General features: G+C 35.8%; 47 protein-coding genes and 1 pseudogene. 15 read left to right on the forward strand and 33 right to left on the reverse strand.

Going from position 1 to position 53,349, the window contains the following annotated elements:
- Positions 1-6: 6 nt before the first annotated feature.
- The 3 genes from HW423_RS06515 to HW423_RS06525 form a co-directional block, all read right to left on the reverse strand.
- Positions 7-342 (reverse strand): hypothetical protein, encoded by a 336-nt coding sequence (locus tag HW423_RS06515; RefSeq protein ID WP_218931132.1) that lies wholly within the window; start codon positions 340-342, stop codon positions 7-9.
- A 19-nt stretch (positions 343-361) separates the two neighbouring features.
- Complete coding sequence (locus HW423_RS06520) at positions 362-1,213, reverse strand: Cof-type HAD-IIB family hydrolase (RefSeq protein WP_218931133.1); 852 nt, start codon at positions 1,211-1,213, stop codon at positions 362-364.
- Positions 1,214-1,328: 115 nt separating this feature from the next.
- On the reverse strand, positions 1,329-2,339 hold the full coding sequence (locus HW423_RS06525) for an alpha/beta hydrolase (RefSeq protein WP_218931134.1): 1,011 nt from the start codon (positions 2,337-2,339) through the stop codon (positions 1,329-1,331).
- A gap of 149 nt (positions 2,340-2,488) precedes the next feature.
- Between HW423_RS06525 and HW423_RS06530 the strand changes: the two genes are divergently transcribed.
- On the forward strand, positions 2,489-3,175 hold the full coding sequence (locus HW423_RS06530; protein ID WP_218931135.1) for an AzlC family ABC transporter permease: 687 nt from the start codon (positions 2,489-2,491) through the stop codon (positions 3,173-3,175).
- Entirely contained in the window at positions 3,172-3,498 is a 327-nt protein-coding gene (locus HW423_RS06535) for a branched-chain amino acid transporter permease (protein WP_197104132.1), read from the forward strand. The genes HW423_RS06530 and HW423_RS06535 overlap by 4 nt, the downstream gene beginning before the upstream one ends.
- A 51-nt stretch (positions 3,499-3,549) precedes the next feature.
- Here the strand turns inward: HW423_RS06535 and argS are convergent, their stop codons facing one another.
- From argS to HW423_RS06550, 3 genes are all read right to left on the reverse strand, one after another.
- The gene (gene argS / locus HW423_RS06540) at positions 3,550-5,241 is read right to left on the reverse strand and encodes an arginine--tRNA ligase (RefSeq protein ID WP_218931136.1); all 1,692 of its coding nucleotides are present in this window, start codon (positions 5,239-5,241) and stop codon (positions 3,550-3,552) included.
- A 324-nt stretch (positions 5,242-5,565) separates the two neighbouring features.
- Entirely contained in the window at positions 5,566-9,447 is a 3,882-nt protein-coding gene (locus tag HW423_RS06545) for a SpaA isopeptide-forming pilin-related protein (RefSeq protein ID WP_218931137.1), read from the reverse strand.
- A 202-nt stretch (positions 9,448-9,649) separates the two neighbouring features.
- Complete coding sequence (locus HW423_RS06550; RefSeq protein ID WP_218931138.1) at positions 9,650-10,408, reverse strand: class A sortase; 759 nt, start codon at positions 10,406-10,408, stop codon at positions 9,650-9,652.
- 388 nt (positions 10,409-10,796) lie between these two features.
- Between HW423_RS06550 and HW423_RS06555 the strand changes: the two genes are divergently transcribed.
- Positions 10,797-13,487, forward strand: a complete 2,691-nt coding sequence (locus HW423_RS06555) for a cation-translocating P-type ATPase (RefSeq protein ID WP_218931139.1) — start codon at positions 10,797-10,799, stop codon at positions 13,485-13,487.
- Positions 13,488-13,607: 120 nt separating this feature from the next.
- On the opposite strand, the gene thrB is transcribed toward HW423_RS06555, so the two are convergent.
- Both thrB and HW423_RS06565 read right to left on the reverse strand, forming a co-directional pair.
- Positions 13,608-14,477, reverse strand: coding sequence for a homoserine kinase (gene thrB / locus HW423_RS06560; protein WP_218931140.1), 870 nt, complete (start codon positions 14,475-14,477; stop codon positions 13,608-13,610).
- A 17-nt stretch (positions 14,478-14,494) separates the two neighbouring features.
- Positions 14,495-15,682 (reverse strand): homoserine dehydrogenase, encoded by a 1,188-nt coding sequence (locus tag HW423_RS06565; protein ID WP_218931141.1) that lies wholly within the window; start codon positions 15,680-15,682, stop codon positions 14,495-14,497.
- A gap of 132 nt (positions 15,683-15,814) precedes the next feature.
- Between HW423_RS06565 and HW423_RS06570 the strand changes: the two genes are divergently transcribed.
- On the forward strand, positions 15,815-17,170 hold the full coding sequence (locus HW423_RS06570) for an aspartate kinase (RefSeq protein WP_218931142.1): 1,356 nt from the start codon (positions 15,815-15,817) through the stop codon (positions 17,168-17,170).
- A 68-nt stretch (positions 17,171-17,238) separates the two neighbouring features.
- On the opposite strand, the gene HW423_RS06575 is transcribed toward HW423_RS06570, so the two are convergent.
- From HW423_RS06575 to HW423_RS06610, 8 genes are all read right to left on the reverse strand, one after another.
- A complete protein-coding gene (locus HW423_RS06575) occupies positions 17,239-18,357 on the reverse strand; it encodes a cation diffusion facilitator family transporter (RefSeq protein ID WP_218931143.1) in 1,119 nt (372 codons plus the stop codon).
- Between the two features lie 146 nt (positions 18,358-18,503).
- Positions 18,504-19,766 carry a glutamate-5-semialdehyde dehydrogenase gene (locus tag HW423_RS06580; protein WP_218931144.1) on the reverse strand — a complete coding sequence of 421 codons (1,263 nt, stop codon included), beginning with the start codon at positions 19,764-19,766 and terminating at the stop codon, positions 18,504-18,506.
- Between the two features lie 24 nt (positions 19,767-19,790).
- Positions 19,791-20,588, reverse strand: a complete 798-nt coding sequence (proB, locus tag HW423_RS06585; RefSeq protein WP_218931145.1) for a glutamate 5-kinase — start codon at positions 20,586-20,588, stop codon at positions 19,791-19,793.
- Positions 20,589-20,662: 74 nt separating this feature from the next.
- Positions 20,663-21,124 carry a low molecular weight protein-tyrosine-phosphatase gene (locus HW423_RS06590; protein ID WP_235956361.1) on the reverse strand — a complete coding sequence of 154 codons (462 nt, stop codon included), beginning with the start codon at positions 21,122-21,124 and terminating at the stop codon, positions 20,663-20,665.
- A 30-nt stretch (positions 21,125-21,154) separates the two neighbouring features.
- A complete protein-coding gene (locus HW423_RS06595) occupies positions 21,155-21,961 on the reverse strand; it encodes a C39 family peptidase (RefSeq protein WP_218931146.1) in 807 nt (268 codons plus the stop codon).
- Positions 21,962-22,099: 138 nt separating this feature from the next.
- Complete coding sequence (locus HW423_RS06600) at positions 22,100-22,648, reverse strand: DJ-1 family glyoxalase III (protein ID WP_218931147.1); 549 nt, start codon at positions 22,646-22,648, stop codon at positions 22,100-22,102.
- A 66-nt stretch (positions 22,649-22,714) separates the two neighbouring features.
- Positions 22,715-23,884, reverse strand: coding sequence for a haloacid dehalogenase-like hydrolase (locus tag HW423_RS06605; RefSeq protein WP_218931148.1), 1,170 nt, complete (start codon positions 23,882-23,884; stop codon positions 22,715-22,717).
- A 41-nt stretch (positions 23,885-23,925) separates the two neighbouring features.
- Complete coding sequence (locus HW423_RS06610) at positions 23,926-24,357, reverse strand: DMT family transporter (protein WP_218931149.1); 432 nt, start codon at positions 24,355-24,357, stop codon at positions 23,926-23,928.
- Between the two features lie 161 nt (positions 24,358-24,518).
- Here HW423_RS06610 and HW423_RS06615 point away from each other — a divergent pair, with 161 nt between their 5' ends.
- Positions 24,519-25,154, forward strand: a complete 636-nt coding sequence (locus HW423_RS06615) for an SGNH/GDSL hydrolase family protein (RefSeq protein ID WP_218931150.1) — start codon at positions 24,519-24,521, stop codon at positions 25,152-25,154.
- Between the two features lie 73 nt (positions 25,155-25,227).
- Here HW423_RS06615 and HW423_RS06620 read toward each other — a convergent pair whose 3' ends face one another.
- The 5 genes from HW423_RS06620 to HW423_RS06640 all read right to left on the reverse strand — a co-directional run bounded on the left by HW423_RS06620 (position 25,228) and on the right by HW423_RS06640 (position 30,850).
- A complete protein-coding gene (locus HW423_RS06620) occupies positions 25,228-26,148 on the reverse strand; it encodes a serine hydrolase (RefSeq protein WP_218931151.1) in 921 nt (306 codons plus the stop codon).
- Between the two features lie 154 nt (positions 26,149-26,302).
- Entirely contained in the window at positions 26,303-27,538 is a 1,236-nt protein-coding gene (locus HW423_RS06625; protein ID WP_218931152.1) for a serpin family protein, read from the reverse strand.
- Positions 27,539-27,612: 74 nt separating this feature from the next.
- Positions 27,613-29,520 carry an alpha-amylase family glycosyl hydrolase gene (locus tag HW423_RS06630; protein ID WP_218931153.1) on the reverse strand — a complete coding sequence of 636 codons (1,908 nt, stop codon included), beginning with the start codon at positions 29,518-29,520 and terminating at the stop codon, positions 27,613-27,615.
- A 109-nt stretch (positions 29,521-29,629) separates the two neighbouring features.
- Positions 29,630-29,980, reverse strand: a complete 351-nt coding sequence (locus HW423_RS06635; RefSeq protein WP_218931154.1) for a DUF2568 domain-containing protein — start codon at positions 29,978-29,980, stop codon at positions 29,630-29,632.
- Between the two features lie 30 nt (positions 29,981-30,010).
- Positions 30,011-30,850 carry an aldo/keto reductase gene (locus HW423_RS06640; protein ID WP_218931155.1) on the reverse strand — a complete coding sequence of 280 codons (840 nt, stop codon included), beginning with the start codon at positions 30,848-30,850 and terminating at the stop codon, positions 30,011-30,013.
- 137 nt (positions 30,851-30,987) lie between these two features.
- Here HW423_RS06640 and HW423_RS06645 point away from each other — a divergent pair, with 137 nt between their 5' ends.
- The gene (locus HW423_RS06645; RefSeq protein WP_218931156.1) at positions 30,988-31,422 is read left to right on the forward strand and encodes a hypothetical protein; all 435 of its coding nucleotides are present in this window, start codon (positions 30,988-30,990) and stop codon (positions 31,420-31,422) included.
- A gap of 13 nt (positions 31,423-31,435) precedes the next feature.
- Positions 31,436-31,984, forward strand: a complete 549-nt coding sequence (locus HW423_RS06650; protein WP_218931157.1) for a hypothetical protein — start codon at positions 31,436-31,438, stop codon at positions 31,982-31,984.
- A gap of 16 nt (positions 31,985-32,000) precedes the next feature.
- On the opposite strand, the gene HW423_RS06655 is transcribed toward HW423_RS06650, so the two are convergent.
- The 3 genes from HW423_RS06655 to HW423_RS06665 are packed head-to-tail and all read right to left on the reverse strand — an operon-like array spanning position 32,001 to position 33,963.
- Complete coding sequence (locus HW423_RS06655; protein ID WP_218931158.1) at positions 32,001-32,714, reverse strand: MgtC/SapB family protein; 714 nt, start codon at positions 32,712-32,714, stop codon at positions 32,001-32,003.
- Between the two features lie 56 nt (positions 32,715-32,770).
- Positions 32,771-32,968 carry a YwbE family protein gene (locus HW423_RS06660; RefSeq protein ID WP_218931159.1) on the reverse strand — a complete coding sequence of 66 codons (198 nt, stop codon included), beginning with the start codon at positions 32,966-32,968 and terminating at the stop codon, positions 32,771-32,773.
- 38 nt (positions 32,969-33,006) lie between these two features.
- On the reverse strand, positions 33,007-33,963 hold the full coding sequence (locus HW423_RS06665) for a Gfo/Idh/MocA family protein (protein ID WP_218931160.1): 957 nt from the start codon (positions 33,961-33,963) through the stop codon (positions 33,007-33,009).
- Between the two features lie 163 nt (positions 33,964-34,126).
- Here HW423_RS06665 and HW423_RS06670 point away from each other — a divergent pair, with 163 nt between their 5' ends.
- Together HW423_RS06670 and HW423_RS06675 are read left to right on the forward strand one after the other, a co-directional pair.
- Positions 34,127-35,140, forward strand: coding sequence for a Gfo/Idh/MocA family oxidoreductase (locus HW423_RS06670; RefSeq protein ID WP_218931161.1), 1,014 nt, complete (start codon positions 34,127-34,129; stop codon positions 35,138-35,140).
- Positions 35,141-35,162: 22 nt separating this feature from the next.
- Positions 35,163-36,140 (forward strand): Gfo/Idh/MocA family protein, encoded by a 978-nt coding sequence (locus HW423_RS06675; RefSeq protein ID WP_218931162.1) that lies wholly within the window; start codon positions 35,163-35,165, stop codon positions 36,138-36,140.
- 49 nt (positions 36,141-36,189) lie between these two features.
- Here the strand turns inward: HW423_RS06675 and HW423_RS06680 are convergent, their stop codons facing one another.
- Positions 36,190-37,158: a diaminopimelate dehydrogenase gene (locus HW423_RS06680; RefSeq protein WP_218931163.1), complete on the reverse strand. Its 969-nt coding sequence runs from the start codon at positions 37,156-37,158 to the stop codon at positions 36,190-36,192.
- 202 nt (positions 37,159-37,360) lie between these two features.
- Between HW423_RS06680 and HW423_RS06685 the strand changes: the two genes are divergently transcribed.
- Positions 37,361-37,783, forward strand: a complete 423-nt coding sequence (locus HW423_RS06685; protein ID WP_218931164.1) for a lipocalin-like domain-containing protein — start codon at positions 37,361-37,363, stop codon at positions 37,781-37,783.
- Between the two features lie 86 nt (positions 37,784-37,869).
- The gene (locus HW423_RS06690; RefSeq protein ID WP_218931165.1) at positions 37,870-38,598 is read left to right on the forward strand and encodes a DsbA family oxidoreductase; all 729 of its coding nucleotides are present in this window, start codon (positions 37,870-37,872) and stop codon (positions 38,596-38,598) included.
- A gap of 73 nt (positions 38,599-38,671) precedes the next feature.
- On the opposite strand, the gene HW423_RS06695 is transcribed toward HW423_RS06690, so the two are convergent.
- The 6 genes and pseudogenes from HW423_RS06695 to HW423_RS06720 form a co-directional block, all read right to left on the reverse strand.
- A complete protein-coding gene (locus tag HW423_RS06695) occupies positions 38,672-39,856 on the reverse strand; it encodes an ABC transporter substrate-binding protein (RefSeq protein ID WP_218931166.1) in 1,185 nt (394 codons plus the stop codon).
- Between the two features lie 18 nt (positions 39,857-39,874).
- Entirely contained in the window at positions 39,875-40,630 is a 756-nt protein-coding gene (locus HW423_RS06700; RefSeq protein WP_218931167.1) for a 2-keto-4-pentenoate hydratase, read from the reverse strand.
- A 40-nt stretch (positions 40,631-40,670) separates the two neighbouring features.
- Positions 40,671-41,707 (reverse strand): annotated as a pseudogene (locus tag HW423_RS06705) (branched-chain amino acid aminotransferase).
- 415 nt (positions 41,708-42,122) lie between these two features.
- Positions 42,123-43,478, reverse strand: coding sequence for an NAD(P)/FAD-dependent oxidoreductase (locus HW423_RS06710; RefSeq protein ID WP_218931168.1), 1,356 nt, complete (start codon positions 43,476-43,478; stop codon positions 42,123-42,125).
- 605 nt (positions 43,479-44,083) lie between these two features.
- A complete protein-coding gene (locus tag HW423_RS06715; protein ID WP_218931169.1) occupies positions 44,084-45,868 on the reverse strand; it encodes an ABC transporter ATP-binding protein in 1,785 nt (594 codons plus the stop codon).
- The gene (locus HW423_RS06720; protein ID WP_218931170.1) at positions 45,861-47,624 is read right to left on the reverse strand and encodes an ABC transporter ATP-binding protein; all 1,764 of its coding nucleotides are present in this window, start codon (positions 47,622-47,624) and stop codon (positions 45,861-45,863) included. Before HW423_RS06720 ends, HW423_RS06715 begins: the two co-directional genes overlap by 8 nt.
- A 223-nt stretch (positions 47,625-47,847) precedes the next feature.
- Between HW423_RS06720 and HW423_RS06725 the strand changes: the two genes are divergently transcribed.
- Positions 47,848-48,750 carry a glycerophosphodiester phosphodiesterase gene (locus HW423_RS06725; RefSeq protein ID WP_218931171.1) on the forward strand — a complete coding sequence of 301 codons (903 nt, stop codon included), beginning with the start codon at positions 47,848-47,850 and terminating at the stop codon, positions 48,748-48,750.
- A gap of 816 nt (positions 48,751-49,566) precedes the next feature.
- Here the strand turns inward: HW423_RS06725 and HW423_RS06730 are convergent.
- Positions 49,567-49,899: a PriCT-2 domain-containing protein gene (locus HW423_RS06730; RefSeq protein ID WP_218931172.1), complete on the reverse strand. Its 333-nt coding sequence runs from the start codon at positions 49,897-49,899 to the stop codon at positions 49,567-49,569.
- Between the two features lie 59 nt (positions 49,900-49,958).
- On the opposite strand from HW423_RS06730, the gene HW423_RS06735 reads away from it, so the two are divergent.
- Entirely contained in the window at positions 49,959-50,177 is a 219-nt protein-coding gene (locus HW423_RS06735; RefSeq protein ID WP_218931173.1) for a hypothetical protein, read from the forward strand.
- 123 nt (positions 50,178-50,300) lie between these two features.
- The gene (locus HW423_RS06740) at positions 50,301-50,690 is read left to right on the forward strand and encodes a DUF4145 domain-containing protein (RefSeq protein WP_328803136.1); all 390 of its coding nucleotides are present in this window, start codon (positions 50,301-50,303) and stop codon (positions 50,688-50,690) included.
- Positions 50,691-51,922: 1,232 nt separating this feature from the next.
- Here HW423_RS06740 and HW423_RS06745 read toward each other — a convergent pair.
- Positions 51,923-52,489: an LOG family protein gene (locus HW423_RS06745; protein WP_218931174.1), complete on the reverse strand. Its 567-nt coding sequence runs from the start codon at positions 52,487-52,489 to the stop codon at positions 51,923-51,925.
- 72 nt (positions 52,490-52,561) lie between these two features.
- On the opposite strand from HW423_RS06745, the gene HW423_RS06750 reads away from it, so the two are divergent.
- On the forward strand, positions 52,562-52,882 hold the full coding sequence (locus HW423_RS06750) for a MazG nucleotide pyrophosphohydrolase domain-containing protein (RefSeq protein ID WP_218931175.1): 321 nt from the start codon (positions 52,562-52,564) through the stop codon (positions 52,880-52,882).
- The last annotated feature ends 467 nt before the right edge of the window (positions 52,883-53,349 follow it).

The raw sequence follows: 53,349 nt of genomic DNA on the forward strand, positions 1-53,349 counted from the left end.
AGTTTTTTAGGCTTTCTTAATTAAATGCGTATCTAAGAATTTATTCAATTGCCCCTTATCTCTCGCTGTTTGCCCTTGAGAGATGTTTGACGGGTTTAAATATAAACGCGCTTGCTCATTGTTATTTTCATTAAATGCAGCAACTGCCTCACCTTCATCTTCGTCGAACACTCGATCCACGTGATGATAAGTACTTTCTAATATCTCTTCGACATCCATTGCGATTGCATCGCGCAATACTTGATACATCTCAGCTTGTGCTTCAGGAATGTAGAATATATCTACTTTTACTAAGTCTTCTTGCTCAGTTTTTTTACCTTTTTGTCTTCTATTTTTTGCCAACTCGCTTTCACAGACCTTTCTATCTTTTATTATGAATTAAGTATTTATTCATAAATTCCATAGAATCATTTGAAAGAAGTTCTTCTAGTAAATTTATCACAGAAGAATCTTCATTTGTTCCAATTTGGTAGGTTGTCGATAACAATAAATCATGATCAGCATTGCCCATTGCGATATTGTAGTGGGCTTCTTTCATCATACTTTCATCATTTAAGCTATCGCCAAATGCCATTGTATCTTCTTTTTTAATATTGTATTTTGCCTGTAATTTTCTTACGGCAATTCCTTTACCGCCATCTTTAGCGTAAACATCTAGCCACCCATCACCACTCGTTACCGAATCAATGTCTTCAAAACGTTCTTTCAAAATACGCGTCATTATTTTATTTCGATCAAGTGAGTGCGTTGAATAAATGGCTAGTTTAGTAGGCTTTTCTCCTTCCGGTAAATCTTCGAACTTTTCAATATAAGCTAAAGCATTATTATATTGAGATATGTGTTCAAAGGCTTCGCCTTTGGTTTCTCTAAAGTAGGCTTGATTTCCAGTATTTACCATAATGTGGAAACCTTCAAATTCATCAACAAAGGATGCAATGTTATAGAGAGTCTCTCTATCCACAGTCGTTGTTGATAACTCTTCATTATTTTTCACTATAAAATTCCCGTTATCACAAGCAAAGTATAAATCTTTTTGATCTTCTTGCGAGAAGTAATCAATAATTTTGTGATAACTGTTCCCAGTTGCTATACAAACCAATACATCTCGGTTTTTCAGCGTTTGAAGTGCGTGATTAAAACGTTCGACGTCGTAGCTTTTGTCTTTTCTCAACAATGTTTCATCTAAGTCAATTACAATTAATTTTACGGTCATTATAAACTCCTTATAAGATGTCCATTTCGTATTTATAGTATCATATTTAGTCACTGGTTTTAAATATATTTACTTTTAAAAGCGATGTAAACCTTTCTATATAATACTGGACTTCTTATTTTTCTAGAGTTTTATTAATGATAGCGCTAATGATTTGTCGAGCTTCTTCGCCTTCTGGCGTCGGATACACGGGATAGATATGATTCATCTTCTCAGCAGTATATAAATCGTGTTCAATATTATCTTCTTTTAGACGGTTCGCAAATTGAAGGATATCTGGATAAAAAACTTCATGCGTCCCAACAAATAACGTAATACGTGCTAAATCTCTACCACTAATAAGCATTGGACTCACGAGTGGATCATCGATACGCCCCTCTTTTCCTACCCAATATTCACTTGCTAAATTCAAGCCAATTTGACTTATCATCGGATCCAATGGCTCTAAATCTAGAATTTCTGGATTCTCGTTGGCAATATCTAGCCACGGTGATATGGCGATGATTTCATCCGGTTGTTGGATACCTTCTTCTCTTAAAAGATTGGCTAATCCAAGTGCCATTCCCCCACCTGAAGAATCTCCCATCAGGATAATCGGATTGTCATTCACATTCTCGTTAAGTATTTGCTTGTACAATGTAAAGACATAAGGCACTGACTCTTTATACGAGTATTTCGGTGTTTTTAAATACTGAGGGAAAATCACTTGGGCATTCGTCTTTCTTACGACTGAACGTAAGAAAAAGTAATGAGTTGGATACGGCGGAAATGCATAGCCGCCTCCGTGTAAGTAAAATATAATAGGTTGTTTATCCTTTTTCTTATTCCACGAAAAAACTTGCATGGGCCCAAGATAGCTTTCTTCTACTTTACGCCCAACCATGATATCTGGTTTCATTTGTGGTTTAGTATTCCACTCGATGAAGTCATCAATACGGTTTTGATGTTCAAATAACTTTCGCTGTTGTTCTTTCATTCCATACACAAATAATCCTCGTTCAATTAACCAACTTGAAAGAGACTGATTTTTATATTTGGGAAACAGTTTAGTTGCTAATAGAATTCCACCTGTAACAGTGAGTCCAGCCATCCATAATTTTTTTAGTGTTGAATTTTTTTCTTGCAACCATGCGCCTCCTTATAATTTGGTTATTGTTTCATCATTGTACCAAAATGTTTAATTATTGATAAATCTTATGATTAAGTTTACTAGCTTGACTGTTTATGAGGAAACAATTAGACTGTATCTAATTATTTTAATTTAGGAGGACTTTAATGAAAGAAGCATTTAAATTTGCTTTCCCCCATACTATCCCAATTATGGCGGGCTATATCTTTTTAGGGATACCCTTTGGATTATTGGCTGTGAGTCAAGGTTTCTCGCCATTATTTGCTATTTTAATGAGTGTGATTATATACTCAGGTGCGATTCAGTATGCTGCTATTGATGTGTTTTTAGCATCTTTTAATCCAATTAATGCAATCATACTTACGTTGATGGTAGGTGCTAGACATATCTTTTATGGTATTGCGATGCTTACAAAGTTTAGTAAACTAGATTCAAAAAAATACTATACCATCTTTGGTTTAACTGATGAGACTTTCTCGGTGCTTGTTTCTATTGATATCCCGGAAAATCTCAGTCGAGATTGGGTGTTTTTCTTTATTACTTTACTCAATCAAATTTATTGGGTTTCTGGAACCGTTATTGGCGTCCTATTAGGAAGTATGATTACAATTAATCTTGAAGGGATTGATTTTGTTCTAACAGCATTATTTATTACTATCTTTGTTGATCAATGGTTAAATAGTTCGAGTAAAGTTCCAGCCCTTGTTGGAATCTTATCCGGTTTGCTTTGTTTAATACTGTTTGGTGCAAACAATTTTATGATTCCTGCGATGGTATTTATCGTTGGCTTCTTCTTATACCGCTTTAACAAGAAGGGAGTGGCTCGTCAATGACACAAACCCAACTTTGGATTACATTTGCTATAATTGCGGGTCTTACGATGCTGACTCGTTTTATTACTTTTATTATTTTTCCGGCCGGTTCTCAACCACCTAAGGCAATTATTTATTTGGGTTCCGTCTTACCCACTGCTGCCATGGGCTTAATTATTGTATTCGCGCTGAGAAATACACCCGTCCTCACTTATCCATATGCTATTCCTGAAGTGATTGCGTCTCTATCTATTGTCATTATTCATTATTGGAAGCGAAATACAATCTTAAGTATTTTAGTTGGAACCGTTATTTATATGTTTCTTATACAAAGTATCTTTTAAAAAATAGACCTGACTTAGTTTTGGCTAAGTCAGGTCTATTACTATTCTATATTACATTTCTTCAGGTGCTTCAACACCTAAGAGTTTTAATGCGTCTTTTATAACTATCGTTACAGCTTTAACTAAAGCCATACGTGCTTTTAATTGGTCATCATCGTTTAATATACGCACATTTGCATAGTATTTATTGAATTGTTGAGCTAATTGGATAACATATTTGGCAACTAAAGAAGGTTCAAAGCGTTCAATCGCATTTTCTAGGATACGTGAGTAGTCAGCGATTTTCTTAATAACTTCCCAACTGAAAGCATCGTTAAGATTTACAGTTGTATCTTTTGAAATTTCTTTATCGTATTTACGAATCATACTCATTGAACGTGCATAAGTATATTGTACATAAGGACCTGTTTCTCCTTCAAATTGAACAATATCTTTTAAGTTAAAGTCAAAGTTATTCATACGGTCTGTTTTAAGATCGTGGAATACTACCGCTCCAACACCGACTTGATGAGCCACTTCTTCTTTATTCGCTAAATCAGGATTTTTCTCATTGATTTGTTCTGTTGCTAAAGCAATCGCATCATTCAACACTTGTTCTAGTAAGACGATTTTACCTTTACGTGTTGATAATTTCTTACCATTTAACGTAATTAAACCAAATGGTACGTGAGTCATATCTTTATACCATTCATAACCTAATTTATTTAAAACAGCTTTTAATTGTTTGAAGTGAACACTTTGTTCATTCCCAACAACATAAACATTTTTAGCAAAGTTATAAGTGTTGTAACGGTAGATGGCTGCTGCTAAGTCACGTGTCACGTAAAGTGTCGCACCATCTGACTTTTTAATTAAGGCAGGTGGTAAGTTTTCTTCCTCTAGGTCGACAATAGTTGCACCTTGGTCAATTTTAGTTATGTTTTTACTTTCTAATTCATCAATAACGGCTTGCATTTTATCATTATAGAAAGCTTCTCCATTATATGAATCGAATTCGATATTTAACATATCATAAACTTTTTGGAATTCTTTTAATGATTCGTCTTTGAACCAAGTCCAAAGTTCGATCATTTCTTGATCGCCATCTTCTAGTCGTTTGAATACCGCTCTTGCTTCGTCCTCTAGTTCTGGATTTTCTTCTGCTCTTTCATGGAACTCAACATATAGTTTAACAAGTTCATTGATAGGATCTTTTCTCACTTGTTCTTCATCGCCCCATTTTTCGTAAGCAACGATTAATTTACCAAATTGAGTACCCCAGTCACCTAAGTGGTTGATACGAATTGGGTTGTAACCCGTTTTCTCAGCTAAATTAGCGATTGAATTACCGATAACTGTTGATCTTAAGTGTCCCATAGACATTGGTTTAGCAATATTAGGTGATGACATATCAATCGTCATTGCTTCACCATGACCAATATTTAAATCTCCATAGTCTTCGCCTTCATTTAGAACTTGTGTAACGAGTTCGTTTGCGACATTTTCACGTTTAAGAAAGACATTAATATAAGGACCTACAGCTTCAACGCTCTCGAAGTTTTCCATACTTATTTGCTCAGCGATATCACTCGCAATTTGTTGAGGCGCTTTACGGAATACTCTAGCTAATGCGAAAGCAGGGAAAGCTAAATCCCCATGCTCAGTATTATTTGGTATTTCAATTAATTTAGTAATTTCTTCTTTGCTTAAATGCTCACCAACAATTGGTGTTAAAGCATCTACATATATTTGTTTGATATCCATTGTTTATATTCCTCCTATAATAAAACTCAAAATAAAACACCTCAAGAAAGACATAATTAAATGTCTCTCTAGAGGCGTTAACTTATACGCGGTACCACTCTAGTTCCATGAATCACTATCATTCATGCTCTCGTATTGATAACGAAGTTTCCTCCGAACTAGAGTATCTAGTTGTACGATGAAAGTGCGTTTCGATAGGTATCTCTGACTGGCTCTCAACATCCCAGCTTGCTGTATAGAGATAAGTTATCTACTCTCTTTCAAGGGTTAACTGTCTCCTAAACCGCAATTATTCTACCAAAATATATGATGTTCGTCTACACTTTAATGCTTATTTGTTGATTTATTACGAGTAAAGACTAAATATGCTCCGCTTAGTAATATTATAAAGCCTAAGAATAAAATTCCTTTTGTTGACGTTTCACCGGTATTTGGTAAGTCATCATCATTCTCTTCTACACTTGATTCGACTGTCACTTCAACAGATTCTTCTAGTGAGATAGACGCTTGTTCTGCGTTATATACAATACCAAATGTACCTAATTGTTGAGTTCTGAAGGTAATTCTTTGGTTATGTAATGCAAATGTTAAGTTTGAATTGTTGCTATCGTTTACACGAACCACTCGTAATTGCGAATTAACAGGACGTGTTGGAATCTTAATCTCGGCAATTCGAGTTAATTGAACTGCTTCGTTATTCTCATCCAATAAAGTAATTGTGTAAATATCCGCATCCGCATTCTCTAAAGTTGCTGCATTATCTAATGTTTCAACATGAATACTTGAAACTTTCATTGCGTCTTGTGGGTTTACCCAAACTTCTATACCTGTTTCAGCATCAATAAATTGTCTTGTCGCTTGAGATGCTTCTTCATCAATACTTGCTTGTTCAGCTGGTGTTAAGCTTTGAGACTCATCAACAATCACACTTGATGATTGTGATTCACTAAACGATTCGCTACTTGATTCTTGCGAGCTTGATTGTTCTAAACTCGTTTCTTGTGAACTTGACTCCTCTGAACTTGAAGATTCTTGAGCAGTGGCTCTTGGGCTAACGGTAATTGTTTCATTCGCTACAATCCCAAATTCACCCGTTAATTCTTCGATTTCAAAACCTTCGGGTACATTGATAATTTCATATGGGTATGAACCAGCTTCTAAGTTATCTACTGTCACTTCTCCATTATTATCTGTTGTATACGTTTCGTGGTCGATTCGAATATCAACGCCTACGACAGGTTGATTATTGTTATCTCTAATTTGAATTGTTACTGAACCAGTTTCTGGTAATTTTTCAATAATAATCTCTGATTCAAAAGCTGACCCTTCTTCAAGCTCAGTCGCTTGTTCTTCTGAATTATTGTAGTAACCATTTGGTGTACTCGTTACAGAATAATTGTAACGACCTGGTTCTAGACTTTCAAAATGAGCGATACCTTCAGAGTTCGTTGTTCCAGTTAAGCCACCAAAGGCTAGGCTTGCACCTTCAACAGCATCCCCGTTTTGATCGACTACTTTAATATCAGCCGTTGATAATTCGATTTCTCTTTCAACACTAATCGATGCAGTTGTTATTTCTGATTCATTGACTGTTACTTCTCCACTTGCATTACCAATATATCCTTCTGGTAATTCTGAGATTGAATAACTGTACGTATTGGGTTCAATATCCGAAATTGTTGCCGTTCCTTCTTCATTCGTTGTAGTCGTTGTGTCATTGATTGAAATAACTGCTCCTTCTACGGGAGAATTATCTTGGTCAGTTACATTAAAGATGACCGTTCCAGGTTGGGCATTATATTGTACTTGTAGAGTTCGAGCTTCTGTTGCTCCTTCGGCGATATAAACACTTTGAGAAGCGATATTATGTTCATAATTTTCTGGTAACTCATTAATAACATATTCGTAAGTACCTTCTGCCAGTTCATCAAATACAACTTGCCCTTCGGCATAGGTTGTTTCTGTTTGATCTTCATTCAACTGTACTTGGGCACCAGACACAGCTTGGTCGTTTTGATCCATGACTGTAATTGTTAATTGTCCGGGTGCAAGTTCTCTTTCTACAGTAACAGTCTCTTCAATATGGTTATTCGCTTCAATTATCACTGTGCCAGATACTTGACCAGTATAATTTTCTGGTAAGCTTGCTAAAGTATAGTTGTATGTTTGATTTGCGTTTAATCCTTCAATAATCACTTGTCCACTTGAATTTGATGGATAAGTATTATCATTCAGTGTGATTTGAGCACCATCAACAGGTTCGTTATTTTGATCCACGACACTAAATGTTACATTCCCAAATTGCTCAACTTTACTTAGATTTATTTCTTGTGTTGCTTCTTCATTGGCAACAATTGTTAGTTGACCTTCCGCCGGTGTTTCATATTGTTCTGGTAACTTTGTCACCATATAGTTATAAGCACCCGGTCCAATGTCAGTAAATTCAGCCACACCACTTGGGTTTGTTGTGACAGTTTCATTGCCTAATTGGATTTCAACATTTTCAACGGGTTGGCTAGCTTCATCAACCACTGTAAATACAGCACTACCAACTTGTTCCGCTTGCGCAATGACCATTGTATCTTCAACTTGTTGGTCTGGATTAATTGTAATCGTTCTTACTTCAGCTTCTCCATCTAAGACATAACCTTCAGGTAAAGCCGTAACAGAGTAATCGTAAGAGTGATTTGCTTCTAAATCTTCAAATACAGCTCTTCCGTTACCATTTGTGATTGCAGTCTGCTCACCTAATGTAAGTTCTGCACCAATAATAGGTTGCTGTGAATCATCGACAACATTTACTAATAATGATCCATAGGTAACTGATGTTGGTAAGACAATTGCTTCTTCAGTAGGTGCAGATTCAACCACGTTTACACTTCCTGATACAGGTATTTCAAATCCTTCTGGAGCTGAAGTTACTTCATATGAATAACCGCCAACTGGTAAGGCTTCAGTTTCCACTCGGCCTGTTTCAGTTGTAGTATAAAAACTGTCAGCGATTTGTATTTCTACCCCGCTAATAGGTTCAAAGGCTTCATTTGTTACAACAAATTCAATATTATTTGTATCGATATCTGCTGATAAAGTAATCGTTGCTTCAGTTGGAGTCGTTGGATCAACAACAACTGTTCCGGTCGCTTTTTCTAGACTATATCCTTCAGGAACACTATTAATTGTATAAGTTGCTTCTCCTACGGGTACTTCTGAGAATACCGCTTGACCGTTAACATCTGTATAAATTTCACGTTCATTCAATGTCATCGAAACATTAGAAACTGGCACTGATTCTTCATCCAGAACAGTTAAGGTTACTGTGTTTGATTCAGGTGTTTCTGGAATACGTTCAACAGATATTTCAACGTTCGTCGCTTCTTGACTTACTACCGTAATTGGTGCAGCTGGCATTTTGATACCTTCAATTGAATAATCTTCGGGTACAGAGAGTACTTCTACTTGGACCTCTCCTACTGGAACATTGTCAACTTGAAGGAGACCTTGCGCATTTGTTGTAAACTCTTCACCATTTACACTAAGCACAGTGTTCGCTACTAATGAGCTATCACTTCCAATAACTTGTACCATTAATGTACCCGTTTCTTCAGGTACTTCTTCACCTGGTGTTTCCGGTTCGTCTGGATTCTCTGGAAGTGTTGCTATAGATTGCTGATCAGCTATCGTAACAACTAATTCCGTCTCATATTGGTTAGTCGCTTCATTTAATAAGTTATCTCCTAATTCAATCTCGAATGGTACATCTAATACTACAGTACCATCACCCCATGGTATTAGATCACCGGTTTGGCTTAATTCTTTTAGAACATCTTGATCAGTTGTTGTTGGATGAGTTTGTTCTACGCGTGCTGGAATTAATTCTTGTCCGTCACGTTGAAAATTACCGCCATCATACAATCTGAATTTATAATTACCTGGTGTTAACATCAATGGTTCAGTATTTGGTTCATTAGAACGATAACTATAAACCAGTGTCCCTTCACCTGTATCTGGATCCGTTTGGATAATATCGTAACTGATTTGAGTTTGTTGTGTCGGCTCACCGCCGTACATTGCTAAATACACTTGAGCATCTACAGTGACTGGTGTGATTGCATTCTCCTGTGCATTGACTGGTTGTAAGCCTGCGAACAGACCCACAAAAGAAGACATAATCATGAATAAGGCTGTTATATACTTCATCTTCTTCATCTTTCTTACCTCCTAAATATATTTGTAATAACTATATATTAAGTTTACCATAAAGCTCTTTTATATAGGTTAAAGTACAAAAAACATCATAATTTAAAAGCAATCTTTCTCAGTTAATTCATTAATTATTCATAAATAATCATACCGGTTAAAAAAGAACCGCATCTACTCTATAAGTAAATGCGGTTCGACTATATTATACTTAACTTGTAATTGTTTGTGCAATATCAAACGCTTGTAACATTTCTGGAGAAGCATCATCGACACTAACGGTGTCAACAAGTGCCCCCTGAACGATAATACGGTCTATTAAGCCCGGATCACATGTAATTAATGTTACACGGCCTTCTTCAGTAGGATAAGTAACTTCTACTGCAGTTGCTGGAACAGTATCTATATAATCTACTTGATAAACATAAATATTCTCTAAGTCAGTTAAGTAAATTGTTTGACCAATTTCAGCACGTATTAAAGGTTCAAATAACAATCCATCATTAATTGAGTAGTGACTTGCTAATGAATAGTTGGATACTCCCATTTTTTGATCAGGATAGAGCGTCCCTGCACCATAGAACATACCTTCATTTGATACACCTTTATTAATTGGTAAGTTCATTCCTAATTCAGGCATTGCGATTCCACCAATCGTAGGTAAATCACTTGGATTCACACCACTTGCTATAACTTCTCGAGCATTTAAGGTATTAATATCTCCCCAATCATATGTTACGTCTACACTTTGGTTTGTCTCAATTTGTTCACGTGTTAAATTACCAACCGCGTTTTGAGTACTTCCTTGTTCAATTATGTAGCTTTTAATTGGATCTAATGCTAGCAATCCAACTGCTACTAAAATTAACAGGATACCAAAGAACATCCGTAACCCACCGCCACGCTTACGCTCTTTCTTTCTACTTCTTCTCGCTTCACGTCTTGTCTTGGGCTCTCTATTACCACTCATCTACTTACCTCCAAAATTTTATATATATTAAAAAACACGTATTATATATCGAAGTTATAATAACACTTCTTTAAATGATATTGTAGGGAAAATGCGTTAATTTAATAAAAAAGCAAATATTATTAGAAAAAACTTCATAATTAACGAAGATTTAGTTTGATAATTTTTTTGTAATCTTTTATAATTGTGATAATAATTGTTCATAAGGGAGTAACTAGGGGAATTGTCCTCGTCAGTATCAACATCGATAAGTAGTAATTAAGCTACTGGTACTGTACTTAAATAGTGAGACTTATGCCACCTGTATCGCATCCGCTTTATAGTTGGTATAAGTCTCTTTTTTCTAGTAAACTACCTTATAACAAAAGAAATAGGAGGAATATTGTTAATGAAAGATTTTGTTGCTTATCGTGAATCTAAAGATTCAATTGTCTCTAAGCTTGACAGTAACGTGTCACAAGGCTTGAGCTCTTCTGAAGCGCAAGCACGTATTGAAAAATATGGTGCCAACGAAATTCAAGAAGAAGAAAAACGTACGCTATTACAAAAGTTTTTAGATCAGTTTAAAGACTTTATGATTATCGTATTATTAGTTGCCGCTGTTGTTGCTGGTTTTGTTGGGATTGCTGAAGGTGAAGGTATCGCCGACTCAATCATCATCTTAATCGTTGTTATTCTAAATGCTATTATGGGGGTATTCCAAGAGCAACAAGCAGAGAACGCCATTGAATCTTTACGTAGTATGGCTTCGCCTGAAGCACATGTGCGTCGTGATGGTTCTATGACCTCTGTTAAGAGTATTGATCTAGTACCTGGAGATATCATTACTTTAGAAGCTGGGGATGTTGTTCCTGCTGACGTACGTTTACTTGAAGCTAACTCATTACAAATCGAAGAAGCTTCATTAACGGGTGAATCTGTCCCTGTTGTAAAAAGTATTGAAACGATTAATAAAGACAATGTAGGTATTGGTGACCGTGATAACATGGCTTTTTCAAGTACTAACGTAACTTACGGACGTGGGTTAGGGATTGTTACTGGAACTGGTATGAACACAGAAGTTGGGCATATTGCTAGTATGTTAGCTAATACGGAAGGTCAATTGACACCATTACAGCGTGACCAAGAACAATTAGGTAAAACATTAACGATTGCAATTATCGTTATCGCAGTCCTTACTTTCATCGTTGGTATTACATTCCAAGACTTTGAAATCACACATATGTTACTTGTATCTATTTCTTTAGCTGTAGCAGCAATCCCAGAAGGTTTACCTGCTATTACAACGATTATTCTTTCTCAAGGTACAAAATCAATGGCAAACCGTAATGCGTTAGTTCGTACATTACCTGCCGTTGAAACTTTAGGGAGTACTGAAGTTATTGCATCAGATAAAACTGGTACACTAACTGTTAATAAAATGACGATTGAAAAAGTATTCTATGATGGCGAGCTTCATGACGCGTCAGAAGAGATTGCTCATACTAATCCTTTATTACGTTCAATTACATTCGCTAACGATACTGAAATCGATGGTAATGGTGAATTAATTGGTGATCCTACTGAAACGGCTATGATCAAATATGCGATTGAGCAAGGCTTCGATGTTAAAGATGCAGTAAGTACTGAACCTCGTGTAAACGAAGTACCGTTCGATTCAGACCGTAAATTAATGTCAACAATCCACAAAATGGAAGACGGACGTTATTTTATAGCTGTTAAAGGTGCTCCAGATCAATTAATCCAACGTGCAACTAAAATTAATAAAAATGGTCAAGTTACAGATATTACTCAAAAAGATATTGATCATACACTAAAAGAGAACGAAAAGATGGCTCGTGAAGCACTACGTGTATTAGCTGGTGCTTATAAGATTGTCGACACAGTTCCAGATACAATGAGTACTGAAACAGTTGAGCAAGATTTAATCTTTGCTGGGCTTGTTGGTATGATTGACCCTGAGCGTACTGAAGCTGGAGCAGCTATCCGCCGTGCTCGTGAAGCAGGAATCCGTACAGTTATGATTACTGGTGACCACGCTATCACTGCACAAGCAATCGCTGAACGTTTATCAATATTAGATCCTAACGAACCTAACAACGAAGAACATGTTCGTACTGGGGCTGAATTAGACAACATGACTGATGACGAATTAGCGAGAGATGTTTCTAACTTCTCTGTATATGCTCGTGTATCACCTGAACATAAAGTTCGTATTATTAAAGCATGGCAAGCAAATGAACGTACTATCTCAATGACAGGTGACGGGGTTAATGATGCACCATCACTTAAACAAGCAAACATTGGTGTTGGTATGGGTATCACTGGTACTGAAGTTGCTAAAGGTGCTTCAGACATGGTTCTTGCTGATGATAACTTCGAAACAATCGTTGTGGCTGTTGAAGAAGGACGTAAAGTATTCTCTAACATCCAAAAAGCTGTTCAATTCTTACTTTCAGCTAACTTAGGTGAGGTTTTAACTTTATTCTTTGCAACTTTATTCGGATGGACAATCTTAGAACCAGTTCATATCTTATGGATTAACTTAGTAACAGATGTGTTCCCGGCAATTGCTTTAGGTATGGAAAAAGCTGAGCCTCAATCAATGAAGCAAGCACCTCGTACAAAGAAAGATAGTTTCTTATCATTCGGTGTGTTACCAAGTATTGCTTATCAAGGTGCACTTGAAGGTTTCCTTACTTTAGCTGTTTACTATATTGGTGAATACATTCTAAAAGTAGAACATCAAACTGCTGAAACAATGGCATTCATTACACTTGGATTTATTCAACTATTCCACTCATATAACGTTAAATCAATCTTTGGTTCATTATTCAGTGGAAATCCGTTTGATAACAAATACTTAAACGGTGCCTTCATTCTTTCTGGTGCTTTATTACTTGGAGTAATCTTAATTCCTGGAATTAACACATACTTCTCGGTAACTATCCCTGGACCAACTGAATGGGCAATTTCTATCGGTGTAGCATTCAGTATTGTAATTATCGTCGAGATTGTAAAATGGATCTTCCGTTCTACAGGCTTAGCTGATAAATACCAAAAGAAAATTGCTGAATAATTAGTAAGCAAAAATTAAAAGGCCGTTGAGCGTTGCTCAACGGCCTTTTTTATATGTGTTATAAAGTCTAAAGGAGCCAACTTATAAGATGAATATCTTTAAAGTGGACTCCTTTTATGCTTAATTATAATGCACTTCAACACTTTCGTGTTTACATGTCGATACTTGTTGCAGTTCTTTTAATATTCCCTCAACTTTATCTTCTGGACAAAGTGTTAAAACGGTTGGCCCTGCGCCACTTATGACAGTAGCATAAGCCCCATTCTTCACCGCAATTTCTTTAATCTCAGGAAACTCTGCAATTAATGGTTGGCGATATGGTTCATGAAATTTATCTTGCATCATCAACTCACCCATTGTTTTATAGTCTTTATTAACCATTGAAAGTAACATGACATTATTTAGAGCGTTTTGTTCGATCGCTACGCCTTTTTCGTACGTATCCGGAATCGCTTCGCGGGCCACTTTCGTAGAAATCTCGTAAGGAGGTATTGATAGGATTAAACTAATCTTATCTAAGTTTAATTGATGATAAGCTAAGTAACCGTCTCGATAATATCCTACGAAAGCTCCTCCAGTGATACATGGTCCAACATTATCTGGGTGCCCTTCAATCTTAGAGGCGAGTAAAATCTTATCATACATTGATAATCCTAGTTGACAATAATGATTTGCTAACTCGATTCCAGCCACAATAGCACTCGATGAACTTCCCAATCCATGTGTAAGTGGAATTTCACTCGACATTTCAATAAATAAATCAGGCATCACCTTATTATATGTCTTGGCAATACAAATGGCTGTACTAGCGACGAAATTCGCTACTCCATTAGGTAAATCACGCAATTCTTCATCAAGAAATTCAAATTCCCATTTGTCACTCTCAGTTGCCTTAATATATAAATATTTATTCACTGCCAGACCCATTGTATCGAAGCCGAGCCCAAGATTGGCGCTTGTTGCTGGTATCTTTAATGATACATTGTTCACACTATCCACTTCCAATTCTAATCTTTAATTACTACGTATACTGCCTCAACTTGATGACTATTCTCTAACTGTTCTAATGCATTTGCACTCATATCTTCAGTAATGATAACTAATACATCTTCATCAGCTATAACTTTATAATTTACATCTAATTTAACTTCTGTTTGCCCTTTTGCAAAGCGAATAAAGTATGACGCTGCTTCTCCAGCCAAGTCAATATTTGCATCTTCTTCAACAATTAAGTTTCCCACAAAGCCAAATTTAGCAATATTCATCACATCTGAAACTACGGCTGAAGCTGTCTCTAAACTTCCTGCACCTGGTCCGTAGAACATTGTTTCACCAAATGCATTTCCGTTGACATAAACCGCGTTTGCTGCGTCATTTACTGTTGCAAGTTGATGATTATTTGGTAGTAATACAGGTTCAACACTGATTTGAACTTTCTCACCATGATATTCACTCTTACCTAATAATTTCATTGTCAGCCCGTCAGCTTGAGCGTATTCTAAATCTTGTACGCTCACTTGACTGATCCCTCTAACTGGAATATCTTCAACATTTAAGTTTTGTTTGTAAGCGATACGAGATAGTAAGGCAATCTTACGTCTTGCATCCAAACCTTCCACATCATTGGTTGGATCTTTTTCAGCATACCCTTTTTCTTGGGCATCTTTTAATGCTTTATCGTAAGACCAAGCGTCTTGTGTCATCTTTGTCAGAATATAATTTGTCGTTCCGTTTAAGATCCCCAATACGCGATTGATTTTATTCGCTTGTAAACCATACGTTAACGCATTAATAATGGGAATCCCACCGGCACAACTTGCTTCGTAACCTAATTGCGCTTTATTTTCATCGCCAATTTTGGCTAATTCTTTAATATGAACTGCTAACATATCTTTATTTGCACTGACAACATGTATCCCTTTTGATAAGAATTTTTGGTGAAGACCAAAGGTAAAATCAATCCCACCCATCACTTCAACAACTAATTCTACATCACTATTCAATATATCATCGATATTTTCTGTAACTATCACATTTTGAAAATCCGCGTCATGCTGGTTAGTAATTGTTTTAGCAAACACATGTGAAACTTCAATCGGTTCATTGGTAAACTGTTGGATCTCCATTTGATTCTCTTGAATCACTTTAATAACTCCACTTCCAACTGTACCCATACCTAAGATTGCAATCTTCATATTTAAATTCTCCTTAATTTATATTAGAGATACATTAAAATTTCCCTCATGCATATTTTACAACAGGTGGTATGAATTTGCCAATAAATAATGTATTATTATAATCAGATTAAAAAAGAGGAGTAATAATACATGAAAGTTGCAAAATTCGGCGGAAGTTCACTAAGTTCCGCATCTCAAATCATTAAAGTAGCAAATATTATTAGAAATGATTCAAACATTCGCTTTGTCGTCGTAAGCGCCCCAGGTAAACGTAATGATTCGGATATTAAAATAACCGACTTACTCATTGCCCTTCATACGAATCATTCAATCGGCATATCGACGACAAGTATCGAAAATCAAATTATAGATAGATACCAACAAATTGCTGTAGAACTTGATATTAATGTAGCGATTGTTAAAGAATTCCAAGCACAATTACATGATTTACTTCAAACAATTACGAATTCAGACAGATTACTCGATGCTTTAAAATCATGCGGTGAAGACTTTAATGCGCAACTAATCAGCCAATACTTTAACAAAATCGGATTAGAAGCAGAATATAAATCACCAGAAGCTATGGGAATCTTTGTGACCGATGAACCCGGTAATGCCCAACTTCTTAAAGAATCTTATGCCAAAATCGCTACACATAAGGACAGTGAGAAAGTTCTTGTGATTCCAGGCTTCTTTGGTGTATCCAAGCAAAGAAATATCGTAACTTTCTCACGTGGAGGTTCAGATATTACGGGTGCGATTATTGCACGTGGGGTTGAAGCAGACATCTATGAGAACTATACGGATCAATCACATATTTACTCAGCTCATCCAGGCATCGTAAAAAATCCACATGCGATTAATGAAATTACTTATCGAGAAATGCGAGAGCTTGCTTATTCTGGTTTTGGTATTTTCCATGATGAGGCATTAACACCTTTATATGAAGTTCGTATTCCAATTCAGATAAAAAACACTAATGCTCCTGAAATTGTAGGGACAAAAATTGTTGTCGACCGCGGAGAGGTTAAAAAATATCCAGTGATTGGCGTGAGCGGAGACGAAGGATTTATTTCTGTCACTATTAAACGCTACTTACTTAACCGAGAAGTTGGTTATACACGTCGTCTATTACAAATTTTTGAAGACCATGATATTAACGTTGAACATATTCCAACGGGAATTGATGATATCTCAGTTGTTATGCGCGCAAATCAATTTGAACATAATAATAAACTTGAAGAACTGCTTGAAGATATTGAACAACAATTTGAGCCAGAATGGATTCATGTTGAGAAAGACTTAGCTATTATTGCGATCGTTGGTGAAGGAATGCGTGATACGATTGGTATTGCAAACAAAGCAACAGCTGCCTTTGCAGATAGTAATATTAGTTTACGAATGATTAACCAAGGAGCTTCTGAGATTAGTATGTTCTTCGCTATTCCAAGTAAGGACCTTAAAAAAGCTCTAAATAATCTTTACCAAAACTACTTTGAAAAATAATTCATACAAAAATGAACCTGAACGATGACTAGGCTTTCCTAGTCAAAATCAGGTTCATTTTTTACTTACTATATTAAGATATTATAAGGGTCATAAACAATTTCGATATTTGAATGGGCGATATCACTCTCTAATAGAATATGACGTACTTCATTTTTAATTTTTTCATGCGTTTGGACTGAATCAGATGCTGTACTAATTGTCATAGACATCATATGCGCTTCGCCGTCTAAAGACCATAAATGGAAGTGCGATAAGCCATTGATATTATCGATGTTTTGAATTTCTTCCCGTAGTTTTTTACTATCTATATTATCTGGCACGGCTTGTAGGAACAGTCTCACCACTTTCATAAATTCTGGAAAGGTCTTATAAAGTATAAAGAGCGCAATCCCAATTGATAGTAACGGATCTAAAAAATACCAATCGGTAAAGTGTAACACAACACTCACTACTAATACTCCTACCCAACCTAAGACATCCTCAAGTAAATGAAGCGACAAGATTGATTCATTTTGCGATGAACCTTTACTAATAATCCAAGCAGAAACCCCGTTCGCAGCAATTGCAAAAATCCCCAATAAGAGCATCCCTCGATAATTTACAGGTTCTGGATTCAATAGTTTTTCACCGGAGTGAATGATCATCACTGCCGACCCTATCATCAGGACAACACTTGTGATCAGAGCTCCTAAAAGCGAGTAACGTTTATACCCATAAGAAAAAGTCGAGTCTGAGCCTTTTAAAGAAATCTTTTGGAAAAACCAAGCGAGCCCGATAGATAAGGCATCTCCAAAGTCATGCACAGCATCTGCTAATATAGATGCACTATTAAATATAAAGCCAAAGATTGCTTCTAGTAAACTAAAGACAATATTAATTCCAAAGACGATCATCATATTGCGCGCCGCTTGACTCCCACTCGTAAAGTCCACATCATGACTATGGTCATGGCTATGTTCTTGTGAATGATGATGTTCATGCTCATGAAATTCGCGTGACTTTAAGCCTACTTTTTCATAGCTGAGTAATCTTTGTAAATTTTCATAACAAGCAATATCTTCGACTTCAATTTCTAATTCCTCTTCATTAAGATGTATATGTTCTTTATTAGGTAATTGCTTAATTTTATTAAATAATTTCTTAGCGTGATCTTGATTACGAATGCCAATGAGTTGATATTTCATAATAACTGCCACCTTTCATATGAATTTATTTTCATATATTTATTATAAAGTGTATCCGTACATTTTTCAAGTAATATCAGTATCATAGATATAAATATATAGGGTAATGCTCATGTCATTACCCCATCTTGAAATGTTCTTTAATTTTATTCTCTTACTTGCCCATTTCCTTCGACTGTGTATTTATAACTTGTTAATGCTTCAAGTCCCATTGGCCCTCTAGCATGTAGTTTTTGAGTACTAATACCCATCTCACCACCAAAACCAAACACTTCACCATCTGTAAATCGCGTGGATGCATTGACATACACAACAGCAGAATCAATATCTTTTAGGAAAGCTTGAGCTGTTGAGTAATCTTCAGTTATCACGGCGTCTGAATGCCCCGTAGAGTAGGTTTCAATATGTTGGACGGCATCATCATAATCAGTTGCAACTTTGACTGCGATAATGCTATCAAGGAACTCTGTAGCATAATCTTCTTCCGTTGCTGCTCCAATTGTTGAAACAATCGCTCTCGCTTTCTCATCTCCACGAACTTCAACTTGATATTCTTTTAAAGCTTCAACAAATTCCGGTAAAGCTGTCTTAGCTATGGCTTCATCGATGACTAAAGATTCTAGGGCATTACATACAGAATTTCTTTGTGTCTTACCGTTAATTAAAATGTTGCGTGCTTTTTCAATATCAGCTGCTTCATGAATATATAAGTGGCAGTTCCCTACACCCGTTTCAATGACTGGTACCGTCGCTTGTCGCATAACAGTATTGATTAAACCTGCACCACCACGAGGAATTAAACAATTAACATAGTCGTTTAATCGCATAAATTGACTCGCAAGTTCACGTGATGGATTCGTAATAAGTTGAACAGACTCCGTTGAAAGTTTAGTTTCTTCTAAAGCTTTTTGTAGAACATTCACAATTGCTTGATTACTCTCTAAGGCTTCTTTTCCACCTCTTAAGATAACTGCGTTACCGGCCTTAATACATAAACCTGTCGCATCCACCGTAACGTTGGGACGAGATTCGTAAATAATACCAATAACACCTAATGGAACACGTTGACGAGAAATTTTCAAACCATCTCGGTTTATCCATTGTTTCTCAGTCACTAAGGTTGGATCGGGTAAGGCTGCCATTTGACGAAGGCCATTCGCCATTGCTTCTACTCTTTTTTCTGTCAATGTCAATCTTTCTAGCAAAGCATCTGTAAGTCCTTTTTCTTTTCCAAGTTCAAGGTCTTTTTGATTTGCAGTAATAATTGCACCTTGATTCGCCACTACTGCATCAGCCATTTTTAAAAGAGCTTCATTCTTCTCTGTTTCTGTAACATGGCGCAAGATTTTTGCTGCTGCTTTTGCATTTTTACCTAATTCAATTAATTTAGCATTCCATTGTTCAGTCATTATTAATTCTCCTTATTCTATTTATTACTTAAATAAAGTACCAATAACATCTCCTTCCAGTATTCTTAAGATAGATACCGGATCTTCACCACTTGTTATAATCATGGCTTGCTTTTGATTGAGTATTTTTTCGGCCGCTTTAAGTTTCGTAGCCATGCCACCTGTCGCAAAGGCTGAGCCTTTACCGCTTGCCATTAACTCAATTTCATCAGTAATTTCCGCAACGTGTTCGATTAATGTAGCATCTGGATTCTCTTTAGGATTTGAATCATATAAACCATTCACATCACTCATTATTATGAGTAAATCCGCTTCACTCACACCTGCAACGATGGCAGAAAGTGTGTCATTATCACCAAATTTTGTTTGATGATTTAACTCATCATCAGCAATCGCATCATTCTCATTAATGATTGGAACAATTTTCTGCTTCAACAATGTATTCATTGTTCGCTTAACGTTGTTGTATGAGGTTTCAAACGTCACAACATCACGAGTCAATAGTATTTGAGCTGTAGCTCGGTTGTAGTATTGGAAGAAACGACTATAGTGCCCCATTAGAATACTTTGTCCAATAGCAGCCAAAGCTTGTTGTTCCTCAATCGTTTGGGGGTATTCAGTTAAATTTAAATGACTTGCCCCTACACCAACAGCTCCAGAAGTCACAATAATAACTTCTTTTCCTTCTTGGATTAATGTTGAACACACAAAAGCTAATCGATCTAACTTCTTATAATCAATTTGGTTTCCTTCAAGCATAATAGAATTTGTTCCTATCTTAATCACAATTCGCTTATAATCTTTCATAAAATCTCGACTCATACGGTACCTCTATTCTAATCACTCTCATCTAATTATAACAAATATCATGGTGAATTAATACCAATCTATTGAATTCATTCAAGTTCTTGTTTGATTTCCTCTAATAAGGCCTGACATCCTGCATAAACCTGAGTATAGGTTGTCTCAAAATCCCCTGTATAGTAAGGGTCTGCGATATCTTCATCACTGCCAGTAAAAGAAAGTAACTTCTTCGTTTGCCCTTCTGCTTGGCCATCTGTAAATTTTTGGATATTTCGCATATTACTTTCATCCATTCCAATAATGTAAGTCGCTTGTTTTATATCATCTTTGTTTAGTGGTCGTGAGTACATACCATCAACTGAAATACCTTCTTGAGCCAATCGTCTTCGAGTACCCGAGTGTGTGGCATTCCCTTCTTCCCACGAACTCGTTCCGGCAGAGTCTACTGTAACTTTGTCAGTCAGTCCTTCTTCTTGAATCATCTTTCTAAAGACCGCTTCTGCCATCGGTGAACGGCAAATATTTCCTAAACAAACAAATAATACGTGAATCATGCATATCCCTCCTTAAAGTTATGTCTAAACTCACAAAACTGGGGCAATTGCCCAATAATTTAGCGCATCATCTATCATTATCTGTGCTTCATTCCCTTGAATACTAAACATTTTGTCTGGTGCATCATTCGGATCATTCAGATAGACTAATCCATCTTGATAGCCTCGCATTAACATCACATGGCCACCTTGAGTAAATGTACCTGGTCCAACTGATACGACAACTAAGTAACCCTTGTCTAATAGATTCACCGCTGAGTAGAAATCATTACCTACATCCACAACTTCATAACCAAAATCTTGCCCAAAAGCTGAATAAATAGACCAAGACGTTCCTTGATTTGTCATATAGTATTCGTCTCCAGCCCAACGTGTAATTTCTTCAGGTCTGACTTTTGTGTTAGTAAAGTAACTATCTATCATTGCTAAGACAACTACAGCACAACCATTTTCCCAAATTGTTTGTGAACCATCTGTACCATAATGTTTGTCCGCCCATCTTGGATCATTTTGGTTTAAATATGGCACATTATGCTGTCCAACATATTGAATATCAATATAATTCGCAGGCTCTTCAGGGATAAAGACGTGCCCTAATTGTTGTAGGTCAACATCCGTTGCTTCTATATCCTCTACAATCTGGGCTTGATTTTCAATTAAATAGTTTTCATTAGCTTGAGCCATTGTATAGTATGGTTGGTAATTAGTTTTGGCATCTTCGGTAATATAAATAAAAGCTAACATACTTATTCCAATGAAAATTATAAGTGCAAATAAGATTAAGACTAATTTTCCCGTATCAAAAGATTTCGCCTGTCTGTTCGTTTTCCTTGCCATTATTACCTCCATCGGTTTATTTGTTTCTAATATATCAATACTAATAATTGCGGGCATCAGCATATGGTCTGATATTTAGAAAAAGCTGTAGGAATTGCTTTGAACAATTCTTACAGCTTTAAACCTACTATCTATTGTTTAGCTAAATAAATAATTATATTGCATATCTTCACGTATCGCTTCACCGTCACCGCCAAGTAAATCAACTAAAGTATAACCAAATTCAAGGGCTACCCCCGCACCTCGTGCAGTGACGATATTGCCATCTACCACTACGACAGCTTCTTTTTGATCAAAACCACTTGTCAGTTGATCTTCAAATCCTGGGAAGTGAGTAAATTTCTTACCGTCTAAGAGATTTGCCTTTTCTAATACAATGGGTGCCGCACAAATTGCTGCAATCTGTTGTTGGTCTTGATTGGCTTGTTGAAGCGACTTGATAACAAGTTCGTTGTCACGTAAATTTTTCGCCCCTGGCATCCCACCTGGTAGCATAATTAAATCATAACCTTTTAAAGGCTCTTCCAGAATGTGATCCGCTTTAATAATGATATTATGCGCTCCCGTTACTTCTTCTGTTAATCCATAAATATCAACTTCAAATTTGGCTCGGCGTAAAATATCTATCGGTGCAACTGCCTCAACTTCTTCGAAACCATTAGCTAAAATTACTGCAACTTTCTTCATTTATAACGCCTCCTATGTTAATTATTATAAAATAATTCAAAGACTTAATCTAATTATCTACTCAATTTAGTATTCTAATTCAGTTTGACCAAGAGCTAATGTCTTAGTATTCGGGATCAGACGCATTACATTCTCATCTCGCCCTTGGACTACAAAATTCGCATCTTCGCTTTGATACTGCTTCTTTGCAATCTGTTTCAAGTCTTTAGTCTTATCTTGATTTAAACAATTAAAGATCACATTTAACGATACATCTTTTAATTCTGTCATCATATGATAATCCCCCATACTGTCACCAAATAAAGCGATAGGTTGGCGGTTCTCATGCTTAGGGGCAATTAAATTCGTTATCGCCTCTATCTTACCGTCTTTTTTCGTAATCGGCGCCCCAGCAGTCATATAAGCTTCGATCTTGCCTTCAGCGTCTAAATCATAATTCATTCCAATGACTTGCTCTTTTGGCACTTTAAATTGATATTCACTTGCTGCTGTTCTGACAACATCAACCGGACTCGCACTCACGACATAAGTCACAATACCATTCGCTTGAAAGGCCTCATATAAGGCAATTAATTCTTCTGGAAAGATCAAACCGCTTTGGAATGCACTACTGATTTGACCTGCTTTACCTAAAAACTCTTTAGGTGTTGAATAAATATGTTTCTCAGCTTTTTTATTCGTTGCTTCTTTTAGCATATCTTTTGTTAAGATTGTTAACTCTTCAGGAGTGTAGCCTTTAAACCAATAAGTGAGCCAAGGTTTGCCTGATTGACGAGTAAATTTACCATTCACATTGACATAATAGAAGCGAAGTTTTGCTTGGAAAGCTTTGTATTGACCTGTTTCTTTGATAGCTTCTAAACTAAGTCGTTCGTCCTTATCTTTATTAATGTAGTGCTCCCACAGCCAAGTGTAGCTTTGAATAATATCTATCGCTAACTTTCTTGGGGTAGTATGTTCAAGTGCCTCATCTAAGTTAGTATCCATATCAAATATGTCAGTGATAATTATTTGTTCAAACTCTTCGGGAGTCATTTTATATAATAAGTGATCTAGCATGTAGATCATTAAATTATCTTCTACATCGCCAATGATACTTGTATTATCAAAGTCAAAAACAACATAGGGTTTCGTTTGAAAATTTGATGATTCACTTGTTTTAAATTGGTCAATTAACTGGTTTAATCTTTTGTATACAAATGGTTCCCATTGATGTTCTTGAAAGTAATATGTCATATTCTACTTTACCCCTTTTGATATTTTCTTTACCTTTAAAGCTAGCCTCTTTGAAAAATAACGATACCGATAATCATTATTATCATACCAAAGACTTTGCCGGATGTTAATTCAATCATTTCTACGTTAAACCAACCATTCGTATTAATGATGAGCGCAATTAATAATTGTGCAACCATTAATATCATGAAGGAATAAACGGGTCCTAAACTCATCATTCCCTGTGCAGCAACGTATACAATTAATACACCAAAGATACCACTTAAGTAATACATCTTGTTTACTGAAAGTAACTCTTCCACACTACCGTCTCGAACAAACATAACAATTAACAAACCTGCTAAAAATCCAACTCCGTGAACAACGGTTGTCATTGTCCAAGAACCCGTCTTAGCGCTAATATTCGTATTAAAGATACTTTGTAAAGCAATTAAGCTTCCCGCAAATAATGAATAAAATATACCTTGAATCATCAGTCGACCTCCATATTGAATTTCTTACATCATAACCAATTTTCAAGCTAATTGATATAAAAACCCGTTTATTCACATTACTAGTGAATCGCTTCCAAGTATCATATAATAATAATAATAATTGAATACATACTTACCAATTCTATTAGGAGGTTAAACAAATGATACAATTACAACATAAGAATACGCTATTGTTTATCGGTGATAGCATTACGGATGCTGGGCGTGGTGAATACTTCGGTGCGAATTTAGGGCAAGGTTATGTCAATATGATTGCCGGACAGTTATATCGTCAATATATTCCCCTTCAATTAAATATCTTAAATCAAGGGGTTGGTGGTGATAAATTGACCGATTTAGTCACTCGTTGGCAAGTAGATTGTCTTGATTTAAACCCAGATATCGTCACTATCCAAATTGGAATTAATGATATATGGTATCGTTTATCTGCTGGCATTCCCTATACAGAAACAATTCTAGAACAATATAAAGAGAATTATCGATATTTATTAAAGACATTGACTCAACGAGAGGTTCAAATTATCTTAGTCGAGCCTTATGTATTACCATATCCTGAGGACCGCTTAGAGTGGCGTCCCTTTGTCGATACAATGAAAAAAGTAATTGCAGACTTAGCCGAAGAATACGACGCAACGTTAGTGAAGTTAGACGACGTCTTAAACCAAGCTGGAGAAAACTTAGGTTACGAGACAATAACTGGAGCTGATGGGGTTCACCCAACCAGTTTAGGCCATGCCTTTATCGCAGATCAATGGTTAAGACATACTGGTTTATAAAATCCAAAACACCCGTTAAAGAGGACGAAAATCACTGCCTCATTAACGGGTGTTTTTATATCAGTTTGCGTCATTAACTTTCAGTTGCTTCTTCTTGTCCTAATGTCCACTCATTGACACGTAGATTTAATTCCGCAATGAACATATCTGCATATAAATCATCACTTACCATAACAACTAAAGAATAAATCGGTTCATCGTCTTGATAGAAAATACCACTATCATTTAACATATTCTCATAACGACCATACTTTGTCGCCATGTCATTAACAAATAATGAGAATAATTGTTTTGGTGATGTCTGCATCATTAAATCACGAACATGAGCGTAAGTATCGTCAGTCGCAATTTTTTTTAGAGACAAGTTCATCATGTAAGCTGAACCGTAATTATCATAGTAATAAACTTCTGGTACTTCATAAAAATCAACAAAGTCTAAAAGGCCAGTTCGGAAACTTCCAAAGTTATTTACGTAGTAATAATAAAGAATTAACGAAGCTGTATTATCAGAGTAGACAATGGCTTGATATGCCAAATCATCTAAACGATAATAAGCTTGTTTAGGATTTGCGGTAATCTCGCCTGCCCCATCTTGGTAATATTCTTCACTATATGGTAATTCTGAATCCCAAGTTAAGTAGCCTTGGTTAATTAAGTCAATAAACATCGCAACCATCGGCACTTTATACATACTTGCGACAATAAATTGCTCATCTTCATTTAAATAATACGCATCATCCGTTTGTAAATTTGTATAAGCTAAACCAATTTGTGACGCATCCAAACCATATTTGGCTAATAATTCATATACAATATCTTCTAAAGATTCATAATCAGAATATACTAATGGCTCCATCTCTAAATTTTCCATCGTTTCATAATCATATACATCGCTCACTTCTGATTCGTCTTTTTCTTCTGTAGCTTCTGATTCTGAAACTTCTGAACTCATCGCCTCTTCGGCTTGAATTACAGGTAATGTGATTTGTGTCATTAATAATGCACTCATCATCCACAAAATTATATTTAGTTTGTTTTTCATTTTCATCTGTTATTTCCTTTCTATAGACAACAAGTTTATTATATCAGTCTACTCAGAAAAAAACATCGAAAATTGTATGACTCATTCATTTATTTATTAAGTATTTTTATTCAGAAATATTATGGATCAATCCTTCAAATAAAGGAATATCTTTATAGATGATCCCGTAAGCAAAGGGGCGGTCCACTTTTAATTCAATCGGTTCTTCTTCAACCGGCGCCATCGTTGTTTCAATATTTATTTCTGTGACTGCCGCTGCACTTGTTCCTTCTTCATCCAGAACAAGTTCAACGCGTTGATGAATTTGACTCAAAGCAGTTTCTTCTTGAGTAGTGAAAAAGTCGGTCTCACCCAAGTCTTCTTTAAAATTACTTAAGTCGAAAGCATCTAACGAGTTCGTTAAATCAAAGGAACCACTACTTTCAAATTTCGGTAAAGTTAAAGCGATTGTCTTGTTATTAATTTCTTCCTCTTGTTCTAATACCGATTGATACGCTTCCCACATGCTTTCATCATCTGCCGCTTCATCAGGAATCACGATTAATAAGTTTGCTTGGTTACGATACGGAAGTAAGATAGCTTGGAAGCCGTCTCCTTCTAAGTAAGGAATACTTTCTTCCAAATGCATCATTGGAACAACTGTTTCATCATCGCGACCGTAAAAAGTTTCATCTGTATTTAAGTCTTCGTTAAACACATTTAACCAATTGCTCTTGAAATACAGTAAATTCATCATGACTAATTGTAAATAATCATTGGCTGTCATCTCAGCGATACGTGCTACACTATAATACGGATCAATCAGACCTTCCGTTAATTCAGCAATATCTTCATTCAATGACTCATAGGTCGAAACATCTTTAAAATCTACACTACTTGCTTCAGTCGCTAAATCTTTTGTATCTTCTATATAAGTCGAATTCCATTCTAAATCTTCCCGACCTAAAAGATACGTTTTCGTATCAAAGATTGGTTCATCACCTTCGGTCGCTTCCCTTATAAAACTTGCCATCGAGGCAACATACTCATCTCGGTCCATCCCCTCTGGAATCAGAACTTCACTGAGTTGTTCTTTTTCTGATCCGGTTAAACCTGGTTCTAAGGTGAGTAAGGCTAAGTAATACGATAAGGGTGAGTAAAGCGCATTCTCTTCCACTTCCTCTGATACTAAGGGTCTAAGTTCCTGGGAAAAGTCTTGAATTTGTTGGGCTAAATCCTCTTCAAAAGCCATTTCATCCGCTTCGCTTGCTGAGACTAAACTCGGTATCAATGTTGAAACCGCGAACATTATTGCTATTAAATATTTACTTAATTGAGATGTTTTCTTAAATAATTTAAACATATCAAGTTCCTTTCATAATTTGTACAGTGTGACTTATTTCGGTATAAAGAAATTTGCATCAAAGTCACTGAATGTCACTCCTCAGTCATCCGAGTCAATTCGCCTTCTTCTACTGCTAACAACATTGTACCACCTTCCGTAATGGGAGGTATCGTCAATTCAACTGTTGCTTCTCCCGATTCAGTCGTCTCAGCATTATAGGTGTTGTCACTATAAGCATCCGTCACCACTGCATTTTCTGCTGATACTGGTAAGTGAATTGTATGAGAATCTTCAGATAAATTAAAGACAATATAAACTTGTTCGCCTTCATGCTCTCTTGTCACGATTGTCCATTGATCTTCTAATGACTGTCCGTATACTTCCCTCGTCCCACGTGCTAACACTTCTGAATTCGCCCGACGGAATTGAAGTAATTTCTTATAGTGCGTTAAGATATCATTGTCTTCCGTTTGGTCCCAAGCTAAATCATACCGATTATCATACACCGGCCAATTATTGGCTCCCGTCTGACCTAATTCTTCCCCGTAGTAAATGACTGGTTGGCCTTTAGCAGTCATTTGTAATGTGACTGCCACTTTATATTTATCTTCATTGCCGTTTATCATATATAAAAAACCGGTCTCATCATGACTACTTAGAAATTGCCCAGTCGGACTCGCACTTGTCATTGCACCATTTCGGCGTTCTAGACGAGAGTTTACACCTCTAAAGTCACCATTAATGAAATCTCTAGCGTAGTTTTTAAATTCGAAATCTAAGACACTATCCATCATTCCGGAATTCAAATACCCTTTCGAACTTGTGGCACTTGCTCCCCATACTTCACCGATTAATTGGAAGTCTGGATCAATTGCTGTGAGTTCATTTCTAAAGTGTTGCCAAGCCTTATTATCAACATGAATCACTGTATCCACTCTAAAGCTAGAAATCGAGTTACCAGCAGGTGTGGTTGATAAATCTAGCCAAGCTGTCTGCCAATCAACTAGTTGTTCATAGACGTCTTGTTCTTCTGTCGTAAAGTCAGGCAAACCCGATAATTCTTGAGTCAGTGAATCCATACCTGGGGAATCACGCAACATCCCCTCAAACACTTCTCGATCTTCCTCTGTTGGGTAGCCTTCAGGCGCATCATCGACATCACTATCTTTACTGTGCATGCCATAACCTGCATGATTTAAGACAACATCGACCATAATTTTTATATCTTTTTCAGCTGCTGTATCAATTAATTCATGAAACTCTTCCAATGTACCAAAATGCGGATTCAGTTCTTCAAAGTTTTGTGCCCAATAACCATGATAGCCATAAAAGGCCCCATCATTCGTCCCTGAAGATACATCATAAGCGATATTCGATACAATCGGTGATATCCAAATCGTCGTAATACCTAACTCATCTAAATAATCAATCTGTTCTGTAATCCCTTTAAAATCCCCTCCCTGATAAACACCTCGCTGATTATCTGCATCTTCATAAGGTAAATTCCATGGATTATTATTGGACTCATCGCCATCTTTAAAGCGATCTGTCAGCATAAAGTAAATAATTTCTTCATCCCAATCCAGTTCTCCTTCTTCTTTCTCTCTCGGAAGAATCGTCACGGTTGTTTCAGTTTGATATTCTTGTTCTTCTGAATCCCACCAAGTAATCGGAATCGAATAGTCACCCGGTTCCACATCATGTGTGACTGATAAGGTCACTTTTAATAATTCAGGTGAGATGTTTAATTGGCTAGAGCCTCCTAATTGTGAGACATCCGCGACAATTTGTTCAATTTGTACTCCCTCTTCGACATCCAATTCGAGTATGGCATGTTGGTTATAATGAAAAGGCTGGCTCACATTGGCTGTGACGACATCCGATTCGACACTCGTTTCGACGGCCTCTGCCATGACATATTGAGTGTTACTAACTGTGACTGGTTGATACATTAAACTAAGTAAACTGAGTGCTAGAGCAGCTTTGAATTGTAATTTCATATGTGTCTCCTTTTTATTTAAGCGTTTACAAATAAGTATAGCAATACTTTCATCATTCGCCAATAATATCTATAAAAAAAAGACTGAGTTTTTCACTCAGTCTAAATACTTAAACAATTGAATTATCACGAAAAATATAAAGAAGAAACAGGTGAAAAAGAATGAGTACAAACCAACTGCCGGCATACACAGTATTCCCCTTTTGAAACCACTTATAACTTGGCAGCATTAAGATAAGGAATTTACCGATGATCATCCAAGCAATTGGCAGTGGGTACGTTGCTTTCGGGGCGAAAAAGGCTCCCCAAATAATAATGATGACACCTACAGTTACGATAGCTCCAAGTATTTGTAACCACCTTTGTGAGAAGAAGCTTGCGCCAAAATAGCCGAAACTAATTAAAGCAACAATTTCAATGATTAAAGCCAAACCTGCATGCAGACCTTGTAAAAACTTCATCTTTTTCGCCTTCTTATTTTTTTATTTTTCTTAGTCAAACTCTTCGTATTCTCTAGGATCTTGCCCTTCAACTAAACCTTCTTTTCCTTTGTCTAATTGATTAATTAATTCCATCTCTTCTTGAGTTAATTCAAAATCAAAAACATCAATATTCTCAAGCTGATGTTCCAGTTGCCCTGATTTTACATTGACTAAGATACCTGTTTGAATATTCCAGCGAATAATTACTTGTGCGATTGATTTGTCATGTTCTCTAGCAATCTCAGCTAATACTTTATTCTCTAATAAGTCATTTAACTCACGTCCAAGTGGACTCCATGCTTCCGTAAGTATCCCTCGATCTTTATTCGCTTGATGTAAATCTAAATTATTGAAATAGGGATGGCGTTCAATTTGGTTTGTTGCTGGTGTCACACCAGTGGCTTCAATAATACGGTCTAAGTGTTCTGGTAAGAAGTTAGACACACCAATGGTCTTAATTAAACCAAATTTCTGAGCATCAACTAATGCCTGCCAAGCTTCAACATAATTATCACGTTTTGGTAGTGGCCAATGTATTAAATATTTATCAAAATAATCAATGCCTATCCGATACAATGATTCTTGTATCGCATCAATCGCTTTATCATATTCATGATTAGCTCCTGGTAGTTTAGATGAGACTTGAATGTGCTCTCTAGGAATATTTAATTCACGAATGGCTTTCCCAACAGCCCCTTCATTATTGTAATTCGTCGATGTGTCGATTAACTCATAACCATTTCTGAGTGCTGTCTTAATCGATTGAACGCCTTTTGCTCCTTTGAGGTCAACTGTCCCTAAAGCAATCTTAGGAAATTTATTTCCGTCATTTACATTATAGAATTCCATTTAAACCTCTCCTTTTCTTATATCTATATTTTAACACCACACATTCTATCAACAAAATCATTCAACTTAGTTAAAGCTCATTCCGCAGTCTTTTTATAAAAAATATGATATATTGATTAAGAAAAGGAGGTCTTATTATGGCGACAGTTAAAACAGACACAACGTTTGAAGTATATTTAAATGAATTGGACGAAAAGGATCAGGATACTATCATTCGATTAGATCAAATGTTAACGAAACAATTTGGCAGAGATAATCGCAATATTTGGGAAGGTAAATTTTGGGGCGGGTCCCAACAACAAATCATCGGTTACGGAGAAATCCCAATAAAAGGTAAGACCGATGAAACATGGTTTATGGTAGGTTTAGCCCGGCAAAAAGCTTACTTCAGTCTGTATGTGAATGCAGTTGAGGATAAGGCATACTTGGCTAAGAAATATCAAGACCAACTGGGGAAAGTAAAGGTTGATAGCAGTAGCATTAGTTTCAAACAATTTGATGATATTGATTTACCAACTTTAGAAAAAGTATTCAATATTGCCTATCGACAATGGCTAAAAATAAAACAATAGAACGTGGTGCGTTATGGATCAAAAAATCCAAGACTTATTTGAACTATCTAAAAATGGAACCAAAGAAGAACGTTATAATGCTTTAATTGAACTAAATTCGACTTTAGAACAACCGGTGGATTGGGCGTATGACGTTTGGGATGATTTAATTGAATTATTATCAGATAAAGATGGTCATCAAAGATCACGAGCTGCCCAATATTTATCTCGCTTAGCTGCCTATAGCGACCCTGAAGACCGAATTTTAAAAGATTTTGATGCTTTATGGCAAGTCACTTTCGATGAAAAATTTGTCACTGCACGCCACACTATTCAAACTCTATGGCGAGTCGGGCTTGGAAGCGACGCGGCTAATAATCTATTCTTAGAACACGTGATAGACCGTTTCAATGATGGCGACAAAGAAAAAAATTATACACTCATTCGTAGTGACTTCTTACAAGGTATGCGCAATTTATATGACGAAACGCATGATGAAGTCATTAAAACTCAAGCACTTGAACTTATCACCTCTGTCGATGACTCCAAGTATCAAAAGAAATACGCACAAATTTGGAAATAAAAAAAGGAGGGTATGACTACTCTCCTTCTAATTCTTCAAAATAATTGATCCCTTTTAAGTTTTTGACACGCAATATAAAGTCTTGCTTCTGAATTCGGTTATATAAATCGATAGCTACAAAGTAAACAATTTCATTGGAGTCTGTTTCGTAGTCACTCTCAATGACATGCTCACTCTCAATCTGCATATCAATGATATTCACCCGTAAATCCGCACAAAATTCTAAAAAGTGATTAAAGCTATCTAAAGAATCTGCAATAATATAACAATCAATCTTACTTGATTTGCCTTGGATTAATTTCTTTAAAGGTCTAAGTAAGGTCATAATCAGTAAGATGGCAATACCACCAGCAATCGCTCCTTCATAGAAGCCAATACCTATCGCAAGACCAATACAGGCAGCCGCCCATAAACCAGCAGCAGTTGTTAAGCCTTTCACTCGATTTCGATTGGTAACAAGAATGGTTCCAGCTCCTAAAAAGCCAATCCCACTTATTACTTGGGCACCTAAACGAGTTGGGTCTCCTCCTCCAATATTCTCAGTAACGTATTGATTTGTCATCATGACCATGGTAGAACCAAGACAGACGAGAATATAAGTTCGCAGCCCTGCCGTGTGATTCTTCATCCCACGTTCCATCCCAATTAATCCGCCAATGAAAACAGCCAGTAAAATTCGAACAAGAATCGTTATTGTATTTAATTCATATAAATCAAACGTTAGATTCATTACATTCCTCCTCTCAGTTTTTTCAAGTCACCTATATATATACATTCTTTGGTAAATTATTCATTAATTTCTTTAACTCGACCTACAATGCCACTTTCTAACATCACTTTAATTCCGTGATGGTGGTTAGGTGAATTAGTTAAGAGACGTTTGACAACACCTTCAGTCAATTTTCCTGAGCGTTGATCTTGTTTTTGAACAACTTTCACTTTTGTTCCGATTTGAATATCAGCACGTTTAGTTCCATCTTTCATTTGTATTCCTCCCTTAGGTCTTTTATAACGACCTTCTATTATAACACAATCTCATCTTTAATTTGGTCCATGATTCGAGCTACATTCTCTGAATGCTTTAATGACATGATTGGACTTTCTGTTTTGTGTTCTTGAATGCATTCAACGACATGAACGATTTCACTATAGAAATCATCATGATCATATAGCACTTCATGTAATTGTGATTCATTGCTGTCAGCTAAAGTGAGTGTGTATGAAGCAGGTCGATGGAAGTTTGAAATGCGAATTTCTCCGATCGTTCCCGTGATAATTGCGACGGTCTCCGTTTCACGGTCAAAGGCTGATTCCACTCGTCCCATCACACCATTCGATTCTAATTTCGCAACAACATAGACTTCAATCCCATTATCTTTCACTTCATAATCAACGGCTTTCACTTGAACCGGTGATGACATTAAATCTTCAATCAATGAAATATTATACACTCCCATATCCAGTAAACAGCCCCCTTGAACAGGCTCAAAGTGATAACTTGCATCCGCTTCAGTAAATACATGGCACAGAGACGTTGAAACACTTAACACTTCGCCGATATCTCCTTTATCGATGCGCTCTTTAATCTCACGATATGCCGGGACGAAGCGACTTTTCATTGCTTCCATGAAGAATACATTCGTTTCTTTCGCCGTCTCACTAATCTCTTCCATTTCTTGAGGTGACAGCGTCGCTGGCTTTTCACATAGAACAGCCTTTCCAGCTCGCAATGCTTTCTTAACCCATTCTAGGTGAAATTGGTGTGGTAAAGCAATATAGACCGCATCAACTTCTGAGTCCTCTAATAAAGTTTGATAATTATCATAAGCGACATCACATGGATGTTCTGCTCTAAAAGCTTCTGCTTTCTCCATCGTCCGTCGTGCTACAGCATATAATCGTGCACCCTTCACTTGTTTTAAACTCGTCGCAAAGCGATGTGCAATATTTCCCGCGCCGATAATTCCCCATTTAATCATAAGTTACCCCTTTTTGTTAAATGTATTTTTTTAAAAGTGTTTTCATTATGTAAATTGTACCTTATTTTTTTATCGATTCATAATATCTTAAGAATAGTTATCTCTATTAATTTTCTCGTTTTTAGCATATAGTTAATAATAACAATATAAAGGGAGGGGTTTCATGCTTACAATTGCATACATTGGCAATGGTAAAAGTACTAATCGCTATCATTTGCCTTTTTCAACCCAATTATCTGACAAAATAAGAATCAAAACCATTTATTCTCGCAGTGGAAAAAGTGAATGGACTCCGATTGAGGGAGTGCAGTATACAACGAATATCGACGATATTTATAATGACCCAGAAATCCAACTTGTAGTAGTAACTACACCAAGTTCAAGTCATTATCCCTTAGCTAAAGAAGGTTTACTACGTGGTAAAAATATGTTGGTCGAGAAACCTTTCACTGAAACAGTCGAACAAGCTCAAGAATTATTCACTCTCGCTAAAGAAAAGAATTTATTTGTTCAAAGTTATCAAAATAGACGGTATGATTCAGATTTCTTAACGGTTCAAAAAGTGATTGAATCAAATAAGTTAGGTGATTTATTAGAACTTGAGATGCATTTTGATTACTTCAGACCCGAAGTACCCGAGAATAGTAAGTACTCTCGAATTGACAGCTTTTTATATGGACATGCTTGCCATACTTTAGATCAAGTCATCTCATACTTTGGAGAGCCGGATGAGGTTTATTCAGATGTACGGCAATTATTAGGTAAAGGGCATATGAACGATTACTTTGATTTAGATCTTTACTACGGCAAATTAAAAGTATCCGTAAAATCTAGTTACTTCCGTTTGACACCGCGTCCTAGCTTTATTCTTTATGGTAAAAAAGGCTCATTTGTTAAAGAAACAAAAGACCGTCAGGAAGAGCATTTAAAACAATTTTACATGCCAACTAAACCAGACTTTGGCGTTGACTTACCCCAACATTACGGCACATTAACTTATATGGATGATAACAATCACTATCATCAAGAAAAAGTCATCTCTGAAGTGGGTGATTATAGTCGCTTCTACGAAGATGTCTATCAAACACTTATTAACAAGCAAGAGAAAGTTGTTAAAGACAACCAAACTTTACTACAAATTAAATTACTAGAAGAAGGAACAAAACACTTAAGTTAAGCCATTGAATGGAGGAAGATTTATGAAGTTAGCAATCTTTGGCGCTGGAAAAATCGTTCAAGAATTCTTAGAAATGGTAAAAGACATTCCAGAAATTAATCTAACTGCTCTATTATCTTCTGAGAGGAGCATAGAAAAAAACAAAGATTTAATCGTCACTTATGATATTGATGGGGTTTATACTAATGAAGATGAGATTCTTAAGCGCACTGATGTAGATACTGTCTACGTTGCCTTACCGAACCATCTGCACTTTGAATTTAGTAAAAAAGCTCTTGAAGCAGGCAAACATGTGATTTGCGAGAAGCCTTTCACCTTAACGTTAAAAGAATTAGAAGAGTTAGAAGCCATCGCTTTAGAGAAAGATTTAGTTTTAATTGAAGCAATTACCAATCAATACTTTGCTAATTTTGCCCAACTTAAAGAGGATTTAAATGATGTTGGTGATTTAAAAATCATTGAATGTAATTATTCACAGTATTCTTCACGTTATGACGCTTTCAAAGAAGGAACTATTCTGCCGGCTTTTAACCCAAAAATGGGTGGCGGATCGCTAATGGATATTAATATTTATAACATCCACCTCGTTGTTGGCTTATTAGGTAAACCAAACCGGGTTGAATATTATGCCAATATCGAACGAGAAATTGATACATCCGGAATATTAGTCATGGAATATGATCAAACAAAAGTTGTCTGTATTGGATCTAAAGACACGAGCGCACCGATTAAAAGTACGATTCAAGGAACCGATGGCTCGCTCATTATTAATGGTCCAACAAACACGTTAGAAAGTTATACTAAAATTATTGGAAAACACACGGAAGAAGTCATTGATTTAAAAGTACACCCGCATCGTATGTATGAGGAATTTATCGCCTTCAACCGCATCATTAAAGAACATGATATGGATACTGTTCGTGAGAAACTCACACATAGTAAAATCGTCATGGAAGTGGCAGAGAAAGCACTTGAAGATGCTAGTATCAAATTAGGATAACAATAACCCCCGAAAGGAATGTCACCGCATTTCTTTCGGGGGGTTCTCATTATAATAATTCTTTTCGTAAATCTGCAGCACTCTTAGGTGATAAATATTTTGGTGCAATATCAAAAACTGTCTGAGCTCCAGAAAGCCCTTCTTGATGCAATTTATAAGCGGCACGTGCATATGCCACATTGACTGCAGCTGTAAACTCAGGGTTACTGCCTAAATTTAATCCATATTCATAGACTTGTTGCATGTCAGGGGAGGTTTCTCCTGAGCGAATCACTCGTCCACCGTGTGGTAAACCAGCATGATTTGCATGTAATTCTTCCTCCGTAATGAAAGTGACTTCGGTTTGATACCCTTCAAAGTAATCTGGCATCGTTACAATGTCATTTTTTACTTTTTCTGCATCTGCACCCTCTTCCAACACCACATAAACATCACGATTATGAGCGGATTTAGATGTATATTCGACGGTTTCTCCTGCATGGATTTGATCAATTAATTCTGTATTTGGAATTGTATATTGAACGCCATCTTTAACCCCTTCAACACGTCTAACCGCATCTCCATGCCCTTGGCTCAAGCCTTCACCCCAGAAAGTATATGTATCTCCTTTAGGTAAGATAGCCTCTCCAATTAAACGATTTAAAGAAAACAATCCTGGATCCCAACCCGTCGCGATAATTGACACATATTTATGTGCTTTTGCCACAGTGTCTATACTTTCAAAATAGTTCGGAATCTGACTATGATTGTCATAGCTATCTACAGTGTTAAAATGTTCTGCCAAAGCGGGTCCTTGTTCCGGAATATCCGAACGCGACCCCCCGCATAAAATTAAAACATCAATCTTATCTTTGAAGTTTAAGATATCATCGATGTGATATGCTTTAGCTTCTGTATCTAAAGTATCTGGATTACGACGAGAAAAAATCCCTACTAAGTTCATGTCTGGTGCATTCTTTAAGTTAGCCTCTACACCACGCCCTAAATTACCGTAACCTACAATTCCAATATTTATCATAATTAAATCCTCCTTACAGGATAGTTAAAAACTAATTATAGTTTGATTCTTTTTTCTTCATATGTCAATTAATTTACTATAACATAATTCCCTTTTTTAATTCGATAAAACTTTTAATAAAATGTACTCAAGCATGAATACAACCAATCATAGACAACTATAGTATTCTATAAATAGCAACTACAATTATCTGGAGGTAAATATGAAAAACCTAGAAGAACAATTAATCGGAACCACTTGGTCACTTAAATCATTCGAATCAATCGATCAAAATGACCATATTTATTACCCTTTAGGTGAGGATGCTAAAGGATTTATAATCTTTGATCATACTGGCTTATTCTCTGTTCAATTAATGGCTAAAGAAGCTTTATCTAAAAATGCCGTCGCTCACTATAGAACGGATGTTGATAAAGCAATGGGAATGCATGAGTATCATGCATATTCAGGGCATTTTAGTTTGGATGAAGAAAAAGCTGTGATGACTACTTCTGTGGAATTAAGCCTTATCCCTACATATCGAGGATCAAAACAAAAACGTTCAGTTAATATTGAAGGTGACCTCTTATACTTATCAAATATTGAACACCCTGAACGTAAATTAGTCAGGCAGAAAAAAATATAATTTAGCTTAGCGCTTACACAATCAAATATCCATTGTAATGATAGGTGTGTATGCTATACTAACACTACGAAATAAAGGAGGCTATTATGCTAGAAATCGAATTTTTTCACGATGTTATCTGTTCTTTTTGCTTTCCGATGTCAAATCGCATGCGAAAAGTCATGGATAAATATCAGAATTTAGATATACAACACCGTTCATTTGCCCTAGGTTGGGAAGTAGAACACTTTGAGCAAATGTTTGGCAGTCATGAAGCAGTTAAACCTGAAGTTTTAAATCACTGGGATGCCGCAAAGCAAAACGATGATGAACACTGCTTTAATATCGAAGGTATGAGTCAAACTGACTTTAACTTCCCTCATTCACAACCTGGCCTAATTGCAGCTAAAGCTGCAGGTTTAATTGGTGGCGATTCAATGTACTGGGAAGTCTTTGATAAACTTCAAGAAGGCTTGTTTGTACGCAATTTAAATATAGCCGATCAAAATGTCATTGATGACTTAGTAAAAGAAACGTCCATCGACTTTGATTCATGGAAGAAACAAGCAACTAATGATGAAACTAAACAAGCAGTCTTAAATGACTTAGCGCTTGTTAATGTTTACGGTATTCAAGGAGCCCCTGCTTTAGTGATTGATAAAAAATATCTCATTAGTGGTGCCCAACCTCAAGAGCTGATTGAACAAGCTTTAGAGCAAGCAGCACAAGAAGCAAATATTAATATCACTAAACCTACGACACCTCAGTTTCAAGTATTAGGTGATAATACTGGCGCATCGTGTCGCGTTGAAAATGGAACATGGATCTGCGACTAGCTTCAAAAGATAAACAAATAAAAACGTAATGAAGAGGGGAAGCAAATCCACTTTCATTACGTTTTTTTCTATTTTATTCCACATTTACTTCTTGAGCATTAACAATTTCACCATTTTCTAGGGTAACCATAACGACTGGTTTGACTGGGTTATGTTCCTCATTAATAGAGAATGTACCTGTCACTCCTTCGAAATCAACAGTTTCAGCTAAAGCTTTGTTTATAGCATCAGCTTCTGTTGAACCCGCTCTTTCGATACCGTCAACTAAGAAAGCAATCGCATCATAACCTAAAGCAGCGAATGTATCCGGGGCTTTACCAAATTTTTCTTCATAGTCTGCAACCAAATTGTTAGATTTCTCGTTTTCTAAAGATGTATCATAGTGAGTTGTATAGTGAACGTCATTTGAGTTTTCAGGTCCTGCTAATTCTACGAAAGTATCGCTTGCAAATCCATCTGCACCAACCACTGGTGCTGTCACGCCAACTTCACGGAGTGCTTTGACTAATAAACCGGTCTCTGTATAATAACCCGGCACATAAATTGCATCAAATTCATGTCCTAAAACGGCTGTTGACAGTGAAGAAAAGTCTGTATCTCCAGAAGTATACGCTTCAGTGGCAACAACCGTTCCACCTTTAGCTTCATAGTCTTCAACGAAAGCATCTGCTAAACCTAAAGAATAATCCAGAGCATTATCTACAATAAGTAGTGTGTTCTCAGCCCCAAGTGTGTTATAGACATATTCAGCACCAGCACGACCTTGATAGGAATCTTCATAGGCAACTCTAAATAAATTCTCAACCGCCTCACCGTTACAATCTAATGTCAATCCATCTCCTGTCGTCGCTGGTAGAACATTTGGTTTATTATTTTCTTCGATGACCGGTTTAGCTGCATTAACAACTGCAGATGCGTTCGGTCCAAAGACTGCAACGACATCTTCATCATTCGCTAAACGCGTTTGTAAAGACACTCCTTCGGTTGTATCTGTCTTATTATCTAAGACAACAAGTTCCAATGGCCGTCCGTCTAATACTCCACCTTCGGCATTCTTTTGTTCTACAAACAATTCAAAAGCTTCGACTACGGGCACACTATAAGGTGCCGCAGGTCCGGTCAGTTCTAAGTTTACACCTAGAACAACTGGTTCACCTGTTGCTTCTTGAGCACTAACACTGTTAGAGAATGGCATCGCTAAGGCACCGACTAAAGTTAATCCCGATAATAATAACTTACTAAATTTATTTAATTTCATTTTATTTTCCTCCGATTTTTATGGTTTGACATTTAATTGAACTTCACCGACATTTTCATATTCAACACGGTAACTTCCCGCTTCTAATCTCTCTGGTAGCATAAATGTTCCTGATGAGACAAAACGACCAGCTGTTAATTTTTCACCGCGATCTTCTAAGGCTTTAGCAAGCCATTTCACTGAATTGACAGGGTGACCGAGTACTTCTTCTGAATTTCCTCGTTTCACTTCTTGATCATTTAAATATAGGACTGCATCGATATTTTTTAAATCATCATAACTGTATTCTTTGGCATCTCCATAAACTACCGCCCCATTGACTGCACCATCTGCGATAACTTCGTAGAAAGTAGTTTTAGGGAACCAGTCATCATAACGGCCATCGGGTACTTCAATGCCTGGAGCAACAAGACAATTTCTCATTACTTCCTCCTCTGTATCATCGCCGTTAACATCTTCTTGAACTAAGAAAACTAATTCTGTCTCTAGAAGAGGCTCATTGTAATCAGCTAATGAAAGTGAAGCATCTTTTTTCACTTTGATATCCGTCATTTGTCCAAATAAAGGTGAGTCACTATTGAATAAATCTTGCGTTTCCCTACTTGTTAAACTGATCTTGTAACCTTGATGTTTTTCACCACTTTCTTCTTTCAGAGCGAGTACATCATCTTGCACTTGATAGGCTTCTTGAGTTGATTCAAATTTAAACTTTCCTTTTTCAAGCGGTTCCTTATCTCGGTAGGCTTTAAAAAATAATTCTGCTTTATTTGTCATTTTTTTATAATTCCTTTCTTTTTATCCAAAACATCAACAATTAAAATTCAACTTTTTGAATCCAGCCTTCAGGTCCTTCTTTATCTCCAAATTGGATACCGGTTAATTCATCATATAGGGCTCTAGTCAATGGTCCGACTTCAGTTTCTGAATAGAATACGTGTTTCTTATCACCCTGAGTAATGCTTCCAATCGGAGTGATGACTGCGGCTGTTCCCATAGCGCCAGCTTCTTTGAAGTGATCCAGTTGGTCAATAAATACGTCCCCTTCAAAGATCTCTAAACCTAGCACATGTTCTGCTAAATGCAATAGAGAGTACTTTGTAATACTTGGTAGAATTGACGGTGATTAGGTGTAACAAAGACATCATCTTCTGTAATAGCAAAAAAGTTTGCAGCTCCAACTTCTTCAATTTTGGTATGTGTTGCTGGATCTAAAAAGATTGAATCAGCAAAGTTATTCACTTGGGCTTCTTTTCCTGCTTTAAAACTAGAGGCATAGTTTCCTCCCACTTTAGCTGATCCCGTTCCTCTAGGCGCTGCTCGGTCATATTCACTGACCATGAATGGTGCAGGTTGTAAACCACCTTTAAAGTATGCTCCGACTGGTGTGACGTATATTCCGAATAAGGCTTCTGATGCCGGAGATACTCCGACGATATCACCGACTCCGATTAAGAATGGTCGAATGTAAAGCGTTGCACCTGTTCCATAAGGAGGAATCCACTCTTCGTTTGCACGGACGATTTCTTTTACCGCTTCAACAAACGCATCTTCTGGATACGGTGGCAACATCACTTGATCAGCTGAGCGTGCTAGTCGTTTCGCATTTTCATCTACTCTGAATAAATTTACTGAACCGTCTTTTGTTCTGTAGGCTTTGAGTCCTTCAAAACATTGTTTACCAAGATGTACTGCTGGTGAAGCTTCACTAATTGTGATTGTATTGGCCTCAATTACTTGGCCTCCATCCCATTTCCCATCTTTATAGTATGCTCTAAAACTCTTACCAGTATTTATGTATCCAAAACCTAATGTTTCCCAATTTAAATCTTGTGGTTTAACTGAGATTTCCATTATCAATCTTCATTCCCTTTCCTAAACAAATTTTTATTACAAAAAAAGCCTATTTAGATTAACTAATAATCTAAACAGGCTTTGACAGTTGTATATTAAAAAAGCGAGATATAAATCTGCTGCTCGTTTAGATTATTAGTCTATACGAGCAACAAAAATCTTTAGCACGCATAGATACAAACTTGAAAGTTTTTTCGTGTTTGTATCTATACTGCGGATACAAACACTATCTAATAATGCTAATAATAGTAGCTAATTTAAATGTGTGTGTGCTAAAAGTTTTCATGTTATCTCTCTCCAAATATCTTTAGTAAATACAATTTATCATCATAAAATGAATTTGACAACTACTTTCTAATTTAAATTTAATCAAAAACACATCTTAGATTAAATAACCTAAGATGTGCCTCATTAATTAGAATAATTCTTTGTCACTACCAAACGTTTCTCCTAAAGCTTGTTGTGCAAGCACATTTAAGAAGTTCCATGGTTTATCATATTCTGGTTGGAAGAAGTAGTCAGCTAAAGCTAATTGTTCTAATGTCCAGCCAGCTGAAATTGCTGTTGAAACTGTATTGATCGCAAACATAACATCTTGTTTAGACATTAACTGCGCACCAACAATACGATTTGTTTCTTTTTCAAAGTGAATTTTCATCATAACAGTTGTATCATCACCAATAAATTTAGGACGAATAGTCTCTTCATAATATTTACTGTCGACTTTGCTTAAATCTGCGTCAGAGTCTTTAACACCTGTACAAGCAAAGTGGTAATCGAATAATGATAATGCAGATGTGCCTGAAACGGCTGGCATTTCAAATTTGTTATCTGAAAGCATATTTTTAGCAGCGATCACACCTTGGCGACGTGCGTTAGAAGCTAATGCAATGGCACGTTTTTCTCCCGTTGGAGCAAATGGAATTAATGTCGCATCTCCAGCTACATAAATATCTGGATTTGATGTTGATTGCATATGTTCATTCACTTCAACAAAACCACGTTCGTTTCGTGCTAAGATACCATCTAACCATTGTGTATTTGGACGCACACCAACGGCCATAATAACAGTATCTGCTTCGTATTCACCTTTATCTGTCACGACTTTTGCAACAGATCCATTCTCACCGATGATTTCTTGAACTTTTTCCCCACCATGGAATTTCATTCCATGTTCAAGTGCGTTCTCTTGTAAGACTGAAGTAAATTCTTTATCTAGATACGTAGGTAAGATTGAATTTAATGAATCAATAACCGTTGTATCAATTCCTGCTTTCGCGTACGCTTCAGCAACTTCAATTCCAATATATCCACTACCTACAACAACTGCTTTTTTAGCAGATGACATACGTTCTTTTACCTTATCTGCCCAATTGCGGCCACGTAAGTAGTATAAATGATTTAAATCAGTTCCTGGAATTGGAATTTCGATTGGTACAGCCCCTGGGCTAAGGAATAATTTGTCATATGATTCTTCAGATTCTCCGTCAGCTGTTTTAACTGTAATCGTTTTAGCTTCTGGATCTACAGATACAACATCACTATTCATATGAACATTTACGCCTTGCTCTTTATAACTTTCTTCATTTGCATAATGTAAGCTATCTAAAGAAGGTGAGATATCTTCTAAATAACTTTGAATCCCACAAGATAAGAATGATGCTGTTTCCCCGCGTTCATATAAATGAATCTCAGCATTTGAATCTTCTTTTAAGATAGTTTGCACTGCTTCATACCCAGCATGTGAAGTACCTACAACAATAATTTTCATAACAAAACCTCCAAAAATTTTTTTAACAAATCTATTGTATCACATTCTAATCTGATTTCAAACATTCAGAACTCAATCTAACAAAACGCTTATTTAACAACATTTAGTTAGATGTTTCATAGGAACATCCATTTGAATAATAGTAATATATTTTTTTCATTTATATAAATCAAAAAATTATTCGGTATATATTACATCAAGATAATGTATTTTTATTTAAAATTTAATATATATTGGGTTGCTATTCACAAGTAAATTTACAACAAGAATAATTATTTCATTAACAGAATTCGCTTTTTAATACAAAGAATGTTATACTAATTAATACGCGAAAGATATTTTTTATGCAAGAATTTAATTTGTTTTGATGAAATTTAATCAAACTGGCGTAACTAAAGGGTTACAAGGATATATTAGAGGTTATGGGAATATATCGTTTAAATGAGAAAGAATTAATTTTAAGTAATAGTTACAAGAAAGAACTTTAGAATAATAATATTGAATAGTTAGGTAGCCTTCTCTTTATTGAGAGGGCTATTGTCTATTTAACAGATTGTTTAGACAAAAAAAGCAAAGTGGCTAGTTAGCACATTTTGCTTTTTTTCTTATACTTTTCCTTGCAAAGATTGCAGGCGGTACATATCGTAATATGTTCCTTCTAATTTAATCAGTTCATCATGATGACCTTGTTCGATAACACGGCCTTTGTGCAGAACGTAGATTTTGTCAGCATCTTTGATTGTTGAAAGTCGGTGGGCAATGACAATTAATGTCGCTTGCTCTCGAATCTTTTCAAGACTTTGTTGTATATACTGATCCGTCTCCGTATCAATATTGGCCGTAGCTTCGTCTAAGATTAAAATTCGCGGATTTCGAATAATCGTACGTGCAATATTAATTAACTGCTTCTGACCAGCTGATAGTGAAGTTCCCCCCTCACTGATGTGAGAACGATAACCATCTTCCATTGATTTAATAAAGTGATCTGCTCCAGTAAATTCTGCAGCTTCTCTCACTTCTTCATCTGAATAGTTTCCATGTAAACGAATATTGTCATAGAAATTACCATAGAACATGAACGCATCTTGTTGGACTAAGCCGATTTGAGAGCGAATACTTCGTTTGGTGTAACCACGAATATCTTCTTTATCAACGGAAATTAATCCTTGTTGGTATTCGTAGAATCGCATTAACAGATTAATGATTGTACTCTTTCCAGATCCGGTATGACCAACAATCGCAATCATTTCTCCCGGAGACACTTCTAAATCGATATCTTTCAATACATCATTTTTACCATCATACGAGAAATACAAATCATCAATGTTAATCTGACCATCAATCAATGAATCCACTGCATTCGCATTTGGTTGAGGTTCTGTATTCTCATTTGCTAGTAAAGCCATCCCGCGAGAGGCTGAAACTAGCCCATCTTGGTAAATACTCAAGCTGTCTAACATCCCTCCAATTGGATGGAAGAATGACTTAGAATAAGACGTAAAAGCGTAAATAATCCCAATATCAACGACTGAACCCGAAAGTAATTGCGCAGCAAAGATCCAGATGACAATGACCAACACAATTTGTTCAATAAGGTTAATGGCAGGCATTAATAGCACAGCATTCATCTTGAACATATTAGTTCTAGCCACTAAGTATTCCTGGTTTACTTCATCGAATTCTTCTTTCATTCGCTGTGTCTGATTGAATTGTTGAATGAGCCACATCCCCATTGTTGACTCACTTAAGCGCGCATTCACCTTACTTAACGCTTGGCGCATACGACGGTAGATGACAGTACTAATCTTTTGGTAGACGTATATCAAGATGACTATGACGGGGATAAAGGCCATGAAGACCCAAGACATCGATACACTAAGTGAAAACATCGCTACCGCAATCATCGTTGCATTAATAAAACCATCGAAAAATGTTAAAAACACATTCCAAAATTCTTTAATTGTCTCGGTATCATTCGTCACACGTGAGACAACTTCACCATTAGGTGTTTTGTTAAAGTAATCTAAACTTAATTTCCCTAATTTGTGGTACAAATTATTTCGCATATTCGCTACCGTATGCTCGGATGCTAATTTAAAAGTGTAATCTTTAACGTAGACAATGACCATTCTTAAAAGTAATAAAACAAGGTACGTTCCAGCTACTTGTAAAGTAATTTGGATTGTTGCTGAACTTGTTGATAAGTACTCATCAATATATTGTTGAATAATAATAGGTAAGTAAGCTGATAAAGCAGAAGCAATAACCATCATAACAATAGATAAGATAAACCATTTAGTTTCAGATTTCGCAAATGAGAATAAATAACGTAATATGTTCCATTGCTCTTTTAGTGAGAAGCTTGTTTTTCTTTGTTTCGTATTACTCATTGTCTTCCCCACTTTCTGAGATTTTCTGATCTAATTGTTGTTGACGGAACATATTGTCATACCAACCTTCTAACGAGATTAACTGCTCATGAGTTCCTCGTTCGCTAATATGCCCATTATCTAAGACTAGGATCTCATCTGCACGCATAATTGAACTTAATCGATGAGTCGCTATGATTGTGATCCCTTTTTGACGGAATTCACGTAAGTTCGTTAATATCCTTTGTTCTGTCTTAGCATCCACTGCGGAAAGCGCATCATCCATAATTAATATTTCTGGATTCATCGCTAATGTTCGAGCGATTGAAATCCGTTGCTTCTGCCCACCAGATAAACTCACACCGCGTTCTCCAACCAAGGTATCGTAACCATCTGAGAAAGTTAGGATGTCTTCATGAACATCTGCAACCTTTGCATAATATTCAACTTCTTCTTGTGTCATATTTGGACGACCGAAGCGAATGTTCTCTCGGACTGTCGTTGAGAAAAGTAAGTTGTTCTGTGAAATATAACCAACTCGGTCATTTAATTCTGTCATATCAATCTTATTCAGTGGTGTGTTATCAATAAGGATTTCTCCAGATTCAACATCAAAATTTCGCACTAATAAGTTAAACAAGGAACTCTTTCCAGACCCTGTTCGGCCAACAATGCCTAAAGTATCCCCTTCTTCCAGTTTAAAGTGAATATCACTTAAAATTTCTGCATCTGAATCTGGATAACTAAAGGTATTAATATTTACTTTTAAATCATTATATTCTAAGTTTTTAACAGGATTGGGATCATTGACGACACTTGCTTTTTCAGATAGCAAATCAGTTACTCGATCATAACTTGCATTCCCGCGCTCCATTGTATTCACTAATCTTCCGACAGCTAATAATGGCCAAGTCATGTTTCCTAAATAACTTAAGTAAGCAATTAAGTCTCCTAAAGTAATACGACCATTTTGGATAAAGTATGTCCCAAAAAAGATCGTTAATACATAAGTTAAACCTGTGATCACATCGATGACAGGCGTATAAGCCGAATCAATTCGGAATACTTTCTTGTTCTTTTCAACGACATTGTCCGTTTCTTTAACAAAGTCTAGGTAATCCTCTTCCTCTTCACCGAAAGCTTTAATCACTTTCATTCCGGAGACACTCTCTTGTACGTGATCATTCATATCAGAGAATGCTTTTAATGACCCTCTAAAATACTTATTAATTAATTTCCCTAAATATTGGGCAACAAAAATCAATAACGGGAAAGGTAAAATAGTAAACAAGGTCAATTGCCAGTCAATAATAAAAATCATTGAAAACAAAGTCACGACAGTGATTGATAAGGAATCAGTTAAAGTAATAATTCCCCCACCAGCAACAAAGCGTAAAGCAGCTAAGTCATTCGTCGCATGTGCCATTAAATCACCTGTACGGTGTTGCCCGTAAAACTTCTGATCCATCTTAGTAAAATGATCAAACAAACGGTTACGCATAATCGCTTCTAACAATGTTGAATTCCCAAACAAATTACTGCGCCACATGTACCGTAAACCATACATCACTATACCAATTGCAAGTAATAGCCCAGTTTGTTGTGTTAAACTTGTCCAAGTAATACTTCCACGTGCCATCTCATCAACTAAATTCCCTATAATTAATGGAATTGCCGCTGATAATAATGCACAGGCAATTAACCCACCAATGGCAAGTGTATAAGTCTTCCATCTTAGTTTGAAAAACCATCCTAACTTTCTAAATATCTGAAACATATTATCCTCATCTCATCTATATTTTCTATTATTTCTAATAAGTTCATCCCTTATAATAGCGATTGTTATCAACGAATGTCAACTGTCTTCCTATATTTTTTGAGTGTTTTTTATACTGTTCAATATATGATTAATTTTATTATTTTAATTTTAAAATACTCTTCCAATACTTCCGTATATAATTTTTGATATAATGAATTAAAACAATCATTTGGAGGACATCATGAAATCTATCGTAAAAAAAGCGCTCGGCCTTGGAAGTATTATTGTTCCAATTTGGTATGCCATCTACGCATGGCCACAATCTGATGAGTCGATGCCATTCTTTGAGAAGAAGAAAACGAGAACGTATAACATTGCCCATAGAGGGGGCGCAGCTTTAGCTCCTGAAGAAACCTTGGAAGCTTTCGCTAAATCAGAAGAAGCCGGAGCTGATATGTTCGAATATGATGTCCATATCACAAAAGATGGTCATTTAATCGCGAGTCATGATGCAACTGTAGATCGGATTACAACAGGCACAGGCTATATAAATGACTTAACCCTAACAGAAATTAAAGCGTTAGATGCTGGTGAAAAATTTGTTGATGTAAACGGCGAATCCCCCTATAAAGGACAAGGCGTTCAATTAGCGACAGTCGAAGAAATCTTTCTACTCTTCCCGCATAAAAGAGCAGTTATAGAATTAAAAGACACAAATAGACCTGAACTCTATGAAGCAATGAATCAGGAAATATGGCGTCTTATTCAACAATATAATATGGAAGATAAAGTGATTATTGCAAGCTTTGATCATAAAATTAATCAACGCTTTAAAGAAATCTCTAACGGGCAAGTCGCCATTGGTGCGGGTGAAAGTGAAGCAACCTCTTATTTAACAAAGATGATTTTAAGACTGAATGGGATTGCACATACAGATTCTCAAGCTTTCCAACTACCAACAAATCAACATGGGTTAGATTTGACGCAGAAGAATATCATTAACGGTTCACGTCAACGCGGAATAGATGTTTATTACTGGACGATTAACGATGAAGAAACTATGCGTGATTTGATCGCTAAAGGTGTTGATGGGATTATGACAGATAATCCTGAGTTGTTGGAGAAAGTGTTGAATGAGGGATAATTCACAAGAAATAAGGCTGGATGACAAATTTCATGTCGTCCAGCCTATTTTGTTTAGTCCTAGCGTAACAGCAAGAACAAAAATACTATTCAAATATTTGATTTTAGATAATTTATCCAGTTAATTGAAAATGTAAATAATCTCAATTCAAACACAGTATATTGTGCACATTTAACTTTGCCACCACAATATGTAGTTGTTTTTATTATTTTTTTCTATATACTATTATATGACGATAATTCTCTTTGCTAAATCTAAAAGCCGTTACGGGTCCAAAATGGCCAAGTAGTGAATAATTATTAGTCTCCAATAATTGGAGGTGAGAATATGGCTAAAAAGTGCAATCCTAGCTCAAAAGTTCGAAAGGCTGGCAAAACGTTGTCGACAAGTAAATCATCGGCTAAAAAGTCTGCTGCCGGGAAAACTCTAGTTAAGCATAAACACAGAAGTCATTAAACGTCACTAAGCAAGTGTTTACTCACTTGCTTTTTATTTATTCACACTAAATATTTAAGTTTCCAAATTTTTCTTCTTAGTTTAATAAAATTAAATTCATTTAATGAAAAATTAGATGTTCCATAAGCATCTTCATTCGTTTTATCAACTTTTCAAAACCTCCTTGTTTAACTCCTAGATAAAATGATCAGCTAGTTTATCGTAAATAACTTTATCAAGCAATGACTTATCTTCTTTTGTTTCCCAAGTTTCAGTTATATGTCCGATAAAATCATTTGAATTAAATAACGTATTTATGTATTAAACAATCTAGTCTTTCGGATTCAAATTCATCGGTTCTTTGATTTCTTTATTCTCAATTCAAGCATCGTCTTTGATGCTCAGTTCATCAGATATAGTTGAGTTCCAATCTAGTGCGCCAGTATCGCGACGTTCTGAACGAGACTGCCAACCATTATTTTTTTGCCTTCTGTGTGATCGTCTCTCCTGTAATACCTTCATCCTGGAAGGTATCCCACTTGTTATATACTTCTTCTGGATGATAACGTTGGGAATCTCTTGGCTCCAAGTATCCCAATTGCTTACAGTGTACCCTTCGGCTTTCAAAGCCATTCCAACTTCTATCCATTCAGTGTAGCTAGTAGCTCCTAGTTCTATGTAATCTAATAGTTCTAATAAATTAAACTGTGACAATGTATCTCCTAATTTCTTTTTTTTATATGGTATGATTAAAATAAAAAAGGAGTTTTAAAATGCACGAATTATTCCCTCGTTATTATATGAATTCAGATAATAACATCGAATTTATGGGAGCCACTGAAGCCTTTACTTGTTATCATTGTGGTGGCTTCGCTTCTCATAACTGGACATGGTCCCTGAAACACGATACTTTCCCCACTCCTAATTCATTATTTGATGAGGATGTAGTTATTTCTGCAACGTGTGCCGCTTGTAAACACACTTCGATTTGACTCAAAAACTTAACTCCTTACATAGACGCATATGAACATTTAAATCATGAAACGCTTCTTTATCCTTTTGTTACGCCAAATGTTGATTCACCTAATTCTGATTTACCAACTGAGATAATTAAAATATACAATGAAGCATCAAAAGTATTACCTGATTCTCCAAGAGCATCAGCTGCATTATCAAGATTAGCTATTCAACATCTTGTAGATTTTCTACTTCCAAATGAAAAAGGTGACCTAAACAACAAAATTGGCATTTTAGTAAGAACTGGATTATCTCCAATGATTCAACAAGCATTAGATACTGTAAGGGTCATTGGAAATAATGCAGTCCACCCCGGTATAATAGAGATTGAAGACAACTATGACTTAGCAAAAAACCTTTTAGATTTAATAAATGTTATTGCAAACCAACTCATAACTCTTCCCAAACAAATCGATGAATTGTATTCAACTTTGCCCGATAATTCATTAAAAGGAATTGAAAATAGAGATAATAAAAATCAGAAATAATCTTTTCTGCCAGCAATATGCTGTCCTTACCCCAATACTTATTTACTATTCTAACCGGGCTATCCTCAATCCCATCGCTACGAGTTACCTAGATATGAATTACTTCTATCAATTCTGCGTTTAATATTCGATATGCTAGATTAAAACTTAGAGATGTTGCCTGACTATTTTTCAAATACGCGAATTTTTCCACTCACAAATCATCTATCTCATACAATTTTAAAAAGGTAGCTGATTTTACATGTACTAAAGAAATTAGGTTACTTAACTTAAGGCATTCACACGCATCGCAATTAATCGAATTAGGTTTTAGCCCGTGCTAATTCTGGAGCGGTTAGGACATGAAGATGTTGAATGAAACAACACTTAATACTTACAACCATTTATACCCCAATAAATAAGAAGAGGTATCAAAACATCTAGAATAGTTAAGCCCAAATTAAGCCCACAAGAACAAAAAGAACCGAACAAACCTTTATAATACAAGGCTTGTTCGGTTTTTAGTTTTATTCCCACTCAATAGATCATATCGATTTATATTGGATATAGTTAATTTTAATCTTTATTATTAGGTGTTTTATTCATATTATATATACAATTCTGTTTTATCAAAACTTTTTGGGTCAAAATTGGGTCACCAGATTTAACCAATAATCTTTGATTAATTTGAATTTAAATTTTTCTCGTTAAGTACACCATATCAATTAACTGAATACCCTCTTCAAAAGTTGGATGATTAAATAAATTAACCTTACTATTCCGAAAATCATATCTACTAATAAGATGAATTTTACCAAGTAGTTCGCAGTTACCTTTATAGATAATTCAGCAAGAGAGACTCACATTTCCACTATTATATGTTTTATTTCTCTTAATTCAATCTGAAATTAACATATTCGATTTACAATAGATAATAAGGTGTAAAAATATTACACATATTGATAATAATTCAGGTTGTATATATCATTTTTCTTGTTCGATATAATAATTATTTAATTTTAACAACATTTCCTTCATTATTTCCGGAGATAAGAGCAATTCTCCTTCTGCAGCAGATTTATCATGTACATAATTAGAAGCTTCGCTCATACAAGAATTTATCGTTTCTATTGTTTCTTTATTAAAATAAATTTTGTCTAATCTCTGTGGTTATTCAAATTAAGATTACATATATTCATCTTTACTTAGGGGGCTCTCACCATGGGTTACAAATATCATTTCTGGATTAACTTTTATTTTGAATAATCTCTAATTTTTAATTCATCTAAATTCGAAACAAACTCTTCAATATCATCAAAGCTATTTATAAAACCAATTCTTTCAAAATCTGCATAAGTAAGAAAACCTTCATCTACCATATGCTTGTAAAAAGCTTTAATTCCTTCATAGTACTTATTTATATTTAAGAATATGCAAGGATTATTTGATTGACCAACTCTTGACCAAGAAATGGCTTCTACAATTTCTTCCAAAGTACCAGGACCACCCGGCAAAGCTACACAAAGGTCTGACTTTTCTAGCATTATTTGTTTGCGTTCAGACATAGTATCAACTGTAATTAATTCAGATAAACCAATATGAGCTATTTCTCTCTGAATTAGAAAATCAGGCATGACTCCTATTACTTCCCCACCGGAATCTATAACAGAATCAGCGAGTTTTCCCATTAATCCAACATTTCCACCACCATAAATTAATTCATGATTCTTTTTACCAATCCATTTCCCAAATTCAATAGCGGCTTCTTCATAAATTTTATTATTGCCAATAGCTGCACCACAATATACTGCAATTTTCATATTACTCCCCCATGACTTTATATTTTTTATAGTGTATCATAATAAGTATAAAGAATACAAAAGGAGGCAATTATGGACATTCAAGACTATCAAGAATGGGTAACAAATTTCTATAAAAAGAGAAAGTGGTATGATTATAATCCGTTCATTCGTGTTAATTTTTTGTGTGAAGAAGTTGGAGAAGTAGCTAGAGCCGTTCGAGCGATAGAAATTGGAAGAGATAGACCTGATGAGCATCAAAAAGCTTCTTCTTTGTTGATGAATGATTTAGAGGAAGAGATAGGCGATGTATTGGATAGCTTGTTTATTCTGGCAGATAAATATAATATCAGTCTAGAATCTATTATGTCATCACATAAAGAAAAACTCATTAATCGATATAATAATGAATAACATTTCTAAATTTTTTTGAACTTGCAAACTTATTCTAATTATTCGACAGTAAACAAATCATAAAAAAAGACACTCTTCAAAATTAAAATTTTCTTGAAATAATTTTCTTCGCGGATTGGTACTCAAATTTTTCTAAATCTCCGTCCAATAGAAATTTCATAACCGAACAATTTCATAATCTACATTCATATTTATTATATTATATATGAGTATCAATGTAATTATTGTACCAAAATATAGTCCTGGGATGCTTCTTCTAATCAAAAAGATTGTAAATAATGTATCGCTATAAGAATGATATACACGAAATTTAAAGCTATATAGACTGATAGAGAATCGTTCCATTAGCAATATAAAGAGAAAATGATGATCAAGAATAACTGTTCTAAGACAATTAGAGTAAATTGATAAGCGTTAACAGAAAGGACTAGCCAAAAAGGCTAGTCCTTTTTTGTCTTTTTAATACA

Source organism: Ruoffia halotolerans (genome assembly GCF_014049385.1).
Taxonomy (GTDB): domain Bacteria; phylum Bacillota; class Bacilli; order Lactobacillales; family Aerococcaceae; genus Ruoffia; species Ruoffia halotolerans.

Coding starts and splice junctions, on each gene's coding strand:
- HW423_RS06520 (WP_218931133.1), bottom strand. CDS start 1,213: ATGACCGTAAAATTAATTGTAATTGACTTAGATGAAACATTGTTGAGA.
- HW423_RS06530 (WP_218931135.1), top strand. CDS start 2,489: ATGAAAGAAGCATTTAAATTTGCTTTCCCCCATACTATCCCAATTATG.
- HW423_RS06535 (WP_197104132.1), top strand. CDS start 3,172: ATGACACAAACCCAACTTTGGATTACATTTGCTATAATTGCGGGTCTT.
- argS (WP_218931136.1), bottom strand. CDS start 5,241: ATGGATATCAAACAAATATATGTAGATGCTTTAACACCAATTGTTGGT.
- HW423_RS06545 (WP_218931137.1), bottom strand. CDS start 9,447: ATGAAGAAGATGAAGTATATAACAGCCTTATTCATGATTATGTCTTCT.
- HW423_RS06550 (WP_218931138.1), bottom strand. CDS start 10,408: ATGAGTGGTAATAGAGAGCCCAAGACAAGACGTGAAGCGAGAAGAAGT.
- HW423_RS06555 (WP_218931139.1), top strand. CDS start 10,797: ATGAAAGATTTTGTTGCTTATCGTGAATCTAAAGATTCAATTGTCTCT.
- HW423_RS06565 (WP_218931141.1), bottom strand. CDS start 15,682: ATGAAGATTGCAATCTTAGGTATGGGTACAGTTGGAAGTGGAGTTATT.
- HW423_RS06570 (WP_218931142.1), top strand. CDS start 15,815: ATGAAAGTTGCAAAATTCGGCGGAAGTTCACTAAGTTCCGCATCTCAA.
- HW423_RS06575 (WP_218931143.1), bottom strand. CDS start 18,357: ATGAAATATCAACTCATTGGCATTCGTAATCAAGATCACGCTAAGAAA.
- HW423_RS06580 (WP_218931144.1), bottom strand. CDS start 19,766: ATGACTGAACAATGGAATGCTAAATTAATTGAATTAGGTAAAAATGCA.
- proB (WP_218931145.1), bottom strand. CDS start 20,588: ATGAGTCGAGATTTTATGAAAGATTATAAGCGAATTGTGATTAAGATA.
- HW423_RS06590 (WP_235956361.1), bottom strand. CDS start 21,124: ATGATTCACGTATTATTTGTTTGTTTAGGAAATATTTGCCGTTCACCG.
- HW423_RS06595 (WP_218931146.1), bottom strand. CDS start 21,961: ATGGCAAGGAAAACGAACAGACAGGCGAAATCTTTTGATACGGGAAAA.
- HW423_RS06600 (WP_218931147.1), bottom strand. CDS start 22,648: ATGAAGAAAGTTGCAGTAATTTTAGCTAATGGTTTCGAAGAAGTTGAG.
- HW423_RS06605 (WP_218931148.1), bottom strand. CDS start 23,884: ATGACATATTACTTTCAAGAACATCAATGGGAACCATTTGTATACAAA.
- HW423_RS06610 (WP_218931149.1), bottom strand. CDS start 24,357: ATGATTCAAGGTATATTTTATTCATTATTTGCGGGAAGCTTAATTGCT.
- HW423_RS06615 (WP_218931150.1), top strand. CDS start 24,519: ATGATACAATTACAACATAAGAATACGCTATTGTTTATCGGTGATAGC.
- HW423_RS06620 (WP_218931151.1), bottom strand. CDS start 26,148: ATGACACAAATCACATTACCTGTAATTCAAGCCGAAGAGGCGATGAGT.
- HW423_RS06625 (WP_218931152.1), bottom strand. CDS start 27,538: ATGTTTAAATTATTTAAGAAAACATCTCAATTAAGTAAATATTTAATA.
- HW423_RS06630 (WP_218931153.1), bottom strand. CDS start 29,520: ATGAAATTACAATTCAAAGCTGCTCTAGCACTCAGTTTACTTAGTTTA.
- HW423_RS06635 (WP_218931154.1), bottom strand. CDS start 29,980: ATGAAGTTTTTACAAGGTCTGCATGCAGGTTTGGCTTTAATCATTGAA.
- HW423_RS06640 (WP_218931155.1), bottom strand. CDS start 30,850: ATGGAATTCTATAATGTAAATGACGGAAATAAATTTCCTAAGATTGCT.
- HW423_RS06645 (WP_218931156.1), top strand. CDS start 30,988: ATGGCGACAGTTAAAACAGACACAACGTTTGAAGTATATTTAAATGAA.
- HW423_RS06650 (WP_218931157.1), top strand. CDS start 31,436: ATGGATCAAAAAATCCAAGACTTATTTGAACTATCTAAAAATGGAACC.
- HW423_RS06655 (WP_218931158.1), bottom strand. CDS start 32,714: ATGAATCTAACGTTTGATTTATATGAATTAAATACAATAACGATTCTT.
- HW423_RS06660 (WP_218931159.1), bottom strand. CDS start 32,968: ATGAAAGATGGAACTAAACGTGCTGATATTCAAATCGGAACAAAAGTG.
- HW423_RS06665 (WP_218931160.1), bottom strand. CDS start 33,963: ATGATTAAATGGGGAATTATCGGCGCGGGAAATATTGCACATCGCTTT.
- HW423_RS06670 (WP_218931161.1), top strand. CDS start 34,127: ATGCTTACAATTGCATACATTGGCAATGGTAAAAGTACTAATCGCTAT.
- HW423_RS06675 (WP_218931162.1), top strand. CDS start 35,163: ATGAAGTTAGCAATCTTTGGCGCTGGAAAAATCGTTCAAGAATTCTTA.
- HW423_RS06680 (WP_218931163.1), bottom strand. CDS start 37,158: ATGATAAATATTGGAATTGTAGGTTACGGTAATTTAGGGCGTGGTGTA.
- HW423_RS06685 (WP_218931164.1), top strand. CDS start 37,361: ATGAAAAACCTAGAAGAACAATTAATCGGAACCACTTGGTCACTTAAA.
- HW423_RS06690 (WP_218931165.1), top strand. CDS start 37,870: ATGCTAGAAATCGAATTTTTTCACGATGTTATCTGTTCTTTTTGCTTT.
- HW423_RS06695 (WP_218931166.1), bottom strand. CDS start 39,856: ATGAAATTAAATAAATTTAGTAAGTTATTATTATCGGGATTAACTTTA.
- HW423_RS06700 (WP_218931167.1), bottom strand. CDS start 40,630: ATGACAAATAAAGCAGAATTATTTTTTAAAGCCTACCGAGATAAGGAA.
- HW423_RS06710 (WP_218931168.1), bottom strand. CDS start 43,478: ATGAAAATTATTGTTGTAGGTACTTCACATGCTGGGTATGAAGCAGTG.
- HW423_RS06715 (WP_218931169.1), bottom strand. CDS start 45,868: ATGAGTAATACGAAACAAAGAAAAACAAGCTTCTCACTAAAAGAGCAA.
- HW423_RS06720 (WP_218931170.1), bottom strand. CDS start 47,624: ATGTTTCAGATATTTAGAAAGTTAGGATGGTTTTTCAAACTAAGATGG.
- HW423_RS06725 (WP_218931171.1), top strand. CDS start 47,848: ATGAAATCTATCGTAAAAAAAGCGCTCGGCCTTGGAAGTATTATTGTT.
- HW423_RS06735 (WP_218931173.1), top strand. CDS start 49,959: ATGCACGAATTATTCCCTCGTTATTATATGAATTCAGATAATAACATC.
- HW423_RS06745 (WP_218931174.1), bottom strand. CDS start 52,489: ATGAAAATTGCAGTATATTGTGGTGCAGCTATTGGCAATAATAAAATT.
- HW423_RS06750 (WP_218931175.1), top strand. CDS start 52,562: ATGGACATTCAAGACTATCAAGAATGGGTAACAAATTTCTATAAAAAG.